Source organism: Leptospira ognonensis, from assembly GCF_004770745.1.
Lineage (GTDB): Bacteria > Spirochaetota > Leptospiria > Leptospirales > Leptospiraceae > Leptospira_A > Leptospira_A ognonensis.
Genome location: NZ_RQGD01000005.1, coordinates 1 through 57,671, shown reverse-complemented (window position 1 = coordinate 57,671; position 57,671 = coordinate 1). Strand labels below are relative to the sequence as shown.

The following is a 57,671-nucleotide window of genomic DNA, read 5'->3' as shown; positions in this document are numbered from 1 at the left end:
ATGGTGCAGACGGCGAAGCAAATGGTAGTGTCGAATGGAGTCTTGGACGAAGGAAAGTATATTTCGAGTTAACACCAACAGACGGATTGAATATGCTTAAGGGTCTGAAGACGTTGGCTGAGATTACTGTTGCCGCTGGCGCTACGGAACTGATCTTCCCGTTCACCCGATTTTCAGAGCCGGTAAAAGTGAATGCACAAACGAATTTTGACTGGATTCTAAAGGAAGGCTTCAAACCAGGTCAACTTTCAGTCGGATCAGCCCACCCGCATGGCTCCATACAGTCGGCAGATGTGGAAAGCAAAGGCGCTGTTGACCTCAATTTGGAACTCTTTGGACACAAAAATATCTTCGTTATGGATGCATCCATTTATCCGACAGGTTTATCGGTAAATCCGCAGATCACAACAATGAGTATGGTTTTGCGAGCAGCTCGTGCGCTCTCGAAACAAAAAGAAGATAGATCAAAAGTTTAAATTTTTTCAAAAATTCCCTTCCATTCCCATGAGTTTTATGTATTTTGGAACTTGTGGGAAAACTTTTCTCTCTACTACTTATCATTATATTTTCGCTGCCAGTTTTCTCTAACGAAAATGCTTTATTGAAAGATGCAAAGAAAGCATTTTCGAGAAAGGCATATTCAGAAGCGATCAAAAAGTTCTCAAAGTATTCAGATCTTCATCCTTCAGATGGAGAAGCTTATATGTACTTAGGATATATTTATGAATATAAAAAAGATTATCCGAATTCCGTACAAAATTTTCGCAAAGCTGCGGAGCTGAACCTAGAAAGAGATCACAAAAAAACTGTATTATTAAAGTTAGCATTGTTTTTTAACTATCATCAAGATTGGAATTTAGCCGCTACTTATGCAGCACGATATTTGAAGTATGATTCAAAAAATGAAGAAATGCAAAAGATATATAACCGTGCTACTAGCAATCGTGGAAACCCAACGAGTAACACAACTTATATTCAGCCGCCGAAGACAGTTGAAACAAAACATGCAGTAGAAAAACAAGAAATTAAGAAACCAGTTGCTTCGCTCGAGAAGGATGCAGAAGATTTAAAACCAAGTTCTGAATATGAGAAAGAACTTAAACTAACACCAAATGACGAAAACCTAAGATGGGAATATAGCCTTGCTCTCATTGAAGAAAAAAAGTACGATTTAGCAGAAGAAAATATAAAACAACTCATTGAAAAAAATCCAAATCGCACAAGATACCACTATAAGATGGGTATTGTGAAACTGCGAAAGGACGATCCGAAAGCAGCTATCGAATCATTTGAAAAGGCCCGAAAAAACCCTTTTTCCAAGGATCCGAATGTCTTTCTTTATTATGTCCACCTGAATGAAGGCATCGCCTATCAAAAATTAAAACAGTTTGAAATGGCAGAATCCTCTTTTAAAGAAGCGCATAAGCAATTGGCAAAGGATACGCCTCTGCTAGCATTAGCAAGACTCAATCATGACCAATCGAAGTGGTCACAATGTGCCGAAAATGCAGAGCGCGCCATTTCCCTTGCGGGACAAATTGAGTCTCATATGTTTCGTTTCATCTGTTTAGCAGAAGATAATAAATCTGGACCGAAAGTAGAGTCTAGCTTTGAAAAATACTACGGTTACTTAGAATCAAACTTTCCCGTTCCGCTTAAGTCACCAGAGAAATACCAAGTTGGATTTTTACGTTTAGCGCGATATTTAACCACGCTCGGAAAAGAAGCTGCCGCCGAGAAATACTTTTCGGTGCTTGAATCAGACTCGTCTATCAACCAAACACGCGAATATTTATTCTATCGAGGTAAAAATTTATTTTATTTAGGAAAAACGGATCTTGCTATCTCGCTATTGCAGAAGGTAAGCAACTCTTCTGCCTCCCATTACTTATTAGCTCGCTGTTATGCGAAAAAATCTGATCTGCCAAATGTAAAACTTAACCTTAAGGCTGCCGGTAATCTAAAAGAGGAATATTGGGAAATGGCAAAAAAAGAATCAGACTTTGCCATCTATGAAAAGGATATTACATTCAAGGAATTTCTTGCTAATAAAGGGGAAGTTGGCCCGAATCAGTAGAAAGTTATTCCTCTTCTTTTTGTTCTTTAAGAGTAGAACCTTTAAATAAATCAGATCTAAATTTTCTAAATGTTTCTATGGAAATTTGACCAGGAGCTTTGGGCTCACCCAAAGTCATATAGGTATAAGAAGAATTAAAATGATCTCCAAATACTCTTGAAATGATGCCTGATTCCCCCATACAAATTCCGATCATCGTATTGGTTTTTGCCAAAAGTTTTATGTCATTCATAAACTCAGCGGTTTCCTGAATGTCCTCAGGCGTAATCGCAAATTTAAAAATCGGATTTTTCTTTTTAACGGGTCGTGAGTTTTGAATGAATTCCTTCATTTCTTTCGCGTAAATGGATTTTTTGAAAGAATGGTAGGAGTAGATGATTCGGAAATTTAACTGTTCGTAGTTTGTGAAAATAGTGTCTTCACGGTTCAATTCGATATCAAGATAGTTTGAATTGTCATTAAAATCTTTCAAAATCCCTTCCACATCTTCTGGGAAAAGTTTAACATAAGATTTTACACTACTATCTTCCGCACGACGGTATGTGAATAAAGCAGGTAAACCAAGAGATTTTATCTTCTTTTTCATTTCTTTTTGGATATAATTTCTTGAAAATAAATCGAGTCTAACTTCAATTACATCGATATCCTTAGTATCTTTCTTTTGAAGATTTCGAATATCGTCCTCTCCAACTGTTGCGATAATTTTGTATGATTCTGGCATGTTTACAGTCCTTTTTGTAGTAAGTCGTGAACAGAGACCATCCCTACAAATTTTTTATTTCCGTCTACTACAGGTGCGACAGAAATGGGACGCTCACGATCTTCCATTTTTAATAATACTTCGTAGGCTTTTTCTTCAGGATGAAAGAAACTAGGCGCTGGATTCATCATTTCTTTAGCCGTTATTCCTTCATTTAATTTTTTGTTGGATAAACTCTTTCTGATATCGTAATCCGTAATCAGTCCGATAAGGATTCCGTTTAAATCTACGACTCCCGTTGCGCCTAAACCTTTCCTGGTGATTTCTTTTAATATTTCATCTAAGTTCGCTGAAATAGAAACAAAGGCATTTTTCTCATCTTTGCGCATAACGTCTGATATATTCAATGAAAGCCTTTTTCCTAGTCGACCGGCTGGGTGAAATAAAGCAAAGTCCTCTGATTTAAAATTTTTAAGCTCCATTAGTGCCATCGCAATCGCATCTCCTAACATTAGCGCGATAGTGGTAGAAGAAGTTGGAGCAAGTGCCAAAGGGCAAGCTTCTTTTAGAATGGGAGTGATGATCGTAATATCAGATAATTCTGCAAGTCTTGACTTGTTATTTGCGGTAATTCCGATGATTTTCGCTCCGATCCTTTTTATAGTAGGTAGTATGAAATTCAATTCTTCCGATTCACCACTTTTACCAATGGCCAAGACTACATCTTCAGCACCAACGATACCTGAATCGCCATGAGAGGCATCTGTAGGATGAAGGAAGTATGCGGATGTTCCTGTGGATGAAAGCGTATGTGAAATTTTTTTTGCGATATCTCCAGATTTTCCAACACCTGTTACGATTACCTTGCCTTTACTTTGAAGGATCAATTCAACACACTTCGCAATGCTCGGATCTAGATTTGCCCGAAAATGGTGAATCGAGGAAATTTCATCATCGAGCGCTCTCTCTATGATTGTTTGTATATTTTTCATAATCTTACTTCCTCTTCCAATGCGATGTCTTCGAGTTTCACTTCTACGATAGCAACTTGGTTCATCATAGGAAATCTAACGAAAACAGCTATTTTGTTTTTACGTTTTTCTATCTCTACCGTTCGGCCAGCCAGAATACCTCCGACAACTTTGACAAATTTACCTTTACTCAAAGCTTCATTTTCTCTGACTTCCACGGTTTCACTTCTAATCTGAAGAATCGATTTTAACGATTCTATATCATCGATTTCGACGGTCGCAGGTTGCCCTTTATGAAATACGAAGTGGTGTGCTCCAGGCAATTGCAATACTTTAACTCGCTCTTTCCAAAATTCAATATAAACAAAAATATAAGATTTAAAACATGGGATTTCAACTGATTTTATTCGATCGCTCCACTTCTTTTTTTCAGTGATGAGTGGGAGATAGTTTTCAATTTTGTATTTTTTAAAAAGTTTAGAAAGCTTTTTTTCTGCGCGAGGATTAGTGTAAACTACATACCATCGCCGTTCTTCGTTAGTTGGATCATTCTCTGGCATGAATTCGAAATCGGATCGGTAGAACTAGATCCTTTCCTTTTGGGAAATTGAATTTCCATTCACGTAATTGAGACCTAATTTGAGCATCGAAAACATTGTACTTGCAGGGTGCTATGACCACCAATTTTTCAGCCTGTCCGTTTTCTGCAACAGTAACACGAAACGAGCAGTCATCTTCCAACCCCTGCTCGATTGCCAATTCTGGATAAGTTAAGGCGTTACGAAATAAATCAATCTCCCGCTCTTCTGCATGTGTCCCCATTTCTGTATCAGAACGTAAGGGAGAGGGAGAATTTTCACCAAGACCGATTTTGTTGGCAACGTCTCGCGAGTATAAAGAAATGGCCGATCCATGAGTTAGGCGAAGTTTTATCAGATTTTCAGATTCTGACTCAGTGAAAAAGAAAGTCAATAAAATCGAAAAATGGAGAAAGAGTGAAAGTATCCAATATTTTGAGAATAACGGTGTCTTAAGAAACATAAGCCAACAAAGCCCTTTCATTTGTCATCTTCTCAAATCCACAGGATAAAAAAAACTTAATTGGATCATTTCCAATCGAGTTTTTACTTGGTTTCATATGCCTTCTAGCTGGGGAAAAATTTTTAGAGTATCGACTTACGGTGAATCACACGGAGTTTCCGTTGGTGTTGTGATTGATGGTGTGCCTGCAGGATTGCCCTTTCCCGCGGAGGAGATCCAAAGAGATCTGACTCGGAGACGTCCTGGTCAAAATGACTTAACGACTCCCCGAGATGAGGAAGACAGAGTCATGGTTGAGTCTGGAGTTTTCGAGGGAAAAACCACTGGCAGTCCCATTTTACTAAAAGTTAATAATAAAAATACGATTGGAGCAGACTACGATGAGATGGCTCACGTCTTTCGTCCCTCCCACGCAGATTATACCTATTCAGAAAAGTATGGCCACAGAGCACATGTCGGTGGCGGAAGGTCATCGGTGCGAGAAACGATCGGGAGGGTGGCAGCGGGAGGCTTGGCACGGGTCATCTTAAAGCGAGAGCTGGGCATAGAAACGATTGCCTGGGTAGACAGTGTGGGGCAAATCGATTCCAATATTGCTGAGCCCCAATTTCCACCTAGCCGAGAGTTTGTTGATCAATTTCCAACAAGATGTCCAGATAAAAATGTAAACGACCAAATGGAAACCTTGATTAGAAAATTGAGAGATGAGGGGGATTCGGTCGGGGGAGTCGTAAAAGCCATCGTTAGAAATTTACCTCCTGGCCTTGGGGATCCTGTTTACGATAAGTTAGATGCTGATCTAGCAAAGGCATTGCTTTCCATTTCTGCCTGTAAAGGATTTGAGGTAGGGTCTGGTTTTTCTGGTACTCGCCAAACTGGCAGCATACATAATGATGAATTTTATTTAGAAGATGGCACCGGCAAAGTCAAAACGCGTACGAACAATTCTGGTGGAATCCAAGGTGGAATTTCAAATGGAATGGATCTGGTTGTCCGAGCTGCGTTTAAGCCAACATCAACTATCAAGAAAGAACAAAAAACGGTCAATGATCAGAACGAGGAGACGGTCTTGAAGGCGAAAGGTCGACATGATCCTTGCGTATTGCCCAGAGCTGTTCCGATCGTAGAAGCAGTGATTAACCTAGTTCTGATTGATGCCTATTTTTATCAAAGATCCTTACAACCGAAATGGTTTTTGAAATACGCTAATCTCGACAACATACCAAACCAATAAAAAGATGAAAGTATATCAAGTGTTATTGGTAGAAGATGATGGAACAAATGCAGGCGTCATTATCAATCTTCTTGAGAGATACAATTTTCTCGTCACACATGTTACGGATGGGATCTTGGCTTTATCACGTGTTAGGTTTAAAGAATTTGATTTGATTGTCTGTGACATAATGATGCCTCATTTGGACGGGTTGTCTTTTATCGAAAAGGGGAAAGAATTTTACAAACAGACGCCTGTCGTGATGCTAACTTCGGCAGGTGATAAAGAAATGATCGTCCGTGCAGCCCAGAGCGGGGTCAGCGCCTACTTACTGAAACCTGTGACAGCAGAGGCTTTATTTGAAAAAATCGCACCGCTTTTGCATTTGAGTCCTGATTCCCTAATAGATAAGAAACTTTTTCCATTGCATTTGGATTACAATACTCCTTCGCTGACCGAAATCTATATGAAAATCGAAGGCATTCCCTGGAGGAAAGACAAAGGTCGGATTTTCGAATCCTTTAGCCATTTCCTGGCAGGTCGAAGCTTCTTTACCGACTTGCATATCTCGATTGAGTCCCATTTTTTTCTAGATGGAAAAGCCCTCCCCATCTTGGAAGATTTTCTGATTGGCTTGGCCCAAAAGACAAAGATTAGATCGAAAAATATCCAGATCCAGTCAGCTTATTTAAAAAGTCTTGGTACTAGTCTCAAAGAATACGACTGTCTACGAGATGTATTTATAATTTAGAAAGGAAGGTTTGACAGAATTCATGAACTCTGGTCTCATCATAACAAGGGGGCTAGCTTTTGGTTAAAATTAAGATAGATGGCGTCGAGTTCGAAGTAGACGAGAAAAAAAACCTTATAGATGCGGCCAAGGATGTCGGCGTCGAAATCCCTTATTTTTGTTATCATCCCGCATTATCTATTGTTGGTATGTGTCGTATGTGCCTCATTGAGATCGAAGGCGTTCCACGGCTCCAGGCGGCTTGCAATACTCCAGTCAAAGAAGGAATGGGCATAGTCACTAAGTCGGATCGAGTCAAAGAGGCACGAGCTGGCACGATGGAATTCCTTCTCGCGAATCACCCGTTAGACTGTCCTGTCTGTGATAAAGCAGGAGAGTGTAAGTTACAGGACAATGCATTTGGATCTGGAACGGGACATTCGCGATTTGAGTTCGAGAAACGAAACGTTCCTCAGGAAGAAATCGGAACTAATTTAATCATCAATCATAATCGATGCATCGTGTGTTACCGTTGTGTAAGATTTGAAGAAGAAAAAGTCGGAGTCTCCAATCTGGGTCTTTTCGAAAGAGGAAACCATTCTCTTATCGGACTGGCAAACAACGAACCCATTGATCATAATTTCCAGGGTGCTCTTGCAGATATCTGCCCTGTCGGTGCTCTACTCAATAATAAAACATTATTTAAATCAAGAGTTTGGTGGTATAAATCCCATTCTTCGGTTTGTCACGGATGTTCTACAGGCTGTAATGTAACAACCAACGTACGAGACAACAAAATGTATCGTTATATGGTAAAGGAAAACCATGAAAAGGGCATGTTCTTTTTATGTGACAAGGGTCGTTTTGATTTGGATTGGATGAATGAGAATAGACTCTTTTCTTATTTGGACTCAGGAAAGTCTTCTACTTCTGTCGAAGTTTTACCAAAGATTGCCAACTTAATGAAATCGGCGAAAGGCATTGCCGTTATCGGCGGTGCGCATGAGTCGAACGAGAATCTAACAAAGATCAAAAATACCCTTTCATCAATCTCAAGTCAGTTAAATGGGAAATCCATTTTGTTTGAAGCACGGGTTCAAGACGCGCAATACAAAGAAACAGAACAAGTTGATTTTTTAATGACGAAAGACTCTCATCCTAACACGAAAGGTGCATTGGATCTCGGACTCACGACTAGTGATGGTATATCCGGAATTGAAGCCCAATTGGCAAAGGGATCGATCGATCTTATTTTTGTTATAAAGGAAGAAATACCTTCTTCACTTATAGGAAAAGCGAACCTTGTCGTTTTGGACACAAATCTAACTCAGAGTGCGAAATCAGCGACTTATGCCGTACCGATTAAGATCTTTGCGGAAGAGTCTGGATCTTTTACTAATAAAAACAGCTTAATCCAAAATTTTGAGAAATCGATGGAAGCACCGAAGGGTCTTCCCTCTTCTGCCGAATTTTTTGAAAAACTAAGTGTAAGCCTTGTTTCTAAAGAGGAGGCTCTTCTTGGGAACCGTTAATGTTATCAATGTCGCTAAACGACATCAGTTTTCCTGGTATGAGAAATTTTACTTTTGGTCGATTGGGAAGGGGATGTGGATTACTATCAAACATTTCCTGAAGGTAGCTCTTTTCAACAAGCAGGTGACCATAGAATACCCGGAGAAAAAGAGACAGTACTCCACAAGGTTCCGTGGTATGCATTCGATGAAACGCGATGAACAGGGTCGGGAACGATGTACTGCCTGCTTTTGTTGTATGTGGATTTGTCCTGCGAATGCCATAACAATTCATGCGCAGGAAGTTCCCTCCGATCGGCAACATTTGCACACGGAAGACAAATATGCAGAAAAGTTTGAGATCAATTTGCTTAGATGCATTTTCTGCGGGTTATGTGAAGAAGCATGTCCGAAAGGTGCCATTTATTTGGATGGTGGTGGAGAAATGGCAGCCGACAATCGCGAAGATTTGATTTTGACGAAAGAAAGAATGATGGAAAAAGTTGGCGGTCCGTTGATTGGTCAGAGAAATTAATCGCTAATTCGACTTCACGTACGAATCTTTGTTTTTCATCAAATTTAATTTCGATACCAGAACGAGGTGTATCCTCGTTTTAATCTTTTTCCTGTTTCCCTTATTTGCTAACGGCACCATCATCGAAGATGAGGAAGATGAAAATCGATTAATCGAAAATCATGCGGTTGAAAAATTACGTTTTGGGTTAGCAAACCATATCCATTATTATAAAATCAAAAAAACTAAAAATACAGTCGTCGAACAAAGATCAGGTCGTCATCGTCTACTAGATCATAACCTAATCCTTCGTGCCATTTTCCAAAGAAACGTGATCCATAAATCCTATGGCGCGCTTGGAAACTTGTTTGAAGGGGCAAGTTTTATCGATTTTGGTAGTGCCATTTTATATGAGGAGGGCGCCGTTACCGTCAGAGATTTATATGAAGATGAAATCCTAAAGCCCCATCTCTTTAAAATTGTGGCAACGGATATCAATGATACCTCTTTTGATCATACTAGATATATTGAAATTCATATGAATGAAAGAGAACCATTTCCCTTCGCATTTAATGAAATTCCTGTTCTCTTAGATGACCCTGAGTACATTCGCATTCTAACAAAGATTTACGCCAAAGATGAGTTTTCACCTGTTATCTTTCGCTCTACGAATTCAGGACCAGATTTATTCTATACGGTTGAAGAAATGAAGGAGCATTTTGCCTCCATATTGTCCGCAAATCCCAATCGAAATATTTTATATTTTTTCAATCGTTTCATTTTTTTTCGATCTGTGTGTTCGGAACAATTCCAACTGATCGGTACTATCGATGAGAAGATCGGGGTAAATCACAGTTTCAGCGCTTGGAAGTATGTGGATTGGAACCGGAGAAGCTATATGGATGCTTTTCATCCCAATTGGCGCTATGTCAATCTGATCAATGAGACATATATCGCCTTTGGAGATCAAGCAGATGGGTACTTACGTATCAAAAAGTGTGCCTTCGAAAGAAGAATGCGTTACTTTGGTAACAAATTAAAGAAAACCATATCAAAATCGTGATTTATTCTTTCCATTAGAACGGAACCGTGTACGTTTTTCATATCTACTACCCAGAGAGAGGAAATTTATGGGGAATTCATATATCGTCGATGCAGTTAGAACACCTCGAGGAAAAGGAAAAAAGAGAGGAACTCTCGCGAGTGTCCACCCTCAAGAGCTTTCCGCTGCTACGCTCAAAGCGCTACAAGAAAGAAACGGAATTGATCCAAAAACAGTTGAAGAAGTCGTACTTGGTTGTGTATCACAGGTTGCTGATCAAGCTGCATGTATTGCTCGTTATGCGGTAATGGCTGCTCATTGGCCCAAAGAAGTTCCTGGATATACCGTAAACAGGTTTTGCGGATCAGGATTACAAGCATTGAATAACGTAGCGAACCATGTTGCGGCAGGGGCTATGGACTTAGCAGTGGGTGGTGGAGTCGAATCCATGAGCCGCGTTAAGATGGGCGATGATATGCTTGGTCGTGATTTCAACGTTGGAAATGAGAAGATTGCACAATTTTACAATTTAGTGCCTCAAGGAATTTCGGCTGATTTGATCGCTACTAAATACGATATTTCTAGAGAAGAAGCGGATAGATTTGCTGAATCATCACAAATCAAAGCAGCCAACGCTGTAAAGAATGGATATTTCAAAAAATCAATCGTTCCTGTCAAGTTAGATGATGGAACCATTGTTACAGAAGAAGAGAATCCTCGTATTGAATCTGATTATGCTTTTTTATCTGGACTTGGTCCGGTATTTAAAACGATCGGTGAACAAGAATTAGATGCAATTGCTCTTCGCTCTTATCCAGAAATTAAGAAAATCAATCACATTCACACACTTGGAAATTCATCCGGTATCGTGGATGGTGCAGCAGCATTGCTAGTAGCTAATGATGAAGGTTTAAAAAAATATGGTCTAAAACCACGAGCACGAATTCTTTCTTCTGCTTCGACTGGTGAAGATCCAACGATCATGCTAACAGGACCAGTTTCTGCTTCGCAGAAAGCCTTAAAACTAGCAGGATTAACTGTGAATGATATCGACCTTTGGGAAATCAATGAGGCTTTTGCTTCTGTGGTTCTCTACGTTAAAAAGACCTTAGGCATTGATGGAGAAAAGATCAATGTGAATGGTGGTGCCATGGCACTAGGTCATCCACTTGGAGCTACTGGAGCTATCTTGACTGGGACGGTTCTTGATGAGCTTGAGAGAAGAGATCTTCGTTACGGTTTAGTCACTCTTTGTATCGGTGGCGGAATGGGAATTGCGACAATCATCGAGAGATTGAAGTAAGATAAGATTCGAAAGGGAGGTTAGCTAGATTGGACTGACGATCTAGCTAACGTTTAAAGCGCACATGAAGCCAGGCAAAGTATATACATATACGATCGTCTACGTGGGATTCGGACATATGGCTGAACGCGCGCCCTATGTTCTTGCAATCATTGATTTTCCAGATCACCAAAAAATAACTGCCGTAATCGAGGATGTCACCGATTTTAGCCAAATCAAAATTGGAGTAACAGTCCAATTCAAAAGGGTAGACGAAAAAATCGGCTCCATCTATTCTCTATAACTCACTGGTATCTAACTGCTGAAAATGATGGCTTCATTTGGCAGGACTCTTAAAAATCCGTCCTCTAATTCCTGTTTTAATAAAGCCGACCTTCCAACGGAACTAAAGAGAATTTCGTCTAATTGCCATTTTCGAGGGTAGGAAACCTCTACATTCTCATTGGTGAAATTTAAAAAGATAAAGGTCTCCTCTTTCCCTTCTTTTCTCTTATAGAACAATACTTTCTTATCTTTACTCAGATTGATTTTTAGATTTCCCTTTCGAAGAGATTTTCTGTTCTTGCGTAGTTGAATCAATTGTCTATAGGTATTGTATAAGGAATTGTTATCTTGACTTTGGACTTCAACATTCACTTTATCTGCCTTCTCGTAAGTTGGCAGCCAGGGAACGCCAGTCGTAAAACCAGTGTTTTTTGATCCATCCCATGCCATAGGTATTCTTTCTGGATCTCGTCCCGGATGAAACGGCCAATACTTTTTCCCTACAGGGTCTTTGATTTTTTTAAATGGAACTTTTTGCCGTTCCATACCGATTTCTTCACCATAGTATAAGAATGGCGTCCCCCTAAGCGTTAGCATGAGAGTAGCAGCCACTTTCGCTCGGGGAATGGTTTCCCCTTCTTTCATATAACGCGTGATATGTCTAGGAAAATCGTGATTTGAAAGGGTGTAATTTGGCCAATTTTCTTCACCTAAGGCCGATTCAAAATCTTTAATGATTTGAAAGAAACTTTCCGCCTTCCATGGCGAGAATAAAAACATAAAATTGAAAGCTAAGTGAAGTTCATCATTTTTTCCACAGTAAGTAGCTGGAAGAGTTACATTCCCTGGAAAATCTTGCATGACCTCGCCTACGGCAACTCTTTTATCTGGATACGAATCTAAAAGTTTTCTAAGGCGTCTCAAAATACCGTGCATTTCGGGCCTATCGCGATCATAGGTATGTACCTGTTTATCATACGGCCTAGGACCCTTCATAAAATAAGAAATATTATTTCTTAGAAACTCATCTTTGACATATAAGTTAACAACATCTAAACGAAAACCATCCACACCCATATCCAACCAAAATCGAATCATTTTGAAGATGGCATTTTCTACATCAGGATTGCGCCAATTTAAGTCGGGCTGTTCTTTTAAGAAGGAATGGAAGTACGACTCGCCTGTGCGTTTATCAAATTCCCAACCTTGTCCACCAAAAGCGCCTAGCCAGTTGTTTGGCGGAACTCCATGAGGTGTCTCTTTCCATAGATACCAATCTCGTTTAGGACTATTCTTTGAAGAACGAGATTCTATGAACCAAGGATGTAGATGAGATGTGTGATTGACGACAAGATCCATAATGATCTTAATGTCTCGTTTGTGGGCTTCCTTTAATAATTTCCTAAATGTGGAGAGATCACCAAAAACAGGATCTATTTCTTCATAATTTGAAATATCATAACCGAAATCGAACATTGGTGAAGGATACACGGGAGAAAGCCAAATCGCATCGACACCAAGGGAATCCTTTGAACCACCAAGATAATCTAAACGCTGGATAATCCCTTCTAGGTCACCGATTCCGTCTCCATTCGAGTCTTGGAAACTGCGTGGATAAATTTGATAAATGACTGCTTCTTTCCACCAATTCATATTAAAAATCTATCTCAAAAACTCCCTGATTTTCTTTCATTTGGGTAACTTCTAAGATTTTCTCCTTTATTGAAAAAATAAGATCAGAATTTTCAACTTTGAAACCATCTTTTGTTTGGATATGAAACGAGTCATACGCAAAATCGGCGCTAGTTGAGATACGAACAAAAATAACATTTAGATCAAAATCAAGTAACGTTCTTAAAATTCTATAAACCAAACCCAGAGAGTCCGGGAGCCTAATTTCTAACACAGTATAATTAATTGAAATATCGTTTGAGAATTTTACCAATTGTTCCACCATACCATCAGGAATTTTGATGGGGCTAGACCAAATATTGCTCGTTGTGGCTATTTCTTCGATATTAAGTTTTCCATTTATGCAGTCCTTTATGGTGTGCTCGATGGTTTCAATTTGTTCGGACCCTATGGCACCGGATCCGATCTGATCTGTAATTTGTGCCTGTAAAATGATATCACCATTGACGGTTCGAAACAGTCTCATCCCAACGAGATTAAGTCCTAAAGAAGAAATAGTACCGCATACAAAAAGTAACAACTGTCTGTTTTCTGAGCTGAATATAGATATTGTGATAAATGCTGGTTCAGACTCTGAAATAAATTTTATGGATTCTTTTGATGCATTCCATTCCATAATGTTAACAAAATGCTGAAAAATTCGACGCGGTGTATTATAATTTAAATAGGATTGTGGTTTTACGTCTAATGCGAATTTAACGATCCCACGGCAAACATCTGGTTCGAGTCCTTCTTTTTCAATCAGATAAGATTCTAGCGTTTGTCCTATCCGTTCAATGGTTTTAATGGGGTTCGTATTCTTTTCTAGAATTTCTAAGGTGGAGCGATAAAGGAAATATAAGATTTCTTTTTTCCAATTTGTTAAAACACCTTTGCCAACCGATTTGGTATCGATAATGGTCAAAATATATAGAAGACGTAGAGTATTTGGCGTAGCAAATATTTTTGAAAAATTTAAAATTAACTCTGGGTCATGAATGTCTCGTTTTGAAGAGAGTTCAGACATGATGATGTGTTCGGCGACTAGAAATCGAAGTAGCTCCGTATCTTCCTCACTGAATCTAAATCTTTCCGCGACAATCAGTGCTAACTCAGCGCCGTATTGGCAATGGTCACCTTCTTTTACTTTACCGGCATCATGAATGAGTATAGCGAGAATAAGAATGTCAACTTTTTCGCACTGGTTGAAGATTTCTTGAACTTGGAGGTCTTCCCAGGTTCCTTCTATAAGGAGATCGAGTTCTCTTAAAATGAGTAGCGTATGCTCATCTACAGTATATTGATGATGAAAGCTGAACAAAGGAAAATTGGTACAAGCTCCAAATTCTGGTATCAGTTTTCCGAGAATATTACATTCATGCATTAACGTCAGCAAATGGCCCACTTGCTTTTTGTTTTTGATCAATTTGATAAATGAATCAATGACGATTTTATTACTCTTAAAATCTTCATCGATAAAATTAGAAGCAAATCTTAAATCATTTAATAAGATGCGTGATGGCTCTGTTCCTGTTTCCTGCGCATCTAAAAAAAAGTGAATTACCTCTTCATATAGAGTGTCAGGATTTGAAAATGATTTCGTATAACTTGGAACAATGGGTGTTTTTCTGGCATCCAAGTACATTCCCAAATAAAAATAAATTTCTTTTTGAGATTTATAAAGAGCACTCATAAATCTTTCGATCGCATTTAGATTTGTTTTTTCTCCAAATCCCAAAAATTCTGCAACTTCTGGTTGATAGTTCAAATCAAGGCGATCGTTTTTTCGACCAGATAATATATGTAGGGCTGATCTTGTGAGAAGTAAAAAATCATAAGCGTTTAGGATTGGAAGTGTGTCACCTTTAAGAAAGAAATCGAAAACTCCAGATCCATGATCATTCTTTAAGAGACTTGTCTTCTCCAGCCAGTAGATAAACTGAACATCTCTTAAACCGAGTGGATCATTCTTAAGATTCGGTTCTGAGAGCAGAAACGGGTCATAGGAATTAATGATTCGTCCTTCCAAAAAAGCGATTTTAAACTCGTTGAATTCTGCTACTCTATCAGAGGGTAGTTTCTCCAGGAAATCTGACTGATACTTGATATATAACGGACGTGAGCCTATCAAAAATCGAGAGTCAAGTACTGCATGATAGCTTTGGATATTCTCAAGAGATTCGAAAGACTCTTTGATGGTTCTACAGGTATGGCCAACTTCTCTCCCGTTATTATATAGAAAATTGTTAATTTTCGAAATGATCGCAGTGAGAATTTCGTGTTTCAATTTACCATCATGGAGGTAAAGAAGATCAATGTCGGAATACGGAGCAATTTCCATTCTCCCGTACCCACCAATTGGTATCAAGGCAAGGTGTTGAGACACAGAATACTCCTGATCCAAGCCCTGAAATAAGGAAACAAGAGACGAATCGATTAAATAGCTAAGTTGACGGGTGAATAGCCTACCAGACTGTATGGTTTTGGCTTTGGGAAAGGTTCTTAAAAGTTTTGCCTTGAGTTCTAATTTCATGGCTAGAATGATTGGGATGGAAGCGAAGGATTAAAATGGTATTTCATGAAGACTAAAATTAGAATCATATTTACATACATTATTTGTCATCTTATTTCTTATTTTGTGGTTTCTATACCATATTATCAATTCGTCATGAAGAAATACTATGTAGGAGAAGGAGCGATCTTTCAAAGATTTCTCATTACCGAAAGTAATCCATTGCTCTGGGCAGAGGCAATGAGATTATTTTTCCCGATACAGATCATAAATGCGTTTTTGTTTTCTATTCTATTGGTGCATACCTTAGACTGGCTAAAAAAACAGTCGATTCCTAGCATTTTATTTTTTGTTTTTTGGAGCAAGGGCATCATCAGCGGGCTACTTGCCATTTCGCCTGCTCCTGGGAATCTGGAAGGTGTTCTTTTTTTTATACCTGATGTCAGTTTAAAAATTCATACGCTTGTCGCTTTGGAAATGTTTATGCAAGCACTCTTGGTTTCTCTAATGTTCGTAATTGTAAATTTAAAACTCTGGAAGACGACTAATGAGAATTAAAATCTATTTTAGTCTCTTATTGTCTTTTATTTATGTGCCAATTTCGATTGATTCACAGACGATCGATTCTTCACTTTGGTTGCCTAAAAAATATAGTACGGAAAGAATTTCTAGTTATGATCGATTAGGTGGAAATGACGACTTTATTAAGATACCCGGAAAAGGTAAAAAGGTTATAGCAGAAATAAAAGGATCAGGAGTCATCAAACACATTTGGATCACTTTAAATTCAAAAGATCCGATGGTTCGCAGAAATACTGTCATCAGAATGTATTGGGATGGAGAAACTAAGCCATCTGTAGAAGTTCCGTTAGGTGACTTTTTTGGACAGGGTTGGGGAGAGGAATATATTTTAAATTCGGCGCTCTTAGTTGTGGGACCGAAAAAAGGTAAGGCGTTGAATTCTTATATACCTATGCCATATGCAAACACAGCTAAGATCGAGATTGAGAATGAAAGTGATGTGGAAATAGAAAATTTTTATTTCTATGTTGATTATGAAAAATGGATCACCCCACCTGATTCTGATCTAAGATTTTTTGCTTCTTGGAATCGAACCATTACCACTCCGAATACAAAAGATGGTCGAGAAAATGAATGGGCCCTACTAGGAGAAACGGAGAAGGCACCATTAGACATAAAGAATCAATTTGTTGTCCTCGATACGAAAGGAAGAGGTCACTTTATTGGATTAAACCTTTATGTAGACTCACCGACTCCCATGTGGTATGGGGAAGGAGATGATCAGATCTTTATAGACTCAGAAAAATGGCCACCGAAACTGCATGGAACAGGAACAGAAGACCTCTTTAATACAGCATGGTGTCCGAAAGAAATTTTCATGCATCCCTTCTTTGGTTATCCAAGAATTAGCGATAGCGTTGGCTGGTTGGGAAGAACGCATCTTTATCGTTTCTGGTTGGAATCTCCTCTTGCCTTTGAGAAAAGTTTTAAATTTCTTTTAGAGCATGGTCACGCCAATGCCTTGACAGTGGATCTAATCTCTGTATCATACTGGTATCAAAATTTAAATTTCGAAAGTTACGTTCCATTACCAAAAAAAGAGTTCAGGCAAAACCAGCCTGAAATAAATTATCGACATATCCATAAGTGGCGTGATGCCTATAGGAAAGAAAAAGGAAGCGTGTGGGGCAATGAATGAAATCAACGAGTTAAAAACTTCGCAAGAGATTGTTGCCAGATCCATAGATGGTATCCTCGTTTTAAACAATGATAGCAAAATTGTTCTTACAAACCCCGCATTAGAGGATTTAAGTGGTTTCACTTTAGAAGAACTCAAACAAAAAACAATTGGATTCCTATTTCCCATTGATTTCAGTTCCAACAAGGTAGACGACTTAACAGTTTCTTATATTTTAAAGTCTGAAGACTCAAAGTATGTTTCCGGTGCACTCCGCGAGCTCGAAATGCATACAAAACTTTCTGGTCTGGTTCCCGTTGAAATGCGGATCTTTGAAATCCGACCCGCCGGCGAAGGTAAAAATCTTTACGCCTGCATAGTTCGAGACATCAGGGAACGCAAACGTTTAGAAGAACAAAAGACCCTACTCATCAATAGTCTTAAAAGATTAGCGTATATGGATGAATTGACCCTTCTACCTAATCGCAGATCGTTTCAAGATACATTAGTTAAGAGCATCGCGATCGTAAAACGAAGGAACCGAGAAGCGATATTAGGTGTCATAGACATTGATCATTTTAAACAGATCAATGATACCTATGGACATGATACGGGAGACCAGGTTCTAAAGAACATTGCCGTCATATTCCGCGATTGTTTGCGTGAAGAAGACACTGTGGGCAGAATCGGTGGAGAAGAATTCGGCTGCATCCTTCCAGACACGGACGTTCCAGCTGCCACCATCGTATTCCAGAGAATGCTGGACTCTGTCCGCGAGCATCGTTTTTTCATTTTTGATAATTTCTATTTGAATGTCACGATCAGCATGGGGTACACGAAAATCCATCCTACACAGAAACCCGAAGAAGTGATCAAAGCAGCCGACATTGCCCTCTACCAGGCCAAAAATTCGGGAAGAGATCGGATCGAAAGTTACCCCGTTTGAACCGAAATAGCAGTTTTTGCGTAAGACTGCTAATTTTAGCTTCAATTTTTTTGTACTTACTTGACCTAAAAACCCCCTATTCGTAAACTTTTTAGATAGATTAGCACTCTAATGTATAGAGTGCTAAAGAAGTATAGAGAATATGGATCTTTCGCCAAGGCATCGAGTGATATTAAAAGCTCTTGTGGATGAGTTTGTTTCCGACAACAAACCTGTCGGATCCAAGACGCTTTCAGAGAAGTATGAAATCGGACTTTCTCCCGCTACGATCAGAACTTCTCTCTCTGAGCTAGAAGATATGGGATTTATTGTTGCCAGACATACTTCTGGTGGCCGAGTCCCTACGGAAAGAGGCTATCGATTTTATGTCGATAGTTTGGTTACACTCTTTGAGCTAACGTTAAAAGAGAAGCAGAGGATCCAAGAAGAATATCTGAAAATGCAGTTCAGGTTGGATCAAGTGCTCGTCGCGACTTCTCGAGTGCTCGCTTCACTTTCGCAAAGTGCAAGTGTCGTGCTTGGACCTGAAGGTTCATTGGATACTTTAAAACACTTAGAACTCATTCACGTAAATGGTGGTGAGGTATTGATGATATTGGTTATGCGTTCTGGAACAGTTTTGAATCGAAATATTTTTTTCGATCATCATATTTCTCAAGAATCGCTCTACCAAATTTCACGCTATTTAAATGAAAACGTGAAGGGATTCGATGTTCATGAAATACAGAACAATTTGATCCCGCAAATGATGCTAAAAAAAGAAGGGCCAGAAGGGTTCGCACTGCTTGCACCGTCTATAGCTCGTTCTATGGCATCAGAAAATTTTAATTTTGATAATCTCTATATTGATGGGTTAAAAAATTTATATGAAAACTTTCGGGACGAAGAGGATCGTTTAGAGAATATTTTACATCTTTTCGATGAGAAAAATTTTCTGAGAAACTTTTTTACAGAACACGTGCCGATGGATGGAGTATATACGATAATAGGCAAAGATGGTGATGAAAAGTTAGGTGGCGTGACTATCATTACTACGAATTATCGGATGGGTGAGAAGCGTATTGGTTCTATGGGAATTATAGGACCGCAGAGAATGAATTATAACAAGACATTGCCCTTGTTAGAATTCACATCAAAATTAGTTTCTGAAATGATAACAAAAATGAGTCGATAGGTAGGAGGAAAAATGGCAGAGACCAATGAAACAGTAGTACAAGAAGGGTCAAATCCCACACCGGAAGAGCAAATTCTTTCAGATGAAGCCATGAAATCAGCCATGGATGGTGTTGAAAATGAATTGGATAAAGCAAAGAAGGAAGTGGATACCTTAAAAGATTCTTGGCTAAGAGAAAGGGCAGAGTTTCAAAATTACAAGAGAAGAACTGCGAATGATCTTTTGAATGCTAGAAAAGATTCAATTAAAAAATTTGCAGAAAGTTTTCTTGGTGCCTTTGATAATTTAGAGAGAGTAACAAGTGTAACGAATGCTACTCCAGAAATCCAAGCATTCATTGATGGAATCATTATGATCCAAAAAGATTTTTTAGGAATTCTTGAGAGAGAAGGAATCAAACGACTCGATCCAAACGGATCTTCATTTGATCCCATGTTTATGGAAGCAATCGTTTCAGAAGAAAGTGCAGATTACATCGAAGAGACTGTCATCGAAACCTATCAGAAAGGTTATTACTTTGAAGATGGTGAATCAAAACAGCCGATTCGTCCTGCAAGAGTGAAAGTGGGAAAACCACAAAGTTAAATTAAGATAAATAAGAAGGAGATTGATTATGTCTAAAGAAAAAATTATCGGAATCGATTTGGGAACAACTAACTCGTGTGTTGCTGTTATGGAAGGTGGAGATCCAGTTGTGATCCAAAACTCAGAGGGAGCGAGAACTACTCCTTCGATAGTTGCTTATACTGCAAAAGGGGAAACGATTGTTGGCCAATTTGCTAAGAACCAAGCAATTACGAACGCCGTAAATACGATCAGATCTGCAAAAAGATTTATTGGTAGAAGATACAACGAATCGCAGGAAGAAGCGAAGATGGTATCTTATAAAGTGATTCGTGCCGGAAATGATGGCGTGAAATTTGAAACTGTTTCAGGCGAATTCACTCCGCAAGAAATTGCTGCACGAGTTCTCATGAAAATGAAGAAAACGGCAGAAGATTTTCTTGGTTACGAAGTAAAGAAAGCAGTTGTTACTGTTCCTGCTTACTTCAATGACGAACAAAGACAAGCAACAAAAGATGCGGGTCGTATTGCTGGTCTTGAAGTGGAACGTATTATCAACGAACCTACAGCTGCAGCTCTTGCTTACGGCTTTGATAAGAAGAAAACAAACGCAAAGATTGCAGTCTATGATCTTGGTGGAGGAACATTCGACGTTTCCATTCTCGAGCTTGGAGATGGCGTTTTCGAAGTAAAATCTACAAATGGTGATACACACCTCGGTGGGGATGACTTTGACAATGTTGTAATGCAGTGGATGATTGATGAATTCAAAAAACAAACTGGCATCGATATCTCCCAAGATAAAAACACAGTGCAAAGATTGAAAGAAGCCGCGGAAAAAGCAAAGATTGAATTGTCTGGAACTTCAACAACGCAAATCAACCTTCCATTCATTACGGCTGATGCTTCTGGTCCTAAACATTTGGATATGACTTTAACTCGTGCAAAGTTTGATGACATCACAAAATCCTTGGTGGAAAGAACTCGTATTCCTTGTATCAATGCGTTGAAAGATGCAGGCCTTAGTGCAAGTGAAATTGATGAGGTAATTCTTGTTGGTGGTTCCATTAGAATTCCAGCAGTCCAAGCTCTAGTAAAAGAAATTTTTGGAAAAGAGCCTAACAAGTCAGTTAACCCTGATGAAGTGGTAGCAGTTGGTGCAGCGATTCAAGGTGGTGTTCTTGCTGGTGAAGTAACGGATGTATTGTTACTTGATGTCACTCCATTATCACTTGGTATCGAAACACTTGGTGGTGTGATGACAAAGCTGATCGAAAGAAATACGACGATTCCTACAAGAAAATCGCAGGTATTCTCTACGGCGGCTGATAATCAAACGACTGTTTCTGTTCACGTGTTACAGGGTGAAAGAGAAATGGCGGGACATAATAGAACTTTAGGTCGATTTGATCTAGTAGGTATTCCTTCTGCTCCAAGAGGAGTTCCTCAAATCGAAGTTACGTTTGATATCGATGCCAATGGTATCGTTCATGTTTCTGCAAAAGATTTAGGAACAGGTAAAGAACAGAAAATTAGAATTGAGTCTTCGTCTGGACTGTCAGAAGAAGAGATCAAAAAAATGGTAAAAGATGCAGAGGCGCATGCAGAAGAAGATAAGAAAGCACGCGAATTTGCAGATACGAAGAATGAACTAGAATCTCTTTGTTACAGCTTAGAAAAGACTGCGACTGAAGCGGCTGATAAATTGGATGCTACTGAAAAGCAACGGGTACAGGATGAAGTGAAACGAGGACGTGAGGCTATGGAGTCTCAAGATCTCGATAGAATGAAGTCTGCAAAAGATGCGATCCAGGAAGTTGCGACTCAGATTGCGCAAAAAATTTACGCTGCACCAGGTGCCGGAGCTGAACACGGGACCAGGGGCAGAGCAGACGCAAGGCGCACCAAATGGATCAAACGGCAGTGGTGAAAAAGTAGTCGATGCTGATTACACTGTTGTTGATGAAGATAAAAAATAAATTTAAAGAAGTATAGTTTATGAGCGACCGCGGTTACTACGAAGTATTGGGCGTTTCGAAAGGTGCAACTGATGAAGAAATCAAGGGCGCCTATCGTAAGTTAGCCATTAAATATCACCCTGATAAAAATAAGGGTGATAAGGAAGCTGAAGAAAAATTTAAAGAGGCAACCGAAGCCTATGAAGTGTTACGTGATCCACAAAAACGTGCCGCATTTGATCAATTCGGTAAAGCCGGTGTAGGCGCTGGTGGACAAGGCTTTGGACAAGGCGCTTACACAGATTTTTCAGACATCTTCGGAGATTTCGGAGATGTATTCAGTGAATTTTTCGGTGGTGGGGGCCGCGGTGGTTCTAGAAGATCTGGTCCTCAAAGAGGATCTGACCTTCGCTATAACCTAGAAATTAGTTTAGAGGATGCTGCTCTTGGTAAAGAGTATAAAATCGAAATTCCGAGAGCTGAGACCTGTACCGATTGTAGTGGCTCGGGTGCTGCGAAGGGTTCATCGCCTACTGTCTGTCCTGATTGCAGTGGCTCCGGTCAAGTGCGTAGGACACAGGGTTTTTTCAGCGTCACAACTACCTGCCCTCGATGTAAAGGTAAGGGCAAAATCATTTCTAATCCTTGTAAGACCTGTAAAGGCGAAGGATTAAATGAAAAGCGCCGAACGATTCATATTAAAATTCCGCCAGGAGTAGAATCTGGAAGTCGATTAAAAGTTTCAGGGGAAGGGGAAGCCGGTCCAAGCGGCGGACCACATGGGGATTTATATGTGGTAACACACATTAAAAAACATGCGCAATTTGAGAGACAAGGTAATGATCTAATCATTCAAAAGACGATTTCCCTCTCGCTTGCTTGTCTCGGAGGCGAAATCGAGGTTCCATCGATTGAAGGCAAATTGATACAGCTGAAAATCCCAGAGGGAACCGAGAGTGGTCAAGTCTTTCGGTTGAAAGGGCACGGGATTCCTTACCTTGGGTCTTATGGAAAAGGAGATCAGCACGTAGTCATCCGGGTTGAAATTCCAAAAAAACTGACTAAAAAACAAAAAGAATTATTAGAAGAATTTGCGAAAGAATCTGGAGAAAAGGTGGGAGCGGGCGGAAAATCGAAGTTGTTTTTCCAATAATGCTCCCAATATATGAGATCTATCTATGGATAAAAAAGTCCGATTAGGCGTTATCGGTACTGGCCACATGGGTCAGTACCATGTCAATGTTGCAAAAATGCTCACCGATGCAGAGTTAGTGGGTATTTATGATGCGAGTGCTGAAAGAGCAACGCAAATTGCCGAGAAACATAAAACGAAAGCATTTGCTTCAGAAGCGGAATTGTTAAAGGAAGTGGATGCTATAGTCATAGCTGCCCCAACTTTCTTACATCACAAGATCGCCAAACAAGCATTAAATGAAAAAAAGCATGTTTTAGTTGAAAAACCGATTTCTCAAACGGTCGAGGAAGCACGGGAGTTGGTTGACCTTGCCAACAAAAACAATCTAGTCTTACAAGTTGGTCACGTGGAACGATTTAATGGGGCCGTACTTGAGCTTGGAAAAATCGCAGAACATCCATTGTTGATAGAATCGAGAAGACTTGCTCCTTACAATTCGCGCATTGCGGATGTTGGTGTGGTTTTAGATATGATGATTCATGATATCGACATCGTACTAAATCTTGTGAAATCAGAGGTTGTTGATGTCAAAGCAGTAGGTTCTTCGTTTGTTTCAAAACATGAAGATGTTGCGAGTGTCGTGATTCGTTTTGCGAATGGTTGTGTAGCCAGCCTCAATGCATCGAGAGCTTCCCAAGCAAAGATTAGAACTCTCAATATCTCTCAGAAAGATTCGTACGTGTTTTTAGATTTTACAAACCAAGAAATCGAGTTGCATAGGCAAGCAAGTTCCACCACCCAACTTGGATCAGGTGAGATTCGATATAAACAAGAATCGATTGTCGAGAAAATTTTTGTTCATAAAGATAATCCGTTAAAGCAAGAGCATGAGCACTTCATAAGTTGCATTAAAGGAGAAGCCACTCCGATGGTCAAAGGTGATTCTGATATCAAAACACTTGAAGTTGCTTACAAAATTTTAAAACAGATACAGGAAAATCGTTAATGGTTGATTTACCAAAGTCGACTCGCGGTAAACTAATCATATCCAATTCAAGCGTCATACAAGATTTTTTCCATAAGACGATCATTCTTATGGTTGATCATGATGAGGATGGTGCTTTTGGATTGGTATTAAACAAACCAACAAAACAAACATTGGAATCACTAATCAAAAATCTCCCTTCTACCGCTCATTCCGACCGTCCCGTTTATGACGGCGGACCTGTGGACAATATGTTCGTAACGATCGTCCATAATAAGAAATCCTCGAAAGATCCGGGTGTGGAGATCATACCAGGTGTCTACATGGCTCGAAGTTATGATACTTTGGTCGAAGTTTTGGAGTCCGAGGAAACACAATTTCGTGTATTTCAAGGCTACTCAGGTTGGTCAACAGGCCAATTGGAATCAGAATTCGAAAAATTATCTTGGGCTGTCAGTGATGTAACCGAAGAAATCATCTTCCGGGAAGACGAAACAGAAGAATTATGGCGAGATGCTCTAAAAAATAAGGGCGGAATCTATAAATATTTTGTAGAACACACGAAAGATCCCCTTCTCAATTAGTCTTCAAAGATATAATTTAAGCGCTTTGTTTAAATCATAAACAATAATTGACAGCGCGAGATCCTCGTGCTTAAAATTTAGACACATATCGATGGGACATTGATTGCATTATGTCCACTTGCCTTCCTTTTCATCAAATGGGGCGATCTGTATGATTTGGTACGGAAATTGCTACATAAATAAGCAAAAGGAAGTATGCGCCATGTTTATCGCAGACTATGAAACAAAAAACGTTTATGATGAAATGTTTTCAAAAGAGGGCAACCCTCGCACGAGTTATCATTTTTTAAAAAGTAAAATGGAGAGTCTGGGTGGACTAGAGCTAGTTAAGCGAAGTTCGTCTGCGGAAAAGGCGCTCATTTCCCTTGGCATAACATTCACGTTATACGGCGAAGGTGAAGAACAAGAACGTATTATGCCTTTCGATGTTATTCCTAGAATCGTACCGAGTGAGGAATGGACTCGAATGGAAAAAGGACTCAAACAACGCATTGAGGCCATGAATTTATTTCTTCGAGATATCTATAGTGAAGGAAAAATACTTAAAGATGGTATTATTCCCCGAGATATCATAGAATCTAGCGCTGGTTATCTGAAGCCTTGTATTGGGTTGAGACCTCCAAAGGATATCTGGATTCACATTACGGGAACGGATTTAGTAAGAGATGGAGAAGGAACATTTCATGTACTTGAAGACAATTTAAGATGTCCATCAGGGGTATCGTACGTTCTTGAAAATCGAGAGGTGATGAAGCGCACCTTCCCTGAGTTATTTGATAAACTAAATATCCGTCAGGTATATGATTATCCATATCATCTTCGCTCTATGTTAGAAAATTTATCAAACGCAGACGATCCAGTAATCGCCGTTTGGACTCCAGGAGTTTTTAACTCAGCTTATTATGAGCATTCCTTTTTAGCTCAAAAAATGGGAGTTTTTCTAGTGGAAGGGTCTGATTTAGTCGTTGAGAATGATAAAGTTTTTATGAAAACGACAAAAGGACTTCGCAAAATCGATGTTATCTATAGAAGAATAGATGATACGTTTATGGATCCATTGACTTTTAGGGAAGACTCTTTACTTGGAGTAAAAGGTATATTCGAAGCGTTCAAAAAAGGTAATGTAGCGCTAGCAAATGCGCCTGGAACTGGAGTGGCTGATGATAAAGTGATCTATTCCTTCGTTCCAGCCATGATCAAATATTACTTAGGTGAAGAGGCAATAATCCCGAATGTTCCTACTTACCTTTGTTCGCAAGAAAAAGATCTTAAATATGTTATTGAAAACATTCATAATCTAGTGGTTAAAGCAGCCAATGGTGCAGGCGGATACGGGATGATTATTGGTCCAAAAGCGACAAAACAAGAACAAGAGGATTTCAAAAAATTGGTAATTGCGGATCCTAGAAATTACATCGCTCAGCCTGTTCTCAATCTATCAACGGTTCCGACATTGATTGATGATAAAATTGAAGCGCGGCACGTGGATTTAAGACCATTTATACTCTATGGAAAAGACATTTATGTAATGCCGGGTGGTTTAACTCGCGTTGCATTAAGAAAAGGTTCATTGGTTGTAAACTCTTCCCAGGGAGGTGGTTCAAAAGACACCTGGGTTCTCGGATAATAGGAATACCATATGTTAAGTAGAGTTGCAGAATCTGTATTTTGGTTGAATCGGTATATAGAAAGAGCAGAGAATTATTCTCGTTTCATTGATGTCAATCATCAACTATCGTTAGATTTAAATGATGAATTTCCGAATCAATGGATGCCCCTCGTGCACACCACGGGAGATTCAAAAGAATTCGAGAAGAAATATGAAAAGATTACACCAGCAAACGTAATCAAGTTTATGACATTTGATGATGAGAATCCAAATTCAATTTACAACTGTTTGTTGAGGGCTCGCGAGAATGCCCGATCGATTAGGGAGAATATTTCCACTTCGATGTGGGAGGTCTTAAATGAATTTTATCTTTCTGTAAAAGAATATCGAAAATCTTACATGGAAAATCCGCAGACAAGAGGGGAAGGCATATCAGCAGATCTCTCAGGATTTTTATCTCATGTGAGAAAAAGCTGCCAAAGTTTTTATGGCTGCTCCGATGCGACAATCTCGCATGATGAAGTATGGAGCTTTTCTCTTCTTGGACGATTTTTAGAGAGAGCCGATAAAACAACGCGAATTTTGGACATGAAGTACTTCATTTTACTGCCTTCGATACAAGATGTTGGTTCCACCTTAGATTTGTTACAATGGCTATCCCTGCTAAAATCGGCATCCGCACATGAGATGTATAATAGAAAGTATAAGAAAGTGCATCCAAATGATATCGCAGAATTTTTGATTTTGAATCAAACATTTCCTCGGTCGATTGTTTTTTGCCTTCAAGAGATTGAGGAAAGTCTTGAGAAAGTTTCGGGTACGAAAGAAGGATTGCCGCGTAATTTAGCTCAGGATGCCGCAACTACTTATTTGAATCGTCTTCGGTCGGAAAATATAGAATCTATCTTTGATAAAGGACTTCATGAATATCTTGATGACATCCAAATTGAGTTAAACCAGATCGGATCAAAAATCGTTGAGAGATTTTTTAAAAGCTAAACTATGAGTATACGAATTGGACTTTCACATATAACAACTTATCACTATGATAAGAAAATTCAGCTCTTTCCTCATGTGATACGGTTAAGACCAGCACCGCACACAAAAAACCATATTGTTTCCTATTCGTTGAGAATCCTACCTGAGAACCATTTTTTAAACTGGCAACAAGATCCATTTGGAAATTATTTAGCGCGTCTTGTATTCAATGAGAAGAGCGAAGTGTTTCAAGTCGCTGTTGATCTCGTAATTGATATGAAAGTAGTAAATCCTTTCGATTTCTTTATCGAGGAACATGCAGAAAAATATCCCTTTTCTTATGATAAAGTTTTAAAGAAAGAATTAGCTCCTTATCTTAAACCTAGAAAGCCGAGTAAAGTCTTGAGTGATTACATTAAGAGTGTAGATATTACTCCGAGACGAATGATTGATTTTCTCGTCGCACTGAACTCAAAGGTATATGCTGACATTGGTTATATTATTAGAATGGAACCAGGCGTACAATCTCCGGAAGTTACTCTCAAAAAGAGAATGGGTTCTTGTCGGGATAGTGCTTATCTTTTGGTACAGATTCTTAGAAATCTTGGTATCGCTTCTCGTTTTGTTTCCGGCTACTTAATCCAATTAAAGGCTGATGTGAAGTCATTAGATGGCCCATCGGGCGCAGAGAAAGATTTTACGGATTTACATGCTTGGGCAGAGGTTTTTTTACCTGGCGCAGGTTGGGTAGGGCTTGATCCAACTTCAGGATTGTTTACAGGTGAAGGTCATATTCCACTCGCAGCTACTCCAGAACCAGAGTCGGCAGGACCTATCTTCGGTTTTACAGAAAAGGCTAAAGGTCAGTTCTCCTTCCATATGGGAGTGGATCGAATCAAAGAAACCCCGCGTGTCACTTTACCTTATGCTGATGAAGATTGGGAAAGAATCTTAAAACTAGGCGAGTCGATTGAAAAGCGCATTAAAAAGAATGACATTCGCCTAACCATAGGAGGTGAGCCTACCTTTGTATCTACAGAGAATAAGGATGCTCCCGAATGGAATTTTGATGCTCTCGGTTATGAAAAATATTCTAAATCAGAACAACTTCTCAAGAAATTAAAAGGCCATTTTGCAGAAGGCGGCGTATTACAGTACGGTCAAGGTAAATGGTATCCAGGTGAGCCTTTACCGAGATGGGCCATGATTGCCTATTGGAGATTAGATGGAGAGAAGATTTGGGAGAATGACTACCTATTAGCAGATGATAGGTATACCGGTTCAGCAACTGCGGATGATGCAAGAATGTTTACCAGTGTCTTGGCAGACAATCTTCGGTTGGCTCATGAATTCATTCAGCCGGCTTATGAGGATAATCTATATTACCTCTGGCAAGAGGGAAACCTACCAGTTGAAGAGGAGTCGCTTCTTGAAGGTCTTGATCACTTCAATAAAATGGAGAGAAAACGAATTTTGACAAATCTGGAGAAAGGGATCAACAGAGAAGTTGGTTATGTCATTCCATTAGAATATAATAATGTAGATGGAAACTGGATCAGTCACAAATGGAATTTTCGTAGGAAGAAACTATATTTAATACCTGGGGATTCTCCCATTGGATATAGATTACCTATCCAATCCTTGGCAACTTTGAAACATTACCCATACCAAGAAGACCCAGCATTATTACGTGAACCGTTACCAAAGAGACGAGAATTGGAGCAGATTCGAGGTGCACAGCCTTCTCTTTCGTATAACATAGATTTACCTGTTCAATCAAGAACTGCGATTTGCGTGGAACCAAGAAATGGAAATTTAAGAGTTTTTTTACCTCCTATTGCGACCTTGGAAGGTTGGTTAGATCTCATCTACCAGCTAGAAAGAACTGCGGAAATGACAGATTTACCTATTGTAATAGAAGGATACGAAGCTCCATTTGATCCACGAATCAATCGCTTTAAAATTACACCTGACCCTGGTGTGATCGAAGTAAATATGCATCCGTCTTCCGCCTTCTCAGACATTGTTACTAAAACAAAAATTCTATATGAAGAAGCTGCTCTTGGTCGACTAACGGCTGAGAAATTTATGATTGATGGAAGGCATTCTGGAACAGGCGGCGGAAACCATATTACTGTTGGTGGTGCCAATGTTCAGGACAGTCCTTTTCTCAGAAAGCCTTCACTTTTAAGAAGTTTAGTAGCTTATTGGCAAAATCACCCTGGCCTTTCCTATCTTTTTTCTGGAATGTTCATTGGGCCAACTTCACAATCACCTCGGATTGATGAAGCAAGAAACGATTCATTGCATGAATTAAAAATTGCCTTCCAGCAAATTGACTCTAGTCGTTTTACACCACCATGGCTCGTGGATCGTTTATTTAGAAACATTCTCGTTGACCTAACGGGGAATACACATCGAACAGAAATTTCAATAGATAAACTTTTCGATCCGGGAAGCTTAACAGGAAGACTTGGTCTTGTAGAAATGCGAGCCTTCGAAATGCCCCCTCATTTTCAGATGAGTATCGTTCAACAAGCGTTTGTTATGGCGATCATCTCAAAATTTTGGGAAACTCCATACTTTGGCCAGCCTGTAAACTGGTCTACTGATCTTCATGATAGATTTATGTTGCCTTACTTTGTATATAGGGATTTTAAAGAAGTAATCAAAGATCTACAAATTTCCGGGTATAGTTTCCTGGAAAAAGACTTTGATCCTTTTTTTGAATTCCGTTTTCCACAGTATGGTATATCTTATTTGGATGGAATGCAGATCGAATTACGTATGGCTTTAGAACCATGGCATGTGTTAGGTGAAGAAAATACGTCTCAGGGAACATCGCGTGGTGTAGATTCGGCTGTGGAGAGATTGCAAGTCAAAATCACCGGATTTCACCCTGATCGATACACTCTTAGCTGCAATGGCTACGAAGTTCCATTACAAGCAACAGGATTGGTAAATGAGTATGTAGCAGGCGTTCGATTTAAGGCATGGGCTCCTGTACTTACTTTACATCCTCATTTGCCTGCGCAGCCTTCCCTGGTTTTTGATGTTTACGACAAATGGAATGATCGCTCTTTAGGGGGTTGTACGTACCATGTTTCCCATCCTGGTGGACTATCTTACTCCAGCTTCCCTATAAATGGTTACGAGGCCGAATCTAGACGTATTTCCAGATTTTGGACGCATGGGCATAAGATCGGAAAATCCTTGCCGCCAGTACGGTTAGAAAATAAAAGTTTTCCGTCGACACTAGACCTAAGAATGATATAACAGTCTCACGCAATGATGACTCAGGATCCTCATATACTAACAAGCAATTATCGTCCTCTATCAGGAGTGTATGATGAGCTGATGGATGAAGAAGGGACGGTCCGAAAGAAGTATAAATTTTTAGTGAAGTCTTTCCAAGATCTGGGACCAGCAGAACTCATCAATCGTCGACGAGATGCTGACCGGATTCTGCGTGAAAATGGCGTTACATATAACATTTATCAAACGGATTCTCCGGAAGCGAAGGAGAGACCTTGGAATCTTGATCTCTTTCCTATGATCATGGAGAGCGAGGAGTGGCGAGTTTTAGAGCGAGGGCTGAATCAGCGGGCAGATCTACTCGATAGTTTACTTCGTGATTTGTATTCAAAGCGTAGGGTTTTATTTGAGAAAAAAATTCCATCGGAACTTCTCTTCAATGCCTCAACTTTTCTTCGTGCTTGTGATGGAACTTATGAATCGAATCACTTCCTGGCGAGGAATCCCGCGCTAATCTTTTTTGTTTGTGATATCATTCGTGCCGCGGATGGCCAATTCTATGTTTTAAATGATAGAGTGCAAGCTCCGTCTGGCTCAGGTTACTCGTTAGAAAATCGAATTGTTCTTTCCCGTATTTTTCCTTCGATGTATAGGGATGCGATGGTACATCGTGTGGCTTTATATTTTCGTTCACTGAGAAAGGCACTGACACAACAAGCAGGCATTTCTAACAGAGAACCAGTGATCGTTTTATTGACACCAGGACCAAGCAATGAAACTTATTTTGAACATGCTTACTTAGCTGGTTATCTTGGTTATACCTTAGTTCAGGGTGAAGATTTAACCGTCAGAAAAAATAAAGTATATATGAAGACGGTTGAAGGTCTTCAACAAGTAGATTTGATTTTACGTCGCGTAGATGATATTTATATGGACCCCCTTGAGTTGCGTGGCGACTCTCTTCTTGGAATTCCAGGCTTATTAGAATCAATACGCTCGGGAAATGTCCGCGTGGCAAATCCGATTGGTTCTTCTTTTTTGGAAAATCGTGCACTGTTACCATTTTACTCAGAGTTATGCAAATTCTATTTAGGTGAAGATCTTATACTTCCGATGGCTCCTACCTATTGGCTCGGAAATAAAAATGATCTATCCAAAGTTATGGATTCTGCAGAAAAATATGTTTTCAAAACTGTCTCTCGAGATGATGAGTTGGAACCTGTCACCTTTTTGGAGTTAAGTGGTGAAAGGAAAGATCATTTTCTAAAACTACTTCATGCAAATCCGAAAAGATTTATTGCTCAAGAAATGATACCTTCAGCAACCGTTCCGGTTTTGGCTGAGAATGGCTTTCGGCCAGGCCGAGCTATTATCAGAACATTTGTTACGTCTTCGGGAAGCGGCTACCAAACTATGGCAGGAGGTTTGGTAAGAGTATCTCCTTCGTTAGATGATTTCTTCGTGACTAGCCAGAGAGGAGCCTGGAGTAAAGATCTATGGATCCTTGCTTCGGAAGCGCAAAAACAGGAAACTCTCATCCTACCAAAAACAGAAAATATTTCAATCTCCAGAAAAAGTTCAGGGGTTCCATCTCGGGTTGCAGATAATTTATTCTGGTTGGCTCGTTATATGGAGAGAGCAGAAAACCAATCTCGAATTTTTAGGGAAGCAACCTTTAAAGTTCTCCAACTCGAAGACAATTATGAAAAGGAAGCTATTCATAATGTATTACGACTAGTTACTCATGTAACTAATTCTTATCCAGGCTTTCTTGGCGATGATGCCGAAGAGCTATTCGCGTATCCCTTTAAGGAATTACAAAAACTTGCGACGGATAAATTTTTAGTAGGAAGTTTGGCGTTCAATATTAAAGGCTTAGTGCACGCTTCAAAATCAGTAAGAGATCGATTGTCAGAAGATATGAAGAAGAACATGCTCAATATCGAAGACCATTTGAATCATCCCATTGAATCTTATGACGCGCTTATCGATTTTCTTCATAAAATCATTTTAAATCTTTCTTCCTTAACAGGACTTTCTTTTGAGAATATGAGCCGCGAAGCAGGGTGGTATTTCTTAGAATTAGGAAGAAGGATGGAAAGATCTGCAGGTTTAATCTATACATTACAGGGTTTATTCCGCTGGGAACAATTGCAGGATAAATCTTCCTTCGAGAATCTTCTAAGTATCAACGACATCAGGATTACGTACAATAGGCGATATCGTGGTCGTATAGATAAAGAATCAGTCCTTGATATCTTATTGTTTGATACGACTAACCCAAGATCTTTAGGTTACCAGTTAGAAAGAATCAACGATTGTTTGAAATATCTTCCAGGCAAAGAAGATAAGATTACATATTCAGAAGATCGCGCCGCCTTACGATTGTATACGCATTTTAAAATGAAAGATATTTCCATATTGTTTGCGGAAACCGAAAGTAATGAGACGATTGCTGTTTGGCTCGATGATCTTTTCAACCAGTTGCGCGTTCTTTCTGAGACAATATCTCTGCGTTATTTCAACTATGCCGAAGAACAGACACGTATTGGAGACAGTAATGGCTGAATACCGAGTAGTTCATAAAACAACTTATACTTATGAAGAGTTGGTGGCCTATTGTCATAACCTAGCTCATATGTATCCACTTACCTCTAGGCACCAAGATTGTTTTCGAACGCATGTCACTGTCAATCCGAAGCCAGTTGTTTCGTCCTTCCGCAGGGATTATTTTGGAAATCAGGTTTTTTTGTTTTCAGTCGAAGATCCACATAAATCGCTTGAGGTCATAGTAGAGTCGACAATTCGTACGCATTCGGCAGAGGTCGGTTATGATTTGATGCGTTCGACTCCTTGGAATGAAATTGAATCACTGCTAGCCGAATCTAATCTAGAACAGGATATTTCCGCCATAGAGTATCTGCACCACTCTCCATTTATTGTAAAGAGGCATGAATTTGCCGAATTTGCAAGGCCTTTTTTTCCGCTAGGCAAACCAGTATTTGCTGGTACCTTAGAGCTAATAAAATCAATTTATTCTACATTTAAGTATGATGTAAAAGCAACTACCATCAATACTCCCTTACAACAAGTGTTAACTGAAAAGAAAGGAGTTTGTCAGGATTTTAGTCATTTGTCTATTTCAGCTTTAAGGTCGTTAGGAATCCCTGCTCGTTACATAAGTGGTTATTTAGAAACCCAACCTCCACCAGGACAAGAAAAATTGAGAGGTAGTGATGCCACCCATGCTTGGATTTCTGTGTATTGTCCTGATATGGGTTGGCAAGATTTCGATCCTACCAATGGAAAGATGATCTCCGAAGATTATATAATCACCGCTGTCGGAAGAGATTATGCAGATGTTTCTCCGCTAAAGGGTATCATTTTCGGTGGAGGAAAACATAAGCTTTTAGTACAGGTAGATGTATTGCGAGAAGCAATCTCCGAGTTCTAATTTATTTTTTAAACTTTTCTTTCCATTCATCTTCTTTAAATCCCACGAGGACATCATTGTCAAAGAGTACGAAAGGTCGTTTGATTAGATTTCCATTTTTAGATAATGCAAGTAGTGCCTCGCTTTCGGAAATATTGCTGATTTTGTCCTTCCACTTTCCTTCCCTGTAATCGTTGCCAGAAACGTTAAATAATTTTTTTAAGTCACCTAACGTCTGCTTTCCTTTTTTAAGCTCCGATATGGTGGGTGGATTATCTCGAATGGGTATGCTTTCAAAGGGGATCTTGAATTGATTGAGAAAATTGATGGCTTTGCGGCAGGTACTGCAGCCAGAATACTGGTAAACTTTGATGTTTCTATTTTTCACATCTCCAAATTTTTTACTTACGATAAAAACAAAAACTTTTTATTGGAATTCGTGGAGATATTAAAGGACATACCGCTTGCCCCTTATACAACCTTAAAGTTGGGTGGATGTGCTTCCTATTTTGTTATCTGTCGGTCCGAATTGGAAATTTTAGAATCATTACGCTTTGCCAAGGAAAGAAATATCCCGCATTGGATTTTAGGTGGCGGATCGAATACGATAGTCAGTGATCAAGGTTATCTTGGCCTTGTTATAAAAATTGAAATTAAAGGCATAGAGTGCTTATCCGAAACTGAGTCGGAAATGGTAGTACAGGTCGGTGCTGGTGAGATTTGGGATTCCTTTGTCACTTACAGTTTGGAACAGGGCCTCTCTGGCTTAGAATGTCTTTCTGGTATCCCCGGTTGTGTGGGTGCAAGTCCGATACAAAATATCGGAGCCTATGGACAAGATGTCAGTGAAACAATCGATCAAGTTCGTTTTGTCAATCAATTTGAATCCCTGGTTGAAGTTACCAATTCAGAGTGTAACTTTAGTTATCGAAATAGTAGATTTAAATCTGGTGATTGGAATAAAAATGTTGTAACTCGGGTTACATTTCGATTGTCTAAGAAGATACCGGTACAGATAAAATATCCCGAAGTAGAGAAACAATGGAAAATGGTGGCCACAAAAGAATCCTCTCGGACAGAGGAATTGTTTGCCTTGAGAAAATTAATTTTAGGACTGCGAAAAACTAAATCAATGGTCTTAGATGAATCGGATCCAAATACAAAATCTGTGGGTTCTTTTTTTACAAATCCCATACTCTCGAGTGAGTTAACAGATGCGTTTCTATCGCGAGTCAGTCAATTGGGTTTGACTCCGCCACAAATATACAAAGAGAATGAAGAAACATTCAAAATTCCAGCTGCTTGGTTGATCGAATCCGCAGGGTTTCATAAAGGTATGAATAGGAATGGAGTTGGTATTTCCTCCGCGCATAGTTTGGCTCTCATCAATATAAATGGAAGAACTCAGGATTTACTCAATTTAGCCGATGAGATAAAGAGTTCGGTTTTGAAACAATTTAACATTAAATTAAGTATGGAACCTGTAATTTTATGTTAAAAAGAATTTGAGTTAGATAAGATATCCTTAAAGAATGTAAGAGAATACTAAATTTATGAAGCTGAATCCGAAAAAAATAATTACGTTTACCGTGCTTGGTTTTGCACTTATTGTTCTAGTTACCATATTCTCATTTTTCATCATTGATGAGATGAAAGGCGGTGCCGTCGGAGATGGACAGGTAAATTATGAATTGATCATCGATTCTGGTGCCTCCTCTTCCACGGTGGTCAAAGAATTATCCTCAGCAGGCATGATCAAATCTTCCGTGTATTTCAATTATTTGATCAAGTTTACTCGTTCCGGAAATAAGATCAAACAAGGCGTATACGATATCAATGATGGTATGAGTTCGCGCAAGATTTTAGATTTGATTGTCTCTGGAAAGGTTAAGCTGATAACGTTTACGGTTCCAGAAGGATATAACAACCGGCAAATTGGCGATCTTCTCGTTTCTAAAAAATTAATTCTATCACGCGAAACATTCCTTGCTGCCGCTGCCAATAAAGCTGTATTAGAAAAATTTAAAATCCCTGCTACAACAACTGAAGGTTATTTATTTCCGGAAACTTATTCTGTTCCTCTGAATTACCCAGGAGATCGAATTGTCGAGATGATGATCAAACGGTTTTTTAAAAAATTAGAATCAATTCCCGAGGCAAAAGGAATTTCTGCAAAGGACTTACATGCGAAAGTCGTTCTCGCTTCCATCGTTGAAAGAGAAGCTGTAAGAAAGGAAGAGAGGCCAATGATGGCAGGAGTCTTTCTCACAAGAATCGAAAAGAGCATCAATTTAGAGTCATGTGCAACGATCCAATACTTGTTTGATAAGCCTAAAAAGCGTCTTTTTGAAACGGATCTAAAAATTGTATCACCTTACAACACCTATATGAATAGTGGATGGCCTCCCGGTCCGATTTCTAATCCTGGTTTACCTGCATTGCTCGCTGCCTTTAAGCCAGAAAAATCAGATAAATTGTTTTTTTTACTTAAACCCGACGGATCACATTATTTTTCCGCGACATTCAAAGAACACCTCGATGCAAAAAAGAAATTCATAGATGTTCTCTACCAATAATGAATGAAGACATCATAAATTTAAATGTAGCGATTGGTAGCATCTCGAAAGAATTATTGGATGTTCAAAAGTCATTAGATGCATACCGAGAAAAACAGGTACGCCAAGAGGCAGTTGACGATGCGGCAGTTGTCTTTATTGAAAAGGCTGAACTTGTCATCGAGAAAGCCGAGAGAGGTGAACTTATGCTTACCGATGATCAGAAACGTCGTATCAAAAGTAACCTGGAGAAGATATTAAAGAAAATCGGTTGAATTGCGCGCGAGGGTATCACTATCCCCGCCCTACTTTGGGTGGGGTTCTAGACCCGCCACCCAATGCCTTCTCTCTAACACAGATTCTCTGAAAGGCAATCGAAACCAAAAATCCCCTTTTTTTTCTAAAAATTTGTTCACCCTTTCGCCGTGTTTTTACGAATCCTTCACAGACCTGTCACTTCATTGTAACAAAAACATGGGATATTAGATTTCAGTTGGGGGAGAAAAATACATTTTCCCAGACGGGAAATCCCGCCAACGAACAAATTCGAGACTATCGAAAGAGGAAATGAAATGAAAGGAATTTTTAAAAAGGGACTGATCGCTGCAAGCATTGCTGCGCTTTCACTCACGACAATCGATTGTAAAAAAGACAAAAAAGATGATTCAGGTCTTTTATTAGCGGCATTGTATTTTTTGAATCAGACGGAATATACAGTCACGATGACTGCATCGCTTCTTGATTCATCTGGAATTGCAGTCCGAGATGGAAAGGTATCATTAACGGCAGGGGCAACGGATGTTCTCGTTGCAGGACAGACTAGCTTATCGGACTTTACTGCTTGTGAAACGAATGCTCCCGTGACAACTTCGAACCAAAAGACTACTAATGGTTTGGATGGTGAATTTGTTCTAAACTTCAAAGTTAATGCAATTACAGGAACATTTAATCTTACTGCGCTAGGTTCAACAGGTGCATCTCCGACAGTGGGAACCTGCGATAACGTAGCTGCTCTTGATCCATCAACTTTTACAGATGCGATAGGTACTGCCGTGATGACACTAAACATCAATGAGGCAGATCTAACTAATAAAAATCAGGCAACGATAACTGCGAGTGGATTCACAATCAACATCAAGTCATTGGTAGTCGTAAAAAAAGGTACATACAATCTAGTGTCTCCAACAACAGGTGAAAACGTCTGTGATGGAAAATTAGTGACAGGAACTCCAGAAGTACTGACTGGAGATATCACTTCCGCTAAAACGATCTCAAACTCAGCAATCCTAAGCGGAACCGTGACAGTAAAAAGCGGTGGATCTTTAACAATCAGTCCTGGTGCTGTAATCTTCGGTAATAGAGGTTCCTCTCTCTTCATCCAAGATGGCGGGTCTGTAAATGCGACTGGAACGGCTGCGGCTCCAATTTGTTTCACTTCTGCGCAAAACCCTGGTTCAAGATACCCTAGCGATTGGGGTGGTATCGTTATCATCGGTAACGGCTCTGCAACAAGATCGTCTAACACAGAAGGGACAACACCTCAATCTTACCCAAGAACAACAAATGCAACTTTGACTTTGAAGTATGCGATTGTTGAATTTGCTGGAAATGAGGTGGCACCTGGTGACGAATTAAATGGTGTCTCGTCTTACGCTGCGACGACTGCATCAAACTATAGCTATGTTCAAATTCACCGTGGTTTGGATGATGGTTTTGAGTGGTGGGGTGGAAACGTAGCAGGCGATCACCTTCTAGTATCTGGAGGTCTTGATGATGACTTCGATATGGATGAGGGATTTAGTGGAACTTTATCCACACTTATTGGTGTAAAATACCCTACGACTTGCGGTGGTTCTCCGTCGACTGACCCACACGGTATGGAAATGGATGGTTCAGATACAAGCGGAGCTGCTAGATCATTCTACACAAACCCTACTGTATCTAAGTTTACTCTTATCGGTGCTGACATAACTGGTGGCTATGGACAAAGATACCGTGAAGGTATGACTGGGACTTTTACCAACGGTTTGATCTGGAACTTTAATACAGGAAACGTTCTTTGCAATAATAACTCAGGTGGTGGTGCCAATACGAATCCTACTACTTCGACACTGTTTGGTACTTCTGGAAAAAGTAGCACTATAGGCTCTCAGTGCACGAATACTGCAGTGACAGCGAGCATAACTGCTCTGCCAATCACTAGTTTAGGTAATATTACCTCTGACAGCTGTGGTTTTTCAGCCTCAAAACCTGATTTTACAACATTATCATCTGCGCCTGCAACGGGTGCTGGTGCTTCTGCTGATGGAAAATGGTGGGCAGACTGGACTGTTTACAGAGCTAGATAAGATTAAAAAAGCATCTTAAACATGCGAGGAAGCCTCATCCGAAAGGATGGGGCTTTTTATTTATGAACACAAAAATTTATGTATTACTAACTTCTATTTTCCTTCTTACGAATTGTGATAAAGATCCTAGAGAGATAGCACAAGAGCAATTAGCGAAAGAAATCGAGCCAACACGAATCAAACTCGAAGCATTCAAGAAACAACCTATTTACTGGTCGGGAATCGAATCTAGTAAGGATGAGTGTGTGCTTTCATTTATCAAATCCGTGAGTGAGGGAAAATCTGGGGAAAACCTAGCTTGCGTTTTAGAAAATCGCGAATGGGAAGAATCATTTTTACCTTATGTTTTTGGACAGGGAACCATCCTCGATAGTACCCCTCTGGAAAAATATCTGCAGATTACATCCGATCGAAAAAACATGGGTTTTGAGAAAATCAAAACGCTGGTTCAAAATAAAAAATATAAGATCATTTCCATTCAGTGGAATAAGAATGAGAAAAGCAATTTTGGCCCATTTCTTGGCTGGAAACCAGTCATTCAACTGTCAATAAATCGTAACACGTTTGTAATCAATGAAGTGAAGCAAGTTATTGAGTACAAAGGCACTTATAAAATAGCAGTAATAGGGCCCTAAAAGTGATTTTCTGGCCGCATTTGAAATAAGGAATTATTATGAAAAATTTCATAAGAGCTTTAGCTTTAATAATTGTTAGTATATGGCTGGTAGGTAGTCTATCTGCCCAAGCGACTGGCTCAGTAAGAGGCACAATCATCGATGCAGAAAACGGCGAGGCGGTTTTTGGTGCCACGGTTGTCGTAAGGTCTGAGAAAAAATTTGCGAAAACTGACTTTGACGGTAAATACGATCTGGTTTTACCTGCGGGCTCATACGAGGTTGAATACCAGATGTATGGATATGGTCCTCAAAAAAGGTCAGTCACGATTACTCCCGGAAAACCTGTATCTTTGAATGTGACTTTCGGGGTTCAAACTCTCGAAACCGTCGAAGTAAAAGATCGTGCCGCGAATAATACAGAAGCCTCCATGCTTGCCTTGCAAAGAAAATCAGCTACGGTTTCGGATGGAATCTCACAGGAAGCGATAAAAAAATCGCCCGATTCCTCTGCTGGTGATGTTGTGCGCCGAGTCACAGGGATCACCTTGATCGGAGGTAAGTATGTATTTGTTAGAGGTTTGGGTGAGAGATATTCAAATACTCTTTTAAATGATTCCATCATTCCTTCAACAGAACCAGATAAAAGAGTAGTTCCGTTGGATATATTTCCCGCGGGACTAATCAAGAACATACGAGTGATCAAAACCTTTTCTCCAGAAGATATTGGTGAGTTCTCTGGTGGATTGGTAAAAATCGAAACGAAAGAATATCCTGATCAGTTTGAAATGAGCCTTGGAATAGGTGTTGCAAGAAACATGAATACGACGGGCAGAAAATTTCTTACATTTGATGGAGGTGATTTTTTCGGTCGGGCAACTACCGAACAAAAGTTACCTTCCATCATATCAGGCCTTCCGAATGAAATTCCGTATGAGCCAGGGAGTCGTTTTGGAGGATTGCCACCAGCACTTGTAAACATTACACCTATATTTTTCAACGGTCAGCTAACTCCCAGCGAAGAGAAAGGTAGCTACGATAAAAACTTTAACTTTTCCGTGGGAAATACAATTAAGACAACCGAATCTGGCCAGAGACTTGGTGTTTTGTTAGGCGTGACAAGAAGTGAGGAATTTCGTTTTAGAGAGGAGAATTCTAAGAGATACTCACCTATAAACCCTATTAGCACACTCGTGAAGGATACAACGATTCTTGGTCCAGTGCAACAACAGAATGCATCCCTCTATAACAAAGAAGTTAACTTTGGATCAAATTTAAACCTTTCTTATGAGTTTACAAAGGGGCAACAAATCTCTTTGAAAAATCTGTATACAGTTAGCTCTGATACAAATGTTCGACAAGCGAGTGGAGTGAACTATATAGACAACTTTCAGTTTCTTGCAAACACAAATACTTTCACCTCTCGCCAACTGATGAACAATACATTAGGTGGGGATCATGCCCTTCAATTTGGTTCCATGGCAAGACCACATAAACTCGAATGGAATCTCGGCTATTCTGTGGCCAATCGCGATGAGCCGAATGTGACCCAAGATGTTTGGCGACGTTCAGATCCTCCTGGATCGGTGGCGACACCGTATTTAAGGCTTGGAAACAACCCAGACGGATCGCGATTCTTCTCAGAATCAAAAGACACGGTAAGACAGTTAAATGTTAAATATGAGATACCTTTCGAACAGTGGGCGGGTCTAAAATCATCCTTCAAATTCGGTGGTTTGACAATGGAGAGAGAAAAAGATTTTAGATTTCGTGAATTCGGTATCAAATACAATTCTGGAATTGGAACCTCTCTAGCGGATTATTGGCCGGCGCCGAGTGAACTCACTTACAATCCGACACAGTTTATAGCCACAGGTTCAAATGCAAATGCAGCAAAAACATTTTCAGAAAGAGCAACGGAGCCTAACGCATACGATGCAATCCAAAAATTAAATGCATCTTTCGGGCAAGTTGATATGCCACTTATGCCAAAATTGCGTTTTATCGGAGGTGTAAGATATGAAGATAGTTATCAAAAGGTAAAAACGTTTAAATTAAGAGATTCTTCAAATATTACAAATCTAGACTATGGATGTAAGGTTGAAAACGAAGATGTTCGAGTAGCACTTGTAAATAGTAATATATGCACACAGAATAACAATGGTATAGGTGAAATTCGTACGCAGGATAAACTGCCATCGGCGAATTTTGTTTGGGAATTTCAAAAGGATATGAACCTTCGTTGGAGTTATACACAAACGATTACAAGACCAGATCTACGAGAATTATCACCTTTCGGTTTTACGCCGTTCTTTGGAGCAGACCGTGTATTTGGTAATGCCAATTTAAGAAGAACCTACATTCATAATTATGATATTCGCTGGGAATATTACCTAACTGCTTTGGATTATATCGGAGTGGGAGCATTCTATAAACAAATGTCTGATCCAATCGAGATGATTGGTAGACCAGTTGCTGGAAGTATTTCTGCTCAATTTACATATACAAATGCAAGCCAAGCCTACATTCGAGGAATTGAGTTTGATTATCGAAAAGATTTCCTAGATAAATTTCGTTTTGAAACAAACTTCTTTTTTATCAAATCAAGAGTCGATGTCCTTTCATGGAATACCTATGCGCTTGGGAAATTAGGACTTTTAGATGCTAACAACAAAGCTTTTAGCTATGATCCAACGAATTTATCAAGAGCCTTACAAGGACAATCTGAGTTTGTATACAATCTAAAGTTAGATTATTTTTTAACGAGCAAGAAGAATCAATCGATCGGAGCCTATTATAATTATTTTGGAAATAGAATCTATGCAGTCGGAGCAAACGGAACTCCAGATGCGATTGAACGAGGAGTCGGCTTAACGGATATTGTGTATACGTATAAGCATGATGATCGATTGGATTTTAAGGCAGCTGCAAAAAATATAACGGATACAAGATTTAAAGTCTATCAAGTATCAGAACTTACCGGAAAAGAAGAATTGTTCTTATCCTACCGGTTAGGAGTTACCTTTTCGGTGGCGGCAACTTACAAGTTCTAAACCCTCTCCGCAATTAGGCGAATTACATTCGCCTTACCTTGGTGGTGTGCACCCTCATCGAGTTCGATGACTGCAACCTCCAAGGTCTCAATTTTTAAATTGTTAAAATCCTCTTTCAACATGTCGGTTGAATAGAGCATATTCGCTTGCTTTGGTCCCCCAGATTCGTTTTCCAATTGCTGTGGTTCAAATGCCTCGAGGATCAATTTACCACCTAGCTTTAAACTAGTGACTATTTTTCTGTGAATGTCCGTTCGAATCTCGGGAGGGAAATGTGCATAGATAAGTCCGATGCATTCGTAAGCATTTGGCAGGAATTCAAAATGCAAGGCATCAGAAATCTGGTAGTCAACGATTGTTTGAAACTCAGTGGCCAAACGATCACATTTTTGTTTTCCAGCTACACTTTGATCGAAGGCCTGAACCTTCCAGCCGAGAGTACTGGCGTAGACGGCGTTTCTCCCTTCTCCTTCGCAAGGGAGTAACATTTTCGATGGTGTTAAATCCTGAATCGATTTGGCAAAAAAGTGATTTGGAGATTTGCCATATACAAACTCATCCGTTGAATAACGCTCATTCCAAAAATTTGCGTTCATCACTTATTATTCATTATATCAGAATTTAACATCAAGGGCATGCCGTCTTTCCCACTTGGCAAAATAATCAATTTGTTGTTGGGATTCTCTACAGCTTTCAGCTGGATATACCTTGGTGTGATCGATTCCGACATCAGTTTTTGGGCCTTTGCCTGGGCATCTGCTTCGATAAGGATCGCCTTCGCTTTTCCTTCGGCACTGATGATTTGAATTTCGGCATCACGTTTCGCGATGTTGATTTCAAATTTCATCTGCTCTTGTTCTTGTTGTTTTGTTAGTTTAGTTTCAATGGCACGTAAAATTGAGGGACTGTATTCAACATCATCAATGATGACATCATCGATATCAACATGCTTCTCGCTCAATTTCTCTTGTAAGATTTTTTTTATCTGCAAAGAAACGTTAGGTGTCTCCTTTGAGATTGAAACCATGTTATAGGCTGACATAATATTTCTAATGGATGTTCTAAACTGAGGACGCAAAACCTTCTCATAATAATCGGTTCCAATTTCCATTTGCAGCTCATACAATTCGTTTTGTTTCGCGCGGGCAATGAGCTGTGCTGTAACAATAATAGTCAAATCATCTCGCGTAAGAACTTCCACCTTCTCTTGGTAAGATCGCCATTGGATCGAATAGGTATAAACGCTGTTCCATGGGAGATAAAACTGAACTCTTGAATCTAATGGTTTTTGACCGAGCCCACTGCTATATGGTTTCCACATTAAACCAACTTCTCCCGGTTCAATAATGGTAATGCAGTTTGATATAAAAAACGGAGCTAAAAGAAGAAGAAAAAAAAGTCGACAGTTCATATACATGGCCTACCTTAAAGGGTGTATGGATCCTTTACACCTATTAGACCTCAGTCGAAGATTTAATTATACTCTTATTTTATCAGTCCTCACTCTTGCATCCTTCGGAACCAATTGTCAGAGTGAGGAGGCAGTCAAAAAAGATGCTATGGCCTTGGAACATCGGTATTTCCGAGCCATTGAATATGGAAAACTAAATGAAGTGGAAGCTTGTTTGGCTGAAGGCTTACCGGTCGATAGAAAGGATCCTAGAGGGAACTCTGGATTGATGCACGCAGTAGATCATGAGAATTTCAATCTGGTCAGTTTTTTGATCGAAAAAGGAGCGAATGTGAATCACCGGAACCTGGTCGGCGAAACAGCTCTGTATCGCGCTGTTTTTCGCGGAAATCTGAGTTTGGTAAAATTTTTAGTAGAAAAGGGTGCAGAAATAAAAATTAAAAACATCGAAGGGATCAGCCCCATACACTTAGCTGATGAACGTGGTGAGGAGACGATCCAGAACTTTTTAGAGAAATCGAAGCAATAAAAAATATTTTTTAGCTTTCGTTTGTATTCTTTCCTAATTAATTTCATACTTTAGGAGAAAGCAACGTGCCAAATTCCGCCCTGAAAAACCTTGCCTTGAGTGAAAATGGATTTGTTTTTGATCCCACTAGCGGCAATACTTTCATTTTAAATGAAACAGCGTTAACGATTGTTAAGCTCTTAATTAAAGATACTGGCAAAGAAGAAATTTTTAATCAGCTAATCAATGAGTATGATGTTAAAATTGAAGAAATAGATCGAGACTATGCCGATCTTACGATCCAATTAAGAGAAATGGGACTTATCGAGTGAAAAGGCCTATCGTTGCTATAACGGGGATGAGTGCGGTTGATAGTCCGGCGCCGGGAGTTCCTGTCCTTCGCTCACTCAAAGAATCAAATTTAGATCCTTTACTGATCGGTTTTTCTTATGGTGCCTTGGAACCTGGAAACTTTATGACTGATCTTCTGGAAAATTCCTTTTTAGTTCCCTATCCGAATTCTGGACCTCAGGTACTTCTTGAAAGAATCAAAACAATCCATTCCCAATACAAAATGGATGTCATCATTCCCACATTAGATTCGGAACTTGATAATTATATCAATATTGCACCTAACTTAAAGGATTTAGGCATACGAATGATTCTACCGGGAAAAAAAGAACTACATACCCGTGATAAATCATTTTTAAATGAAACTTTAAAAAACACAGAAGCACTCCTACCTGAAACGGTAACTATACAAGACATTAGTGCCCTCCGTCAAGTTGCGGATGACATCGGTTATCCGGTACTCGTCAAGGGTATTTTTTATGAGGCATATCTCGCTCGTACCTACGAAGAAGCAGTAGGTTTTTTCTATATGTTGGCCTCGAAGTGGGGTGTTCCCATCATTATACAAAAATATATTTCGGGCGAGGAGTGTAATGTTTGTGCTTTGGCAAGTGATGGAGACATAAAGGGAGCTGTTGTCATGAAAAAGCTTTTCCTTACAGACAAAGGGAAGGCGTGGGCTGGCGTTACCATCAATAACCATGAGGCTATGCATCAATCCGAAATCATTTTAAAACATATAGGTTGGACAGGCGGTTGTGAATTAGAATTCATCGTAGAAACAAAAACGAAGAAGATGTATTTATTGGAAATCAATCCTAGGTTTCCAGCCTGGGTATATCTGGCAACCGCATCGGGTCAAAATTTGCCGGATGCACTTCTTCGAATGGCTCTTGGTGAAACAGTAAAGCCGTTTAAGGATTTTGACGTCGGAAAGGTATTTGTAAGGCATAGTTGGGACGAGATCGTCCCCATGAATCAGATAGAATCTCTATCAATGAATGGCCAATTGAGAATCGCAAAAGGAGATTGATTTATGGAAAAAAAAACCTACATTCGACCACAGATCCGCAAACAGTATTTAGGTGCGGCAAATAAATTTGGCGGATATACACCGCCTGAGACACTCTCTTCCATCGACGGTAAATCCGTTGAATCTCTACTGAAGGAATTTGGTTCGCCTTTGTTTATTTTTTCGGAAGCGGTTATCCGTAAAAAAGCACAAAGTTATAAGCAAGCATTTGAATCTCGTTATCCGATGTTTCAACCTACGTGGTCTTACAAAACAAATTATCTAAATGCCATTTGTAAAATTTTTCACGAGGAAGGCTTTTGGGCAGAGGTCGTGTCTTCCTTTGAATACCAAAAGGCACGAAAGAATGGGATTCCAGGGAACCGTATCATTTTTAATGGGCCTTACAAGCCTTATGCGGCACTAAAACTAGCAGTTTCTGAAGGAGCGAGGATACATATCGATCACCTTGATGAGATCAGAGACTTGATGCAAATCTCCGATGAACTAGGAAAAAAATTGGATGTTAGTATCAGAATCTCAATGGATACGGGAGCTTACCCCACTTGGAGTCGTTTTGGTTTTAATTTAGAATCAGGACATGCATTGGAAGCAGTTCGTAAAATTGCACATAGCAATGGAAAACTAAATTTAATCGGTGTTCACTCACATATTGGTACCTTCATGATTGATCCTACATCGTATAAAAAGGCTGCGATAAAAATATCAGCGTTCTATAAGATCTTGAGAGATGAATTGAGGCAACCTATGCAATACATAGATCTCGGAGGTGGGTTTGTTTCCGCTAACAAATTAAAAGGTACGTATCTATCGAATGCCTCTTTTCTTCCAACATTCGATCAGTATGCTGAAAATATTTGTTCCGCACTTTACGATGCTTTTTCACCAGAGGAACCGCCTGCACTTTTTTTAGAATCTGGAAGAGCGCTCATTGATGAGGCTGGATATTTAGCTAGCTCGGTTGTTGGCATCAAAACCTTACCGACGGGAAAACGGGCCATGGTGATCGATGCGGGAGTCAATTTACTTTATACAAGCACTTGGTATGATTTCAATATATCACCTATCAAGGAGTATGCCAAAGTTTATGACGATGTGATTTTATACGGACCTCTATGCATGAATATCGATATCGTTCGTGAGAGTTGTCTCCTGCCTAATATGTCTCGAGGGGATAGTCTAGTGATCCATCCCGTGGGTGCATATAACGTGACACAATGGATGCAGTTTATTGAAATGAGACCAGCTGTTGTCCTCATTAAAGCGAACGGAGAGGTAAAACAAATTCGGAAGCGTGAGAATGTTGATGATATAAACCATATGGAAATGGAATGAATCATTTTCTTAAAACAATATACATCTCGACCCTTTCCGCTTATTCAACAGTCTTGTTTAGCGGAAAGCTTTCGCTTGGTTTTCTGATATTTTGCGCTACATTATTTAATCCGCCTGCTGCCATCACTGGCCTCCTTGGAATATTGTTATCAAATCTACTTGCGATGTTTTTGGGTGTGTACGAGGAGCGAATTAAAAAAGGATTATATGGCTTCAATGGTCTCCTGGTAGGCTTGTCTGTTAGTATCTACCATCAGTTAGATTTTAATCTAATCATCATTCTCGTGGCAGCCATCATACTACTTGTATTCGTGACTCTCTCTTTAGAGCAGATATTGTCCTACTTCTTCGGATTGCCAGTTTTATCTATACCGTTTGTGATCGTGAGCATCATTCTCTACTTATCTTTCTATGATTATAAGGGTTTGGAAAATAAGGCTGCCTATGTATTTAAGTATGATGAATATTTTCCAGAACTACCTTTTTATATCATGTATTATCTTAAGAGTTTAGGAGGTATATTTTTTCAGTCGAGTCCGTGGTCGGGCTTGTGCATTGCCATAGTACTTTTAATCTCTAGCCGAATTATATTCTTTCTTTCTATATTGGGATTTGGATTGGGACTCAGTTTTCATATTATATTAAACGGCAATCTTGACGGCATAGCCATAGGAAATGTCGGCTTTAATTATATCCTAACGGCGATCGGAGTTGGTGGATACTTTCTAATACCAAATCCATCGACGTTTATATTGGCCGGATTTGCATCTATTGCAAGTGCCCTGGTTTCTTCTTTCACAAAAATCTTTCTAGTCCAATTTAACATTCCTGTTTTTGCACTTCCATTTACAAGCGTTACACTACTTTTCATTTATGTTGCTCGACTTCTTCGAAATCGAAAATTTATTTTTGTAGATTTTCAGCCCGGTTCGCCTGAAAGGAACTTAGATTACTACAAAACCAGGTTAAAACGATTCGGGGAAACAGGTTTGTATATTCGACTTCCATTTTCAGGGAAATGGAAAATTAGCCAGGGGTATAACGGAAAGTACACACACAAAGAGGCATGGAAAGAAAGTTTAGATTTTATGGCGATTGGACCCGAGAATAAGATCAGAAAAGGGAATGATGATTCTCTTGGTGATTTTTATACCTACGGTCTCAATGTACTTGCTCCTTCAGCAGGAAGGATCATTAAAATCGTAAATCATATAGAAGACAACCCAGTTGGTTCCGTAGATACAAAAAACAACTGGGGAAATTTAATTCTCATTGAACATGCCCCATTCTTTTATTCACAATTATCCCACCTTCAAAAAAATTCAATTTTAGTAAAGGAAGGTGATTACATACTTGCTGGCACAAAACTAGGATTAGCAGGGAATTCCGGAAGGAGTTTGGAACCACACATTCATATGCACTTTCAATCCAATCCCGAGATTGGTAGTAATACAATTCCGGTATTTTTTACCCAGTATCAAGACGAATCAAAAGGCAGTATAGAAATTAAATTTAACGCGATTCCGGAGGAAGAGGATATCGTGAACAATTTATCACCAGATTTTAATTTGAAATCATTTTTCTCGCTCGTTCCTGGCGAAAAAATTAATATTCTTTTTGAGAAGGTAGGTCATACAAAATTTGAGGACGAATGGAGGATAAATTTAGATTTATACGGGAACCGATTCATAGAAGATGATAGAAATAACCGTTTATATTTTCTTTCTGCATTGGATTATTTTGCGGCGTTAGATTATATGGGCGCAAAGAATTCGAGCCTCTTTTTCTTTTTCCTTGCAACCTATCGTATTCCGTTCGTAAGAACAAAAAGTCATTTTGAGGACAAGATATCATACAAGCCGTTTTCCAGTTTTTTGATGAGATTCTTTAAAGATCTCATCCATCCATTCACTGATACGGTTGGTTTTACATGGAAGGGTCAAATAATTGAAGAAAATTCTAATTTCCTAATTGAAACCTCAATCGAAGGAAGAAATCAGAAACCAGTATACGAACTCAGACTGAATCCATCCAGCCAAGTACCTGGTATTGTAGAAGTTAAGGATCATTTAGGAAACCAATGGATCATAAATCGAAAGTCATAATACTTACTATATTAGTTTTAATTTTGTTTGTTACGAAGGCACAAGCGCAATCAACGCCAAATGGTTCCCTTCGTATTTACCAAGACGCAATTGTACAGTTGACACAGTCAATTGCTAAGGAACCGAATTCTGGGCTTAACTATTTAAATCGAGCTTACGCCTATATGATGATAGGTGCTTATGATAAGGCACTTCCTGATTATGAAATTGCCTATGAAAAAACTTTGGCATTCGAAGCACTTCTTGGCATTCAATGGGCGGCGTTTTCATTAAAACGATATGAGAAAACGATTGAATTAGGGGAGGAAATCATCGATAGGGAACCAAATAATTATTATGCGCTCCTGAGAATGGCGGAATCCTATTTCGAATTAAAAGAATTTAAGAAATCATATAATACTTATGCAGCATTGATTGATTATCATGGAGAGGATAGCATTCTAATTTGGAAAAAGGGTTTAGCCGCATTTTATGCTGAGGATTATATCAAAGCTGATTTAAATTTCAAAAAGGCATATTCTCTTTCTCCAAATCATCCAGGAATCGAATACTCTTATAAAAATTCAAAGGTTTATCCGTATTTTGTGGTTACACCAGAGTATTCAAGTTCTAACTTCAGAGGATCTAGTTTACTCGGCCGAGGTGAGAGAGCCGGCATCAACTTGTCCATAGGTCTGAATGAGGATTGGAATTTTAGATTAGGAGTATCTCGAGACCAAACGCAAAATTTAAATTCGAGCAAAGGCATTGAAAATTATGCATTTGATCCTCTTGTAATGTCCTACGGCAGAGCAGCAATGACAAGAGCGCCCATTACCTATCCTACCTATTTGAGTTATCTATTTGGAACTGCAAGTACGGTAGATAGTATTCTAAATCTCAGCCAATCTGAAAATTATCTTACCAATAGATACTCTGGTGGAGCAACATACAAATTAACAGAAAAAATTAGTCTTTACGGATCAGGTAATTATTTAGCATCAAACTCTAGTTATTTAAACGCAGGCCACACAAGTCAATTGGGCGTTAGCTTTTCAAATTACTATACTGTCGCCTTTGCCGCGAGTGCCATCAATCATCCGTCAAGTAAAGGAGGACAGGCAACATTAAGTTTTACGATGCCCTTCCTAGATTATTTTTACACCTCATCTACTTTGAGCGGGCAAGCAATGTCTGTTTTGGCAACCGCTGAAAAAGCGAAAGAACAATGGCTCATCTATTATTTCATTATTGATGCTTTTGCAAATACAGTGCTAAATAATTCTGAAATTGGTACGAAAGCCCGTAATTATGGATACTTTCAGCAAGAAGTAGGATTTAATTCTAAGTATTTTTACTCTGCCCTTGGAGGACGAATTGGATCTGCGCGAAATCCTTTGTTTGGTGAATCGTGGATCTATCCAGGGTTTGATTTAAAAAATGGCGCTTACGGAAGGATCGGTTTGAAATGGGGCGCCTATTCCATTCAACTGGACGGCAGTAGAGATTATTGGATTGACTCACTTAACGATCGACCTGTTTCTGATAATGTAAAAATAAGTATAGTAGGTATATTTTAAAAGTGGCTGAGCAGACCGACTGGAGTAAATTACAATCTTTACAAAAAATGTACAAACCTGGTATCGATTTGATCGTCCAGGGTGAATATCCAAAGTCTTTATATATACTCCTAAGCGGTCGATTAAGTGTTTATAGACATGGTGTGAGAATATCTGAGATCAGGCGACGGGGAGATTATATAGGCGATATCGCCATGTTGCTTCGGACTCCCGCAAGTGCGACTGCCAGAACTGAAACAGATATTGTTGTCATAGAGATCGAGGCAGGTCACGTCGAAAAACTCATCCAGCACAGTCCTGGGGTTGTGATTTCTTTAGCAAGAAAAATGGCAGAACGGCTTGCGGATCTAAACAATAGTTTATCCCAGTTAGTTGACAAATCATATAAACCGGAGATGGTAAAAAGACTCCAAGAGCATCAAAAGGAAAATATTTCCGGTCGGACCTCGGTTGTTCTGAATCTTGATGATCTCAAAGATTATAAGAGAGAATTTCCGGATGGAAAAAAATTATTAATACAAGGTGCAGACCCGACAGCCCTTTTCATTCTCGTTTCAGGAACTGTTGAAATATTTAAAAACTCTAAAATGATAGCTGTAGAATCTGAACCTGGAAATTATCTAGGAGATGTAGCCGTACTTAGAAACAAACCATCGAATGGAACTGTTGTAACTCGCGGAAAAGTAGTCGTAATTGAGATTCCTCTAGAGAAGGTTGATGCATTTTTAAATCACTCACCACAGATTGCATTGTCCATTGCAGAAAAATTAGCAATAAGAACGCTTGCCATCAATGAATTGTTTTTAGATATGAAAGTAGACTTGATGAAGGATACGAAAATAAACCCTGAGGATCTAATTCAAAATCGATTATCTGAATTTGATAAAATTGGAAAAGAAATATTCGAGATATTAAATATAGATCTCCACTAATTATTTTTGCTGCATGTCATATACGCCTTCCCAGTCATCAGGTATTCCTTCATTGAGATAGGTTTCGATTCGTTCAAGATAGACACTGAAAACCTTATCCTTAGGATACCTTTCGCTTAATTCTGTAAAAATTTCAACAGCACTTGTAAAATCTTTCTTTTGATATTTGTCGATGGCTTCGTAAAGTTTCTCTTTCGTATTTATTTTTGCTTCAATAGATTCGTGAGAATCACAGTTGAATATTTCATAAATTTCGATTGGAGTTTTTCTACCTTTAACTCTCACTTTGTCAATAAAACGAGTCAGATATTTTTCTGAATGTTTGATTTTTGAATACACAGTTGAACTAATTAAAATCTCGATTCCATAATACTTTGTTAGTCCTTCTAAACGCGAAGCTAAATTTACATTATCTGAAAATGCATCACCTTGCATTCTGTTAGTTTCACCAATCATTCCTACCATCATATATCCCGAATGGATACCATACCCCGTTTTAATAGGTAGATATTTATTTGAAGTTCTTTTTACATTATATAATTTCAATTCATTCAATTGAGAAATCACAGAATCGATACAATTTTCGACTTCGCTATTAAAAACAGACATAATAGCATCGCCCACATATTTGACGATGATCCCTCCGTATTCTCTAACCTTCGGACTAATTCGTTTAAAGTAAGCATTGATAAAATTAAAATTTTCTTGAGCACTCATCGTCTCGGAGAGGGTTGTAAAAGACCGAATATCAGAGAAAACAACCGTCATATCGGTTGCCACATTATCTCCTAAAGAAACTTCCGTTATACTTTCTTTGGATAGGAGCTTTAAATAATCATTCGGAACGAAACGTGCATAGGATTTGTTAAGATTCGCAATTTCGAGATGTGTTTTTATCCTAGTTAAAAGTTCCTCTTTGTGGAAAGGTTTTGTTAGATAATCATTTGCTCCGCATTGAAAGCCATAAACCAAATCGCTAACAATATTTTTAGCCGTCAAAAGGATAACGGGTAGACTCCCATGCGTGTGCGTTTCCCGAATCTTTTTACAGACATCGTAACCAGAAAGTCTCGGCATCATAATATCCAACAAAACGAGATCAATTTCTTCTCTTGATATAATATTGAGTGCATCTTCTCCATTATGTGCACTGATCACTTTGTAACCAGCGATGCTTAGGTGATTATCTAATACTTGTAGGTTGATTTCCTCGTCATCAACGATGAGAATTTTAACCATACTCGCATTCAATTCAGGGTAAAAAGGCACTTCAATTTCGGAAGAAGGTTGGATGTTTCGAAGTTCTATTTTTTCTTCGAAGGATATGACCTCTCCGTCTTTTGCAATAGGCAGAGTAAAATAAAAAGTAGTCCCTTGGCCGACAGTCGACTCAAGCCAAATTTTTCCTCCGTGTAACTCAATCAATTTCTTTGAAATGCTGAGGCCAAGACCGGTACCTCCATAATCTCTTGAGATTGAGGCATCTACTTGTTCGAAAGATTTGAATATGGTTTCAAATTTATCCTCCGGTATGCCTATTCCATGATCTTGAATCGAAATTTCTAGCATATCCGAGTCGTTGGTTTTCGCAGCGATGATTAATGAACCTTCATTCGAGAATTTTATGGCGTTTCCAATAAGGTTTAAAAATATTTGCTGAAGCCTATTTTCATCGCCTAAAACAATAGGTGAAGGTTCTTGTATTAGGTTTTCGAAATGAAGTTTTTTACCCTTTAATAGATGCTCCGATAATAACAACACAAGACTGACAAGTGATCTTAGATCTATCGCCTTCTGTTGAACATACAATTCTTGGTTTTTAAGTTTTGAAAAATCTAAAATATCATTAACAAGATTTGCTAATCTTTTCCCACTAACGGATATCATCTGAAGATTTTGATTAAGTTTAAGATTTAAGTCGCCGGCAGCACCATCGAGTAAGGAATCGGAGATTCCGATAATGCCATTTAAAGGTGTTTTGAGTTCATGAGATGTATTTGAAAGAAATTCATCTTTTAACTTATCCATTTTTTGCAATTCAACATTTCTAGATTCTAATGTTTCCAGTGAAAGTTTTAAGTCATCCGCCATCGAATTAAAGGATTTAGATAAATCCCCTATTTCGTCATCAGAATTAACTGGGACACGAGAAGTAAGGTCACCTAATCCGAGTGCAGCGGCCGCATTCTTTAATTTTAAAAGAGGTTGAATCGTTTTATTTGTAACAAATCGAATGACTATGAGTGAAAAGAGAATGATACCAATCCCATAACCAATGACTTGGTTTCTTAAAGTAGTGATTGGAAGTAAAGCTTCCGCTTTTGGATACTGCAAATACAACAGCCAGCCGTTACCAGCAAAATCAAGAAAACCTTCCTCTTCCGTTTTTGATAAAATAAAGTTATTGGCATCGTTAAGAATATCAGATTCACGGAGTAATAAGAATTGTGAGCGCGCATTAGGAATATGATTGGAATCGATCAATTGTAATTGGCGATCTACTAAATCCACTTTCACATTTTCCGTTGTATTTAGAGTGCCGTTCAAAATTTGTCTGAGGTTTCCAATGGAAATCAGGGCGAGAATCGCTCCCTTTAATTCACCATTTTTTGTTAACACGGGAGTGGCAAAAGCGATGACTTTTTCTTGTATGTTCTGGTCAAAAAATAAATCACTCGCATTCGAAACCCTTAGATTTGAAAACACATCCTTTGTCCAGGTGGAATTCTGACATTTTTCTCCGATTCCGAGCCCAATGGTATCGACTAACTTTATACAGTTTTCGTCGAAATAAGATAATGATATATATACTTTTTTTTGATTTCTATAACCAATTAATTTTTTCGAGATAGTATTGAGATTAGCACTAGATTGGAAAATAGGATCGCTACTTAAAGTTAAAAGATCCGAGTATCTTTCGAAAAGAACCCTATCCATTTTATCAAAAATATGATTTGCTTTTTCATCTAAAGAGCTTTGGATTTGGACTTCAACTTGAGTAACTGCTGATATATATAAAAATAATCCTATAGGGATCAAGATAATAGCAGCAAAGCTGAGATAAGAGATAAAAAGCTTATTTGATATTTTCATCTATAGATTACTCCATTAGGTAATCATTAACGATCAATCGGTTTAAGTCCGGATTTTTATACAATTGCCCTCTTGTACTTAAAAATTGAATGATTGTTTCTGATGCATGAAAAAGTGCACCTCGTTTCTCCTGTCCCATACCAAACCGATTCTCTTTCATAGCAAAAGGATCGATTGATTCATTTTTGCTCGTTCCAAGTGATTGAATATTTTCTTCTCGAGATAAAAATCTTAAAGAATCTATCTCAGAAGCTATAGCGTCTTTACTCTCGCCAAATACTTTTGATAAAATCTCCTTACTTTCTATTGGATTCGATTCGTAAAATTCTCGAGCTTTAAAAAGAGCAGCGATCAACTTTTTAATTTCTATTCTATGTGACTGTAAAAAAACAGTGCGCCCACTCATAACATCGGTAATGAGGTCAGGCAATTCCGAGGATCGAGCCAGAATGCGATATTTATCGGTTGGTATATTCTTTAAAAATCGCATTTGGGTCAGGCCGGCCTGTATAGTTTCTTTTTGAAGTCCGGATAGAACATCCTCTGGTTTCAGATTCTTTGTTTTATATTCTCCCTCTTTGATACCATTTTTATTCAAAATTTCTTCGATAAAAATGTGAGAGGATGAATTTACACCAGTGAATGAGATTGTTTTATTTCTTAGCTCGTTTAAACTTTTTATATTTGGCTTAGCTATTAATACATCATTTCCTGAAGTATAAGTAAATCGGTAGATGATTTCTGTATGTATCCCTTCCGAATGGAGTAAAATTGGTTCGGTCAGATTAGAACAGATCAAATCGACTTTTCTATTTTGATAAAGGGTAGCAGGCTCCTCATCCGAGAAAAATACGACATCAATCTCCGATTTTTTTATGAACTCCTTTTCTTTAGCAATCCATAAAAGCGCGTAATTTAAATTCTTGGGAACGGCAATTTTAATTATTGATTTTAGTTTATCTTCTCTTTGGCACTCAATAGATGTTAGAAGAGAGAATATTAGAATAAAATCAATGAGTCGCATAATAAGCGCCTGAACTTACTCTCTCTTCCTTGGGAATAATTTTAATTAATGCCGAGAAAATTTCATTCGCCTTTGCTTTTTTATTTTGTTTCAAAAAAGACCAACCCAATCCGATCATCATTTCCGTATCGGCAGGGTAATCATCGACGATAGAATCATAAATTTTTTCTGCTTCTGAGTAATTAGATAATACATAGTACGTATAAGCTAGATTGGATCGTGCAAAATAATTTTTAGAATCCAATTTTAAAATAGTTTTGCAGGCGACTTCTGCCTGTTTGTACTGACCTAACGCGAGCAAAGCTCTCACATATCCGATTCTTGGTTCAATCGCATTGGGATGGATGAGAGTTGCCTTTTGATAAAAAGAACTAGACTTTGTATAATCTCCCTTCAATAATGCAAGCCATCCCATCCTTAATTGTAAAAAATAATCATTCGCATCTTCCTTGCTAGCTGGTTCTAATATTTCATATGCTTTGTTATATTCTTTTTTATATTCGAAAACATAGGAATCGGTAATGGCATCAGCAGAGAGCAAACCTGGAATGAATAGAAAGAAAAGTGGTAATGGGATGTATTTCATTTGTGACCTACAATATTGGCAATCGATCTTAAATCTTTCGGATTTGATTAGAAAGTCAAGCCACAGTTTCCAGTAAATTTTTCCAAATTGAATGCTTTTGTCATAAAAATCACTTTCTATATTATTCGGTAGGCTTATAGAATTGCGGAATGAGTATATTTGATAGTCTAAAAGCAGTGGCTACCCAAGCGGTAGAATTAGTTCAGAAAAACCCGCAAATCATAGAAGGGATTAAAAAAATAATAGAAGACAATGGTGGAGTCGCTGGCCTTGTGCAAAAGTTTAAAGACAAAGGCTTTGCAGATGTTGCTTCTTCTTGGATCGGCACAGGCGAGAATACGGCGATTGGTGCAGACGATGTTTTGAAAGTGTTAGGGAAAGACTCCGTCTCTGAACTTGCATCGAACGTCGGAATGGATACGGAAACCACAGCAGGACTTGTGAGCAATCTTCTTCCAATCGTTATCGATAAGCTTTCGCCAGATGGAAATGAGCCAAAAGACGATGTTGCTTCGCAACTCACTTCCTTGGCCTCTATGTTTCTAAAATAATCATTTGGTCCCTCCTTGCTTCTTGGGGGACCATGTTAGAATTTTGTTTAATTGCCTTTTTTCAGTTTTTCCACGGCTGATTTTGGATAGACCAAAGTTTTTCCCGTTCTCGTAGTAATGACTACGGAATCAGCGGTTACGGCAGCCGAACAGGATTCATATTTTGTTCCGTTTTTTAAAGTTACGGTATCATTGAATCCAGAGATACCTACACTCGAGTTGTTTCCTCTCGTTCCGGCATTTCCTACAAAAAAGTGTTGGTATTCCTTAGGAGGAGCAACCCAAAACCAGGAAATTCCTAAGGTAAACCAACCTAGGGTTAAATTAAAAATGAGCATTGGTATGCTAAGTTCACGAATTATTTTTTCAGTTGCAATGGTTTGATCGCCTTGTTTGAAGATAACCGTTGAATCCGCAAAGATACTGGTTCCCATTTCGAATGTAGTCGGTGTTTTTCCGATCATCCCACCTTTGTAATAAACATCCGTTCCGTTAGGTTGGGAATCTATTTTCACTACCCTCGTCATGGAGCATTGCGTCAAAAAAATGCTAGATAGGGTTACGAGAAGGAGAGTGGCAATTGTTTTCTTCATATAAAAAGTACCTTTCTTGGTCATTGGTATCGTAAAAGCCCTAAAAGTAAATCCTGTTTGTATCCCGTAAGAGGATCGACACTTTTTTTAAGACAAATTATCTAAGTAAGATCAACTCGCTTATTATCAGATGCAATTAAAAATTTTAGAA

Annotated in this window: 49 protein-coding genes and 1 pseudogene (1 of these 50 running past the window's edge); 37 read left to right on the top strand and 13 right to left on the bottom strand. The window is 39.0% G+C overall.

The features are described from left to right. Positions 1-476, top strand: partial view of a GMC family oxidoreductase N-terminal domain-containing protein gene (locus EHQ58_RS01240; RefSeq protein WP_135621524.1) — the end only. 1,132 nt of this gene lie to the left of the window's left edge; only the last 476 of its 1,608 coding nucleotides appear in the window; its start codon lies off the left edge, out of view; the stop codon is at positions 474-476. A 53-nt stretch (positions 477-529) separates the two neighbouring features. Continuing rightward, on the top strand, positions 530-2,077 hold the full coding sequence (locus tag EHQ58_RS01235; protein WP_342776196.1) for a tetratricopeptide repeat protein: 1,548 nt from the start codon (positions 530-532) through the stop codon (positions 2,075-2,077). A 4-nt stretch (positions 2,078-2,081) separates the two neighbouring features. Here the strand turns inward: EHQ58_RS01235 and EHQ58_RS01230 are convergent, their stop codons facing one another. Genes EHQ58_RS01230 through EHQ58_RS01215 form a run of 4 tightly spaced genes read right to left on the bottom strand, consistent with a single transcriptional unit; the run spans position 2,082 to position 4,810 of the window. Further along, positions 2,082-2,798, bottom strand: a complete 717-nt coding sequence (locus EHQ58_RS01230) for a type I 3-dehydroquinate dehydratase (protein WP_135621522.1) — start codon at positions 2,796-2,798, stop codon at positions 2,082-2,084. 2 nt (positions 2,799-2,800) lie between these two features. Next, entirely contained in the window at positions 2,801-3,769 is a 969-nt protein-coding gene (locus EHQ58_RS01225) for a KpsF/GutQ family sugar-phosphate isomerase (RefSeq protein WP_135621521.1), read from the bottom strand. Then, on the bottom strand, positions 3,766-4,308 hold the full coding sequence (locus tag EHQ58_RS01220) for a UpxY family transcription antiterminator (RefSeq protein WP_135621520.1): 543 nt from the start codon (positions 4,306-4,308) through the stop codon (positions 3,766-3,768). The genes EHQ58_RS01225 and EHQ58_RS01220 overlap by 4 nt, the downstream gene beginning before the upstream one ends. Further along, on the bottom strand, positions 4,295-4,810 hold the full coding sequence (locus tag EHQ58_RS01215; RefSeq protein ID WP_135621519.1) for an LIC_10042 family TonB-like protein: 516 nt from the start codon (positions 4,808-4,810) through the stop codon (positions 4,295-4,297). The genes EHQ58_RS01220 and EHQ58_RS01215 overlap by 14 nt, the downstream gene beginning before the upstream one ends. A 76-nt stretch (positions 4,811-4,886) precedes the next feature. Here EHQ58_RS01215 and aroC point away from each other — a divergent pair, with 76 nt between their 5' ends. From aroC to EHQ58_RS01180, 7 genes are all read left to right on the top strand, one after another. Then, positions 4,887-6,023: a chorismate synthase gene (gene aroC, locus EHQ58_RS01210; protein WP_135621518.1), complete on the top strand. Its 1,137-nt coding sequence runs from the start codon at positions 4,887-4,889 to the stop codon at positions 6,021-6,023. A 4-nt stretch (positions 6,024-6,027) separates the two neighbouring features. Beyond that, positions 6,028-6,753, top strand: a complete 726-nt coding sequence (locus tag EHQ58_RS01205; RefSeq protein ID WP_135621517.1) for a response regulator — start codon at positions 6,028-6,030, stop codon at positions 6,751-6,753. 59 nt (positions 6,754-6,812) lie between these two features. Continuing rightward, positions 6,813-8,264, top strand: a complete 1,452-nt coding sequence (locus tag EHQ58_RS01200) for an NADH-quinone oxidoreductase subunit G (RefSeq protein WP_135621516.1) — start codon at positions 6,813-6,815, stop codon at positions 8,262-8,264. After that, positions 8,251-8,778 carry a NuoI/complex I 23 kDa subunit family protein gene (locus EHQ58_RS01195; protein WP_135621515.1) on the top strand — a complete coding sequence of 176 codons (528 nt, stop codon included), beginning with the start codon at positions 8,251-8,253 and terminating at the stop codon, positions 8,776-8,778. The genes EHQ58_RS01200 and EHQ58_RS01195 overlap by 14 nt, the downstream gene beginning before the upstream one ends. 28 nt (positions 8,779-8,806) lie before the next feature. Then, on the top strand, positions 8,807-9,820 hold the full coding sequence (locus EHQ58_RS01190) for a hypothetical protein (protein WP_342776195.1): 1,014 nt from the start codon (positions 8,807-8,809) through the stop codon (positions 9,818-9,820). Between the two features lie 67 nt (positions 9,821-9,887). Continuing rightward, positions 9,888-11,102 (top strand): acetyl-CoA C-acetyltransferase, encoded by a 1,215-nt coding sequence (locus EHQ58_RS01185; RefSeq protein WP_135621514.1) that lies wholly within the window; start codon positions 9,888-9,890, stop codon positions 11,100-11,102. A gap of 64 nt (positions 11,103-11,166) precedes the next feature. Continuing rightward, the gene (locus EHQ58_RS01180; RefSeq protein WP_135621513.1) at positions 11,167-11,385 is read left to right on the top strand and encodes a Zn-ribbon domain-containing OB-fold protein; all 219 of its coding nucleotides are present in this window, start codon (positions 11,167-11,169) and stop codon (positions 11,383-11,385) included. Positions 11,386-11,396: 11 nt separating this feature from the next. Here EHQ58_RS01180 and EHQ58_RS01175 read toward each other — a convergent pair whose 3' ends face one another. Then, on the bottom strand, positions 11,397-13,019 hold the full coding sequence (locus EHQ58_RS01175; RefSeq protein WP_135621512.1) for an alpha-amylase family glycosyl hydrolase: 1,623 nt from the start codon (positions 13,017-13,019) through the stop codon (positions 11,397-11,399). A 1-nt stretch (position 13,020) separates the two neighbouring features. Continuing rightward, positions 13,021-15,570, bottom strand: coding sequence for a [protein-PII] uridylyltransferase family protein (locus tag EHQ58_RS01170; protein WP_135621511.1), 2,550 nt, complete (start codon positions 15,568-15,570; stop codon positions 13,021-13,023). Positions 15,571-15,615: 45 nt separating this feature from the next. Here EHQ58_RS01170 and EHQ58_RS01165 point away from each other — a divergent pair, with 45 nt between their 5' ends. From EHQ58_RS01165 to EHQ58_RS01100, 14 genes and pseudogenes are all read left to right on the top strand, one after another. Then, positions 15,616-16,107, top strand: a complete 492-nt coding sequence (locus EHQ58_RS01165) for a hypothetical protein (RefSeq protein ID WP_135621510.1) — start codon at positions 15,616-15,618, stop codon at positions 16,105-16,107. Then, positions 16,097-17,269, top strand: a complete 1,173-nt coding sequence (locus tag EHQ58_RS01160; protein ID WP_135621509.1) for a glycoside hydrolase family 172 protein — start codon at positions 16,097-16,099, stop codon at positions 17,267-17,269. The genes EHQ58_RS01165 and EHQ58_RS01160 overlap by 11 nt, the downstream gene beginning before the upstream one ends. After that, positions 17,262-18,194, top strand: coding sequence for a sensor domain-containing diguanylate cyclase (locus tag EHQ58_RS01155; protein WP_135621508.1), 933 nt, complete (start codon positions 17,262-17,264; stop codon positions 18,192-18,194). Before EHQ58_RS01160 ends, EHQ58_RS01155 begins: the two co-directional genes overlap by 8 nt. A 142-nt stretch (positions 18,195-18,336) precedes the next feature. Next, positions 18,337-19,368, top strand: a complete 1,032-nt coding sequence (gene hrcA, locus EHQ58_RS01150) for a heat-inducible transcriptional repressor HrcA (RefSeq protein ID WP_135621507.1) — start codon at positions 18,337-18,339, stop codon at positions 19,366-19,368. Positions 19,369-19,380: 12 nt separating this feature from the next. Continuing rightward, positions 19,381-19,953 (top strand): nucleotide exchange factor GrpE, encoded by a 573-nt coding sequence (grpE, locus tag EHQ58_RS01145; RefSeq protein WP_135621506.1) that lies wholly within the window; start codon positions 19,381-19,383, stop codon positions 19,951-19,953. 28 nt (positions 19,954-19,981) lie between these two features. Then, positions 19,982-21,911 (top strand): annotated as a pseudogene (gene dnaK, locus EHQ58_RS01140) (molecular chaperone DnaK). Between the two features lie 19 nt (positions 21,912-21,930). After that, positions 21,931-23,043, top strand: coding sequence for a molecular chaperone DnaJ (gene dnaJ / locus EHQ58_RS01135; RefSeq protein WP_135621505.1), 1,113 nt, complete (start codon positions 21,931-21,933; stop codon positions 23,041-23,043). Between the two features lie 25 nt (positions 23,044-23,068). Then, on the top strand, positions 23,069-24,031 hold the full coding sequence (locus EHQ58_RS01130; RefSeq protein WP_135621504.1) for a Gfo/Idh/MocA family protein: 963 nt from the start codon (positions 23,069-23,071) through the stop codon (positions 24,029-24,031). Further along, the gene (locus EHQ58_RS01125; RefSeq protein ID WP_135621503.1) at positions 24,031-24,594 is read left to right on the top strand and encodes a YqgE/AlgH family protein; all 564 of its coding nucleotides are present in this window, start codon (positions 24,031-24,033) and stop codon (positions 24,592-24,594) included. Before EHQ58_RS01130 ends, EHQ58_RS01125 begins: the two co-directional genes overlap by 1 nt. 202 nt (positions 24,595-24,796) lie before the next feature. Then, positions 24,797-26,221, top strand: a complete 1,425-nt coding sequence (locus tag EHQ58_RS01120; protein WP_135621502.1) for a circularly permuted type 2 ATP-grasp protein — start codon at positions 24,797-24,799, stop codon at positions 26,219-26,221. Positions 26,222-26,233: 12 nt separating this feature from the next. After that, complete coding sequence (locus EHQ58_RS01115) at positions 26,234-27,202, top strand: alpha-E domain-containing protein (protein ID WP_135621501.1); 969 nt, start codon at positions 26,234-26,236, stop codon at positions 27,200-27,202. Positions 27,203-27,205: 3 nt separating this feature from the next. Then, positions 27,206-30,457 (top strand): transglutaminase family protein, encoded by a 3,252-nt coding sequence (locus EHQ58_RS01110; RefSeq protein ID WP_135621500.1) that lies wholly within the window; start codon positions 27,206-27,208, stop codon positions 30,455-30,457. A gap of 12 nt (positions 30,458-30,469) precedes the next feature. Then, complete coding sequence (locus tag EHQ58_RS01105) at positions 30,470-33,004, top strand: circularly permuted type 2 ATP-grasp protein (protein WP_135621499.1); 2,535 nt, start codon at positions 30,470-30,472, stop codon at positions 33,002-33,004. Next, positions 32,997-33,890 (top strand): transglutaminase family protein, encoded by an 894-nt coding sequence (locus tag EHQ58_RS01100; RefSeq protein ID WP_135621498.1) that lies wholly within the window; start codon positions 32,997-32,999, stop codon positions 33,888-33,890. Before EHQ58_RS01105 ends, EHQ58_RS01100 begins: the two co-directional genes overlap by 8 nt. A 1-nt stretch (position 33,891) precedes the next feature. Here EHQ58_RS01100 and EHQ58_RS01095 read toward each other — a convergent pair whose 3' ends face one another. Beyond that, complete coding sequence (locus EHQ58_RS01095) at positions 33,892-34,257, bottom strand: Spx/MgsR family RNA polymerase-binding regulatory protein (RefSeq protein ID WP_135621497.1); 366 nt, start codon at positions 34,255-34,257, stop codon at positions 33,892-33,894. Positions 34,258-34,308: 51 nt separating this feature from the next. On the opposite strand from EHQ58_RS01095, the gene EHQ58_RS01090 reads away from it, so the two are divergent. The 6 genes from EHQ58_RS01090 (at position 34,309) to EHQ58_RS01065 (ending at position 42,439) form a co-directional block, all read left to right on the top strand. Beyond that, positions 34,309-35,367, top strand: a complete 1,059-nt coding sequence (locus EHQ58_RS01090) for a UDP-N-acetylmuramate dehydrogenase (RefSeq protein ID WP_135621609.1) — start codon at positions 34,309-34,311, stop codon at positions 35,365-35,367. A gap of 61 nt (positions 35,368-35,428) precedes the next feature. After that, positions 35,429-36,445: an endolytic transglycosylase MltG gene (mltG, locus tag EHQ58_RS01085; protein ID WP_425460464.1), complete on the top strand. Its 1,017-nt coding sequence runs from the start codon at positions 35,429-35,431 to the stop codon at positions 36,443-36,445. Beyond that, positions 36,445-36,699: a hypothetical protein gene (locus EHQ58_RS01080; RefSeq protein WP_135621495.1), complete on the top strand. Its 255-nt coding sequence runs from the start codon at positions 36,445-36,447 to the stop codon at positions 36,697-36,699. The genes mltG and EHQ58_RS01080 overlap by 1 nt, the downstream gene beginning before the upstream one ends. A 297-nt stretch (positions 36,700-36,996) precedes the next feature. After that, entirely contained in the window at positions 36,997-38,772 is a 1,776-nt protein-coding gene (locus tag EHQ58_RS01075; RefSeq protein ID WP_135621494.1) for a polymer-forming cytoskeletal protein, read from the top strand. A gap of 62 nt (positions 38,773-38,834) precedes the next feature. Further along, positions 38,835-39,407: a hypothetical protein gene (locus EHQ58_RS01070; protein ID WP_135621493.1), complete on the top strand. Its 573-nt coding sequence runs from the start codon at positions 38,835-38,837 to the stop codon at positions 39,405-39,407. Between the two features lie 38 nt (positions 39,408-39,445). Continuing rightward, the gene (locus EHQ58_RS01065) at positions 39,446-42,439 is read left to right on the top strand and encodes a TonB-dependent receptor domain-containing protein (protein ID WP_135621492.1); all 2,994 of its coding nucleotides are present in this window, start codon (positions 39,446-39,448) and stop codon (positions 42,437-42,439) included. Here the strand turns inward: EHQ58_RS01065 and EHQ58_RS01060 are convergent. Together EHQ58_RS01060 and EHQ58_RS01055 are read right to left on the bottom strand one after the other, a co-directional pair. Then, positions 42,436-43,038 (bottom strand): class I SAM-dependent methyltransferase, encoded by a 603-nt coding sequence (locus EHQ58_RS01060; RefSeq protein ID WP_167883495.1) that lies wholly within the window; start codon positions 43,036-43,038, stop codon positions 42,436-42,438. The two genes, EHQ58_RS01065 and EHQ58_RS01060, sit on opposite strands and share 4 nt — an antisense overlap. Next, entirely contained in the window at positions 43,035-43,856 is an 822-nt protein-coding gene (locus tag EHQ58_RS01055) for a prohibitin family protein (protein WP_167883494.1), read from the bottom strand. Before EHQ58_RS01055 ends, EHQ58_RS01060 begins: the two co-directional genes overlap by 4 nt. A 19-nt stretch (positions 43,857-43,875) precedes the next feature. Between EHQ58_RS01055 and EHQ58_RS01050 the strand changes: the two genes are divergently transcribed. From EHQ58_RS01050 to EHQ58_RS01020, 7 genes are all read left to right on the top strand, one after another. Beyond that, complete coding sequence (locus EHQ58_RS01050; RefSeq protein ID WP_135621489.1) at positions 43,876-44,379, top strand: ankyrin repeat domain-containing protein; 504 nt, start codon at positions 43,876-43,878, stop codon at positions 44,377-44,379. 65 nt (positions 44,380-44,444) lie between these two features. Further along, positions 44,445-44,690 (top strand): PqqD family protein, encoded by a 246-nt coding sequence (locus EHQ58_RS01045; protein ID WP_135621488.1) that lies wholly within the window; start codon positions 44,445-44,447, stop codon positions 44,688-44,690. Beyond that, a complete protein-coding gene (locus EHQ58_RS01040; protein WP_135621487.1) occupies positions 44,687-45,742 on the top strand; it encodes an ATP-grasp domain-containing protein in 1,056 nt (351 codons plus the stop codon). Before EHQ58_RS01045 ends, EHQ58_RS01040 begins: the two co-directional genes overlap by 4 nt. A 3-nt stretch (positions 45,743-45,745) precedes the next feature. After that, positions 45,746-47,077, top strand: coding sequence for an alanine racemase (locus EHQ58_RS01035; RefSeq protein WP_135621486.1), 1,332 nt, complete (start codon positions 45,746-45,748; stop codon positions 47,075-47,077). Further along, positions 47,074-49,182: an urea transporter gene (locus EHQ58_RS01030; protein WP_135621485.1), complete on the top strand. Its 2,109-nt coding sequence runs from the start codon at positions 47,074-47,076 to the stop codon at positions 49,180-49,182. Before EHQ58_RS01035 ends, EHQ58_RS01030 begins: the two co-directional genes overlap by 4 nt. Then, complete coding sequence (locus EHQ58_RS01025) at positions 49,158-50,741, top strand: tetratricopeptide repeat protein (RefSeq protein ID WP_135621484.1); 1,584 nt, start codon at positions 49,158-49,160, stop codon at positions 50,739-50,741. Before EHQ58_RS01030 ends, EHQ58_RS01025 begins: the two co-directional genes overlap by 25 nt. A 2-nt stretch (positions 50,742-50,743) precedes the next feature. Continuing rightward, positions 50,744-51,673 (top strand): Crp/Fnr family transcriptional regulator, encoded by a 930-nt coding sequence (locus tag EHQ58_RS01020; RefSeq protein WP_135621483.1) that lies wholly within the window; start codon positions 50,744-50,746, stop codon positions 51,671-51,673. Here EHQ58_RS01020 and EHQ58_RS01015 read toward each other — a convergent pair whose 3' ends face one another. The 3 genes from EHQ58_RS01015 to EHQ58_RS01005 are packed head-to-tail and all read right to left on the bottom strand — an operon-like array spanning position 51,674 to position 56,376. Continuing rightward, entirely contained in the window at positions 51,674-54,766 is a 3,093-nt protein-coding gene (locus tag EHQ58_RS01015) for an ATP-binding protein (protein WP_135621482.1), read from the bottom strand. It lies immediately after the preceding gene. 7 nt (positions 54,767-54,773) lie between these two features. Then, positions 54,774-55,790, bottom strand: coding sequence for an ABC transporter substrate-binding protein (locus EHQ58_RS01010; protein ID WP_135621481.1), 1,017 nt, complete (start codon positions 55,788-55,790; stop codon positions 54,774-54,776). After that, positions 55,777-56,376, bottom strand: coding sequence for a tetratricopeptide repeat protein (locus tag EHQ58_RS01005; protein ID WP_135621480.1), 600 nt, complete (start codon positions 56,374-56,376; stop codon positions 55,777-55,779). The genes EHQ58_RS01010 and EHQ58_RS01005 overlap by 14 nt, the downstream gene beginning before the upstream one ends. A 149-nt stretch (positions 56,377-56,525) precedes the next feature. Here EHQ58_RS01005 and EHQ58_RS01000 point away from each other — a divergent pair, with 149 nt between their 5' ends. Then, the gene (locus EHQ58_RS01000; protein WP_135621479.1) at positions 56,526-56,927 is read left to right on the top strand and encodes a YidB family protein; all 402 of its coding nucleotides are present in this window, start codon (positions 56,526-56,528) and stop codon (positions 56,925-56,927) included. 47 nt (positions 56,928-56,974) lie between these two features. Here EHQ58_RS01000 and EHQ58_RS00995 read toward each other — a convergent pair whose 3' ends face one another. Next, a complete protein-coding gene (locus EHQ58_RS00995) occupies positions 56,975-57,520 on the bottom strand; it encodes a hypothetical protein (RefSeq protein ID WP_135621478.1) in 546 nt (181 codons plus the stop codon). Positions 57,521-57,671 lie beyond the last annotated feature (151 nt).

Excerpts from the sequence above, each read along its gene's own strand:
- EHQ58_RS01165 (WP_135621510.1), top strand. The coding sequence starts at position 15,616 with ATGAAGACTAAAATTAGAATCATATTTACATACATTATTTGTCATCTT.
- EHQ58_RS01160 (WP_135621509.1), top strand. The coding sequence starts at position 16,097 with ATGAGAATTAAAATCTATTTTAGTCTCTTATTGTCTTTTATTTATGTG.
- EHQ58_RS01125 (WP_135621503.1), top strand. The coding sequence starts at position 24,031 with ATGGTTGATTTACCAAAGTCGACTCGCGGTAAACTAATCATATCCAAT.
- EHQ58_RS01225 (WP_135621521.1), bottom strand. The coding sequence starts at position 3,769 with ATGAAAAATATACAAACAATCATAGAGAGAGCGCTCGATGATGAAATT.
- aroC (WP_135621518.1), top strand. The coding sequence starts at position 4,887 with ATGCCTTCTAGCTGGGGAAAAATTTTTAGAGTATCGACTTACGGTGAA.
- EHQ58_RS01025 (WP_135621484.1), top strand. The coding sequence starts at position 49,158 with ATGGATCATAAATCGAAAGTCATAATACTTACTATATTAGTTTTAATT.
- dnaJ (WP_135621505.1), top strand. The coding sequence starts at position 21,931 with ATGAGCGACCGCGGTTACTACGAAGTATTGGGCGTTTCGAAAGGTGCA.
- EHQ58_RS01105 (WP_135621499.1), top strand. The coding sequence starts at position 30,470 with ATGATGACTCAGGATCCTCATATACTAACAAGCAATTATCGTCCTCTA.
- EHQ58_RS01035 (WP_135621486.1), top strand. The coding sequence starts at position 45,746 with ATGGAAAAAAAAACCTACATTCGACCACAGATCCGCAAACAGTATTTA.
- EHQ58_RS01000 (WP_135621479.1), top strand. The coding sequence starts at position 56,526 with ATGAGTATATTTGATAGTCTAAAAGCAGTGGCTACCCAAGCGGTAGAA.
- EHQ58_RS01120 (WP_135621502.1), top strand. The coding sequence starts at position 24,797 with ATGTTTATCGCAGACTATGAAACAAAAAACGTTTATGATGAAATGTTT.
- EHQ58_RS01065 (WP_135621492.1), top strand. The coding sequence starts at position 39,446 with ATGAAAAATTTCATAAGAGCTTTAGCTTTAATAATTGTTAGTATATGG.
- EHQ58_RS01230 (WP_135621522.1), bottom strand. The coding sequence starts at position 2,798 with ATGCCAGAATCATACAAAATTATCGCAACAGTTGGAGAGGACGATATT.
- EHQ58_RS01215 (WP_135621519.1), bottom strand. The coding sequence starts at position 4,810 with ATGAAAGGGCTTTGTTGGCTTATGTTTCTTAAGACACCGTTATTCTCA.
- EHQ58_RS01170 (WP_135621511.1), bottom strand. The coding sequence starts at position 15,570 with ATGAAATTAGAACTCAAGGCAAAACTTTTAAGAACCTTTCCCAAAGCC.
- EHQ58_RS01050 (WP_135621489.1), top strand. The coding sequence starts at position 43,876 with ATGGATCCTTTACACCTATTAGACCTCAGTCGAAGATTTAATTATACT.
- EHQ58_RS01155 (WP_135621508.1), top strand. The coding sequence starts at position 17,262 with ATGAATGAAATCAACGAGTTAAAAACTTCGCAAGAGATTGTTGCCAGA.
- EHQ58_RS01015 (WP_135621482.1), bottom strand. The coding sequence starts at position 54,766 with ATGAAAATATCAAATAAGCTTTTTATCTCTTATCTCAGCTTTGCTGCT.
- EHQ58_RS01110 (WP_135621500.1), top strand. The coding sequence starts at position 27,206 with ATGAGTATACGAATTGGACTTTCACATATAACAACTTATCACTATGAT.
- EHQ58_RS01055 (WP_167883494.1), bottom strand. The coding sequence starts at position 43,856 with ATGTATATGAACTGTCGACTTTTTTTTCTTCTTCTTTTAGCTCCGTTT.
- EHQ58_RS01130 (WP_135621504.1), top strand. The coding sequence starts at position 23,069 with ATGGATAAAAAAGTCCGATTAGGCGTTATCGGTACTGGCCACATGGGT.
- EHQ58_RS01185 (WP_135621514.1), top strand. The coding sequence starts at position 9,888 with ATGGGGAATTCATATATCGTCGATGCAGTTAGAACACCTCGAGGAAAA.
- EHQ58_RS01010 (WP_135621481.1), bottom strand. The coding sequence starts at position 55,790 with ATGCGACTCATTGATTTTATTCTAATATTCTCTCTTCTAACATCTATT.
- EHQ58_RS01180 (WP_135621513.1), top strand. The coding sequence starts at position 11,167 with ATGAAGCCAGGCAAAGTATATACATATACGATCGTCTACGTGGGATTC.
- EHQ58_RS01205 (WP_135621517.1), top strand. The coding sequence starts at position 6,028 with ATGAAAGTATATCAAGTGTTATTGGTAGAAGATGATGGAACAAATGCA.
- EHQ58_RS01175 (WP_135621512.1), bottom strand. The coding sequence starts at position 13,019 with ATGAATTGGTGGAAAGAAGCAGTCATTTATCAAATTTATCCACGCAGT.
- EHQ58_RS01220 (WP_135621520.1), bottom strand. The coding sequence starts at position 4,308 with ATGCCAGAGAATGATCCAACTAACGAAGAACGGCGATGGTATGTAGTT.
- EHQ58_RS01005 (WP_135621480.1), bottom strand. The coding sequence starts at position 56,376 with ATGAAATACATCCCATTACCACTTTTCTTTCTATTCATTCCAGGTTTG.
- EHQ58_RS01030 (WP_135621485.1), top strand. The coding sequence starts at position 47,074 with ATGAATCATTTTCTTAAAACAATATACATCTCGACCCTTTCCGCTTAT.
- EHQ58_RS01115 (WP_135621501.1), top strand. The coding sequence starts at position 26,234 with ATGTTAAGTAGAGTTGCAGAATCTGTATTTTGGTTGAATCGGTATATA.
- EHQ58_RS01070 (WP_135621493.1), top strand. The coding sequence starts at position 38,835 with ATGAACACAAAAATTTATGTATTACTAACTTCTATTTTCCTTCTTACG.
- EHQ58_RS01080 (WP_135621495.1), top strand. The coding sequence starts at position 36,445 with ATGAATGAAGACATCATAAATTTAAATGTAGCGATTGGTAGCATCTCG.
- grpE (WP_135621506.1), top strand. The coding sequence starts at position 19,381 with ATGGCAGAGACCAATGAAACAGTAGTACAAGAAGGGTCAAATCCCACA.
- EHQ58_RS01100 (WP_135621498.1), top strand. The coding sequence starts at position 32,997 with ATGGCTGAATACCGAGTAGTTCATAAAACAACTTATACTTATGAAGAG.
- EHQ58_RS00995 (WP_135621478.1), bottom strand. The coding sequence starts at position 57,520 with ATGAAGAAAACAATTGCCACTCTCCTTCTCGTAACCCTATCTAGCATT.
- EHQ58_RS01075 (WP_135621494.1), top strand. The coding sequence starts at position 36,997 with ATGAAAGGAATTTTTAAAAAGGGACTGATCGCTGCAAGCATTGCTGCG.
- hrcA (WP_135621507.1), top strand. The coding sequence starts at position 18,337 with ATGGATCTTTCGCCAAGGCATCGAGTGATATTAAAAGCTCTTGTGGAT.